Origin of the sequence: Xanthobacter variabilis, assembly GCF_043831965.2 — a bacterium.
Taxonomy (GTDB): Bacteria; Pseudomonadota; Alphaproteobacteria; order Rhizobiales; family Xanthobacteraceae; genus Xanthobacter.
Map to the genome: position 1 here is coordinate 3,117,347 of NZ_CM195533.1, position 56,843 is coordinate 3,174,189.

General features: G+C 66.6%; 49 protein-coding genes and 1 tRNA gene (2 of these 50 running past the window's edge). 23 read left to right on the top strand and 27 right to left on the bottom strand.

Translation table 11 applies throughout. The features are described 5' to 3' along the window. Positions 1-334: the 5' end (the start) of a metallophosphoesterase family protein gene (locus V5F26_RS13575; protein ID WP_394946171.1), read on the bottom strand. It extends 428 nt beyond the left edge of the window; only the first 334 of its 762 coding nucleotides appear in the window; the start codon lies at positions 332-334; the stop codon falls past the left edge of the window. A 169-nt stretch (positions 335-503) separates the two neighbouring features. On the opposite strand from V5F26_RS13575, the gene cbiB reads away from it, so the two are divergent. Then, positions 504-1,469 (top strand): adenosylcobinamide-phosphate synthase CbiB, encoded by a 966-nt coding sequence (gene cbiB / locus V5F26_RS13580; protein WP_394946172.1) that lies wholly within the window; start codon positions 504-506, stop codon positions 1,467-1,469. 69 nt (positions 1,470-1,538) lie between these two features. On the opposite strand, the gene cobU is transcribed toward cbiB, so the two are convergent. Beyond that, entirely contained in the window at positions 1,539-2,051 is a 513-nt protein-coding gene (gene cobU, locus V5F26_RS13585; RefSeq protein WP_394946173.1) for a bifunctional adenosylcobinamide kinase/adenosylcobinamide-phosphate guanylyltransferase, read from the bottom strand. 316 nt (positions 2,052-2,367) lie between these two features. Here cobU and argE point away from each other — a divergent pair, with 316 nt between their 5' ends. Next, the gene (gene argE / locus V5F26_RS13590; RefSeq protein WP_394946174.1) at positions 2,368-3,525 is read left to right on the top strand and encodes an acetylornithine deacetylase; all 1,158 of its coding nucleotides are present in this window, start codon (positions 2,368-2,370) and stop codon (positions 3,523-3,525) included. A 9-nt stretch (positions 3,526-3,534) separates the two neighbouring features. Here argE and V5F26_RS13595 read toward each other — a convergent pair whose 3' ends face one another. The 5 genes from V5F26_RS13595 to waaF are packed head-to-tail and all read right to left on the bottom strand — an operon-like array spanning position 3,535 to position 8,407. Continuing rightward, a complete protein-coding gene (locus tag V5F26_RS13595) occupies positions 3,535-3,756 on the bottom strand; it encodes a tautomerase family protein (RefSeq protein WP_394057000.1) in 222 nt (73 codons plus the stop codon). Positions 3,757-3,808: 52 nt separating this feature from the next. Then, on the bottom strand, positions 3,809-5,245 hold the full coding sequence (rfaE1, locus tag V5F26_RS13600; protein WP_234050271.1) for a D-glycero-beta-D-manno-heptose-7-phosphate kinase: 1,437 nt from the start codon (positions 5,243-5,245) through the stop codon (positions 3,809-3,811). Positions 5,246-5,266: 21 nt separating this feature from the next. Beyond that, entirely contained in the window at positions 5,267-6,253 is a 987-nt protein-coding gene (gene rfaD / locus V5F26_RS13605) for an ADP-glyceromanno-heptose 6-epimerase (RefSeq protein WP_394946477.1), read from the bottom strand. Positions 6,254-6,287: 34 nt separating this feature from the next. Beyond that, the gene (gene waaC, locus V5F26_RS13610; RefSeq protein ID WP_394946175.1) at positions 6,288-7,388 is read right to left on the bottom strand and encodes a lipopolysaccharide heptosyltransferase I; all 1,101 of its coding nucleotides are present in this window, start codon (positions 7,386-7,388) and stop codon (positions 6,288-6,290) included. After that, complete coding sequence (waaF, locus tag V5F26_RS13615) at positions 7,385-8,407, bottom strand: lipopolysaccharide heptosyltransferase II (RefSeq protein WP_394056996.1); 1,023 nt, start codon at positions 8,405-8,407, stop codon at positions 7,385-7,387. Before waaF ends, waaC begins: the two co-directional genes overlap by 4 nt. A gap of 196 nt (positions 8,408-8,603) precedes the next feature. Here waaF and V5F26_RS13620 point away from each other — a divergent pair, with 196 nt between their 5' ends. Beyond that, a complete protein-coding gene (locus V5F26_RS13620) occupies positions 8,604-12,215 on the top strand; it encodes a hydantoinase B/oxoprolinase family protein (RefSeq protein WP_394946178.1) in 3,612 nt (1,203 codons plus the stop codon). Between the two features lie 47 nt (positions 12,216-12,262). Here V5F26_RS13620 and V5F26_RS13625 read toward each other — a convergent pair whose 3' ends face one another. Further along, positions 12,263-13,102 (bottom strand): transporter, encoded by an 840-nt coding sequence (locus V5F26_RS13625; protein ID WP_234050275.1) that lies wholly within the window; start codon positions 13,100-13,102, stop codon positions 12,263-12,265. Positions 13,103-13,613: 511 nt separating this feature from the next. Between V5F26_RS13625 and V5F26_RS13630 the strand changes: the two genes are divergently transcribed. Beyond that, on the top strand, positions 13,614-13,898 hold the full coding sequence (locus V5F26_RS13630; RefSeq protein ID WP_234050276.1) for a hypothetical protein: 285 nt from the start codon (positions 13,614-13,616) through the stop codon (positions 13,896-13,898). A gap of 111 nt (positions 13,899-14,009) precedes the next feature. On the opposite strand, the gene V5F26_RS13635 is transcribed toward V5F26_RS13630, so the two are convergent. The 3 genes from V5F26_RS13635 to V5F26_RS13645 all read right to left on the bottom strand — a co-directional run bounded on the left by V5F26_RS13635 (position 14,010) and on the right by V5F26_RS13645 (position 16,033). Further along, on the bottom strand, positions 14,010-14,597 hold the full coding sequence (locus V5F26_RS13635; RefSeq protein ID WP_394946179.1) for a DUF192 domain-containing protein: 588 nt from the start codon (positions 14,595-14,597) through the stop codon (positions 14,010-14,012). A gap of 2 nt (positions 14,598-14,599) precedes the next feature. Continuing rightward, complete coding sequence (locus V5F26_RS13640) at positions 14,600-15,136, bottom strand: cold-shock protein (protein ID WP_234050277.1); 537 nt, start codon at positions 15,134-15,136, stop codon at positions 14,600-14,602. A gap of 126 nt (positions 15,137-15,262) precedes the next feature. Further along, positions 15,263-16,033, bottom strand: coding sequence for an SIR2 family NAD-dependent protein deacylase (locus V5F26_RS13645; protein WP_394946180.1), 771 nt, complete (start codon positions 16,031-16,033; stop codon positions 15,263-15,265). A 54-nt stretch (positions 16,034-16,087) separates the two neighbouring features. Here V5F26_RS13645 and V5F26_RS13650 point away from each other — a divergent pair, with 54 nt between their 5' ends. The 3 genes from V5F26_RS13650 to V5F26_RS13660 all read left to right on the top strand — a co-directional run bounded on the left by V5F26_RS13650 (position 16,088) and on the right by V5F26_RS13660 (position 17,915). After that, the gene (locus V5F26_RS13650) at positions 16,088-16,510 is read left to right on the top strand and encodes a VOC family protein (RefSeq protein WP_394946181.1); all 423 of its coding nucleotides are present in this window, start codon (positions 16,088-16,090) and stop codon (positions 16,508-16,510) included. A gap of 138 nt (positions 16,511-16,648) precedes the next feature. Next, positions 16,649-17,671 (top strand): polysaccharide deacetylase family protein, encoded by a 1,023-nt coding sequence (locus V5F26_RS13655; RefSeq protein ID WP_394946182.1) that lies wholly within the window; start codon positions 16,649-16,651, stop codon positions 17,669-17,671. 168 nt (positions 17,672-17,839) lie between these two features. After that, positions 17,840-17,915: transfer RNA gene (locus tag V5F26_RS13660), tRNA-Ile, on the top strand. Between the two features lie 382 nt (positions 17,916-18,297). Here the strand turns inward: V5F26_RS13660 and V5F26_RS13665 are convergent. Beyond that, entirely contained in the window at positions 18,298-21,441 is a 3,144-nt protein-coding gene (locus tag V5F26_RS13665) for a cadherin domain-containing protein (RefSeq protein ID WP_509210511.1), read from the bottom strand. Positions 21,442-21,796: 355 nt separating this feature from the next. On the opposite strand from V5F26_RS13665, the gene V5F26_RS13670 reads away from it, so the two are divergent. Continuing rightward, complete coding sequence (locus V5F26_RS13670; protein WP_394056982.1) at positions 21,797-22,879, top strand: helix-turn-helix transcriptional regulator; 1,083 nt, start codon at positions 21,797-21,799, stop codon at positions 22,877-22,879. Positions 22,880-23,006: 127 nt separating this feature from the next. Here V5F26_RS13670 and V5F26_RS13675 read toward each other — a convergent pair whose 3' ends face one another. The 4 genes from V5F26_RS13675 to V5F26_RS13690 form a co-directional block, all read right to left on the bottom strand. After that, positions 23,007-24,041: an Lnb N-terminal periplasmic domain-containing protein gene (locus tag V5F26_RS13675; RefSeq protein ID WP_394946185.1), complete on the bottom strand. Its 1,035-nt coding sequence runs from the start codon at positions 24,039-24,041 to the stop codon at positions 23,007-23,009. Positions 24,042-24,218: 177 nt separating this feature from the next. Beyond that, positions 24,219-25,316: a putative urea ABC transporter substrate-binding protein gene (locus V5F26_RS13680; protein WP_394946186.1), complete on the bottom strand. Its 1,098-nt coding sequence runs from the start codon at positions 25,314-25,316 to the stop codon at positions 24,219-24,221. Positions 25,317-25,393: 77 nt separating this feature from the next. Continuing rightward, positions 25,394-26,431: an isopenicillin N synthase family dioxygenase gene (locus V5F26_RS13685; protein WP_394946187.1), complete on the bottom strand. Its 1,038-nt coding sequence runs from the start codon at positions 26,429-26,431 to the stop codon at positions 25,394-25,396. Positions 26,432-26,532: 101 nt separating this feature from the next. Further along, the gene (locus tag V5F26_RS13690; protein WP_394946188.1) at positions 26,533-27,486 is read right to left on the bottom strand and encodes a LysR family transcriptional regulator; all 954 of its coding nucleotides are present in this window, start codon (positions 27,484-27,486) and stop codon (positions 26,533-26,535) included. A 130-nt stretch (positions 27,487-27,616) separates the two neighbouring features. Here V5F26_RS13690 and V5F26_RS13695 point away from each other — a divergent pair, with 130 nt between their 5' ends. Further along, positions 27,617-28,429 (top strand): hypothetical protein, encoded by an 813-nt coding sequence (locus V5F26_RS13695; protein ID WP_394946189.1) that lies wholly within the window; start codon positions 27,617-27,619, stop codon positions 28,427-28,429. 245 nt (positions 28,430-28,674) lie between these two features. Here V5F26_RS13695 and groL read toward each other — a convergent pair whose 3' ends face one another. After that, positions 28,675-30,306 carry a chaperonin GroEL gene (gene groL, locus V5F26_RS13700; RefSeq protein WP_234050287.1) on the bottom strand — a complete coding sequence of 544 codons (1,632 nt, stop codon included), beginning with the start codon at positions 30,304-30,306 and terminating at the stop codon, positions 28,675-28,677. Between the two features lie 90 nt (positions 30,307-30,396). Then, positions 30,397-30,711, bottom strand: a complete 315-nt coding sequence (groES, locus tag V5F26_RS13705) for a co-chaperone GroES (protein ID WP_234050288.1) — start codon at positions 30,709-30,711, stop codon at positions 30,397-30,399. A 420-nt stretch (positions 30,712-31,131) separates the two neighbouring features. Between groES and V5F26_RS13710 the strand changes: the two genes are divergently transcribed. From V5F26_RS13710 to tgt, 4 genes are all read left to right on the top strand, one after another. After that, entirely contained in the window at positions 31,132-31,437 is a 306-nt protein-coding gene (locus V5F26_RS13710; RefSeq protein WP_234050289.1) for an usg protein, read from the top strand. 291 nt (positions 31,438-31,728) lie between these two features. Then, complete coding sequence (locus V5F26_RS13715; protein ID WP_234050290.1) at positions 31,729-32,349, top strand: exopolysaccharide biosynthesis protein; 621 nt, start codon at positions 31,729-31,731, stop codon at positions 32,347-32,349. A gap of 93 nt (positions 32,350-32,442) precedes the next feature. After that, on the top strand, positions 32,443-33,519 hold the full coding sequence (gene queA / locus V5F26_RS13720) for a tRNA preQ1(34) S-adenosylmethionine ribosyltransferase-isomerase QueA (protein ID WP_394946190.1): 1,077 nt from the start codon (positions 32,443-32,445) through the stop codon (positions 33,517-33,519). After that, complete coding sequence (tgt, locus tag V5F26_RS13725) at positions 33,516-34,667, top strand: tRNA guanosine(34) transglycosylase Tgt (RefSeq protein ID WP_394946192.1); 1,152 nt, start codon at positions 33,516-33,518, stop codon at positions 34,665-34,667. Before queA ends, tgt begins: the two co-directional genes overlap by 4 nt. Positions 34,668-35,052: 385 nt before the next feature. Here tgt and V5F26_RS13730 read toward each other — a convergent pair whose 3' ends face one another. Continuing rightward, positions 35,053-37,230 (bottom strand): primosomal protein N', encoded by a 2,178-nt coding sequence (locus V5F26_RS13730; RefSeq protein ID WP_394946193.1) that lies wholly within the window; start codon positions 37,228-37,230, stop codon positions 35,053-35,055. 135 nt (positions 37,231-37,365) lie between these two features. On the opposite strand from V5F26_RS13730, the gene V5F26_RS13735 reads away from it, so the two are divergent. From V5F26_RS13735 to V5F26_RS13755, 5 genes are all read left to right on the top strand, one after another. Beyond that, complete coding sequence (locus V5F26_RS13735) at positions 37,366-38,007, top strand: ferritin-like domain-containing protein (protein ID WP_394056968.1); 642 nt, start codon at positions 37,366-37,368, stop codon at positions 38,005-38,007. Positions 38,008-38,026: 19 nt separating this feature from the next. After that, positions 38,027-38,569, top strand: coding sequence for a DUF1697 domain-containing protein (locus V5F26_RS13740; RefSeq protein ID WP_394946479.1), 543 nt, complete (start codon positions 38,027-38,029; stop codon positions 38,567-38,569). A gap of 66 nt (positions 38,570-38,635) precedes the next feature. Further along, positions 38,636-39,670, top strand: coding sequence for a GTPase ObgE (gene obgE / locus V5F26_RS13745; protein ID WP_394056966.1), 1,035 nt, complete (start codon positions 38,636-38,638; stop codon positions 39,668-39,670). Positions 39,671-39,859: 189 nt separating this feature from the next. Beyond that, entirely contained in the window at positions 39,860-41,032 is a 1,173-nt protein-coding gene (locus V5F26_RS13750; RefSeq protein ID WP_234050296.1) for an isovaleryl-CoA dehydrogenase, read from the top strand. Between the two features lie 165 nt (positions 41,033-41,197). Then, positions 41,198-42,001, top strand: a complete 804-nt coding sequence (locus V5F26_RS13755; protein WP_234050297.1) for a YdcF family protein — start codon at positions 41,198-41,200, stop codon at positions 41,999-42,001. A gap of 22 nt (positions 42,002-42,023) precedes the next feature. Here the strand turns inward: V5F26_RS13755 and V5F26_RS13760 are convergent, their stop codons facing one another. Next, entirely contained in the window at positions 42,024-42,332 is a 309-nt protein-coding gene (locus V5F26_RS13760) for a DUF3253 domain-containing protein (protein WP_394056965.1), read from the bottom strand. A gap of 587 nt (positions 42,333-42,919) precedes the next feature. Here V5F26_RS13760 and V5F26_RS13765 point away from each other — a divergent pair. Then, the gene (locus V5F26_RS13765; protein WP_394946194.1) at positions 42,920-43,867 is read left to right on the top strand and encodes a hypothetical protein; all 948 of its coding nucleotides are present in this window, start codon (positions 42,920-42,922) and stop codon (positions 43,865-43,867) included. Between the two features lie 59 nt (positions 43,868-43,926). After that, a complete protein-coding gene (locus tag V5F26_RS13770; RefSeq protein ID WP_394056963.1) occupies positions 43,927-44,367 on the top strand; it encodes a DUF1489 family protein in 441 nt (146 codons plus the stop codon). 75 nt (positions 44,368-44,442) lie between these two features. On the opposite strand, the gene V5F26_RS13775 is transcribed toward V5F26_RS13770, so the two are convergent. Both V5F26_RS13775 and thiD read right to left on the bottom strand, forming a co-directional pair. Further along, complete coding sequence (locus V5F26_RS13775) at positions 44,443-45,057, bottom strand: helix-turn-helix domain-containing protein (protein ID WP_234050300.1); 615 nt, start codon at positions 45,055-45,057, stop codon at positions 44,443-44,445. A gap of 80 nt (positions 45,058-45,137) precedes the next feature. Further along, on the bottom strand, positions 45,138-45,953 hold the full coding sequence (thiD, locus tag V5F26_RS13780; protein ID WP_394946195.1) for a bifunctional hydroxymethylpyrimidine kinase/phosphomethylpyrimidine kinase: 816 nt from the start codon (positions 45,951-45,953) through the stop codon (positions 45,138-45,140). Between the two features lie 331 nt (positions 45,954-46,284). Here thiD and V5F26_RS13785 point away from each other — a divergent pair, with 331 nt between their 5' ends. Continuing rightward, positions 46,285-46,521, top strand: coding sequence for an Lrp/AsnC ligand binding domain-containing protein (locus V5F26_RS13785; protein WP_234050302.1), 237 nt, complete (start codon positions 46,285-46,287; stop codon positions 46,519-46,521). A 120-nt stretch (positions 46,522-46,641) separates the two neighbouring features. Continuing rightward, the gene (locus V5F26_RS13790) at positions 46,642-48,723 is read left to right on the top strand and encodes an acyltransferase family protein (protein WP_394056961.1); all 2,082 of its coding nucleotides are present in this window, start codon (positions 46,642-46,644) and stop codon (positions 48,721-48,723) included. Between the two features lie 96 nt (positions 48,724-48,819). On the opposite strand, the gene V5F26_RS13795 is transcribed toward V5F26_RS13790, so the two are convergent. From V5F26_RS13795 to V5F26_RS13815, 5 genes are all read right to left on the bottom strand, one after another. Further along, a complete protein-coding gene (locus V5F26_RS13795; protein WP_234050304.1) occupies positions 48,820-49,131 on the bottom strand; it encodes an SCP2 sterol-binding domain-containing protein in 312 nt (103 codons plus the stop codon). A gap of 91 nt (positions 49,132-49,222) precedes the next feature. Continuing rightward, positions 49,223-51,013, bottom strand: coding sequence for an acyl-CoA dehydrogenase C-terminal domain-containing protein (locus tag V5F26_RS13800; RefSeq protein ID WP_394946196.1), 1,791 nt, complete (start codon positions 51,011-51,013; stop codon positions 49,223-49,225). 200 nt (positions 51,014-51,213) lie between these two features. Beyond that, entirely contained in the window at positions 51,214-53,559 is a 2,346-nt protein-coding gene (locus V5F26_RS13805) for a 3-hydroxyacyl-CoA dehydrogenase/enoyl-CoA hydratase family protein (protein WP_394946197.1), read from the bottom strand. Between the two features lie 11 nt (positions 53,560-53,570). Beyond that, positions 53,571-54,716 (bottom strand): thiolase family protein, encoded by a 1,146-nt coding sequence (locus V5F26_RS13810; RefSeq protein ID WP_394946198.1) that lies wholly within the window; start codon positions 54,714-54,716, stop codon positions 53,571-53,573. A 169-nt stretch (positions 54,717-54,885) separates the two neighbouring features. After that, positions 54,886-55,323 carry a MerR family transcriptional regulator gene (locus tag V5F26_RS13815; RefSeq protein ID WP_394056957.1) on the bottom strand — a complete coding sequence of 146 codons (438 nt, stop codon included), beginning with the start codon at positions 55,321-55,323 and terminating at the stop codon, positions 54,886-54,888. Between the two features lie 485 nt (positions 55,324-55,808). On the opposite strand from V5F26_RS13815, the gene V5F26_RS13820 reads away from it, so the two are divergent. Beyond that, a protein-coding gene (locus tag V5F26_RS13820) for an OmpP1/FadL family transporter (RefSeq protein ID WP_234050309.1) crosses the window boundary here: on the top strand, positions 55,809-56,843 show its 5' portion. 291 nt of this gene lie beyond the right edge of the window; the window shows 1,035 of its 1,326 coding nt (coding positions 1-1,035); it begins with the start codon at positions 55,809-55,811; its stop codon lies off the right edge, out of view.

The window sequence follows — 56,843 nt, forward strand, 5'->3', positions numbered from 1 at the left end:
AAAAGGCGTCGAACGAGCGGTACGCCTCCAGCATCATGTCCTCGTGGTTGCCGGAAAGGCAGATGGCGCCGCGCTCCTGCTGGCGCTGCATCAGGTTCTCGATCACCCCCGCCGTGGCAGGGCCGCGGTCCACATAGTCGCCGAGATAGACCTCGGTGTGGGCCATGTGCGGGTGGCACGCCTGATCGGCCTCCATCTTCCGCTGCAGCTCCTGCAACAGATCGATCTTGCCGTGAATGTCCCCCACCGCGTAGACCCGCACGCCGTCCGCCACATGAGGAGGCCGCTCCGCATCCAAAGTGGTTCTGTGCGCCGGTGCCTGCACAATGGCCATGGGTGATTCGTCTCCGGTCGATGCGTGTGCGCTGCAGCACCAGTGTACGAGGTGAGTCGCTCGGGCTGTAGTGCGAAAATGAAGGTGGGCGCTGTCGGCTCATAATTTGCCGTGAGTGGTGTTTTGGTAAGGCATCGTCCTGGCGCGAAGGGATAGGGGACCATTGGGGATGGCGTTCGACCTTACGGCGGTGGCCATGATTTTCGAGGCGCTGCTGGGCTATCCCGATGCGCTGGTGCGCCGGATCGGCCATCCCGTGATGTGGATCGGCCGGTTGATCGCCACCCTCGACCGGCATTGGAACCGGCCGGAGCTGTCCGATGGGCGTCGCAGGTTGCTGGGCGTGCTGACGGTTTGCCTGCTGGTCCTCGCCGCCGCCCTTCCCGCTGCGGGGCTGGAAGCCGGTCTGCGCGTTCTCCCCTTCGGCTGGGTTCTCGCTGGGCTGCTGGGCAGCACGCTGGTGGCGCAGCGCTCGCTCCATTGGCATGTGGCGCGTGTGGCCGATGCGCTGGAAAGCGGCGGGCTGGAGGCGGGGCGCGAGGCGGTGAGCCATATCGTGGGCCGCGATCCCCAGCGGCTCGACGAAGCGGGCGTGGCCCGCGCCGCCATCGAGAGCCTTGCCGAGAACTTCTCGGACGGCATCGTGGCGCCCGTGCTGTGGATGGCCGTTGGCGGCCTGGCCGGCGGCGCCGCCTACAAGGCGCTGAACACGGCCGACAGCATGATCGGCCACCTGACACCCCGCCACGCCGCCTTCGGCTGGGCGGCGGCGCGGTCGGACGATTATGTGAACCTGCCCGCATCGCGGCTGGCTGGCGGCCTCATCATCGCGGCAGCGGCGCTGCTGCCGGGGGCGGCGCCGGGCGAAGCCTATCGCGCCATGCGGCGGGATGCGCCCCGCCACCGCTCTCCCAACGCCGGCTGGTCCGAGGCGGCCATGGCGGGCGCGCTGGGCGTAAAGCTGAACGGCCCCAAGGTGTATGGCGGCGTGTTCACGGAGGACGCCTATATGGGCGACGGCCGCCGCGAGGTGACGGCTGCGGACATCCGCCGCGCCCTCCGGCTCTATCGCGTGGCGGACGGGCTGCTGATCGCGCTGGTGAGCGGCCTTGCCGTGCTGACGGCCCTGGCTTGATGGGCCTTTGGTCACGCCGGCGCGGCGGTTGATCGAACGCTGACGGCGGGTGACGGCGGAGGGATGGTCTCAGCCGCCTTTCACCACCATGGGCAGGCCCGCCACCATGAACAGCACCTGATCCGCCTTGCGTGCGAGGCGCTGGTTGAGCCGCCCGGCGGCATCGCGGAAGCGCCGCGCCAGTGCATTGTCGGGCACGATCCCAAGCCCCACCTCATTGGCCACGCACACCGTCAGCCCCCGGCGGCGCGCGAGGGCGTCCTCGAGCGCCGCCGCTTCAGCGTCCAGATCGTGGTCGGCCAGCAGATGGTTGGTGAGCCACAGGGTCAGGCAGTCCACCAGGGCCGGCTGCCCGGGCGGCAGGGCGTCCAGCGTTCGGGCGAGGGCGAGCGGCGTGTCGTGGGTCTGCCAGCCGTCGCCACGCTGGGCGCGGTGCAGGGCGATGCGCTCGGCCATTTCCTTGTCCAGCGCCTCGGCGGTTGCCAGATAGGCCCAGGGACCGGCCTCGGAGGTCACGAGCCGCTCGGCCTCCCCACTCTTGCCGGACCGCGCGCCGCCGAGCACGAGGACGAGCCGGCTCACGCCGCGTCTCCCCAAAGGAGCGATTGTCGCTGGAGCGCCCGGCCTTCCGCCGCCCCACCCTGGGCATTGCTGCTCACCATCGCTTTTGATTCCCACCCTGCCATGCGGATGCCGGCGGCCCGCGCGGCCGGCGAAGTTGGGCGTTCTAGAGCATTTCCCGTTTCCACGGAAACGCGGGAACGCGCCTCGCGCATTCTGCGGACGCCCTTTTCCGCGCAGGCCCCAGGGGGCGCGGGCATTGGCGAATTTAGTGCACCGCGGAAGTCATGATCCGGCGCTATAGTCGCGGCTCGATCACCACGGAGTGACCAGCACAATGGCGGCCGAGCTCACGTTGGAGTGGCTTTCGCGTCTCGTCGGCTTCGACACCACCAGCCGGAATTCCAACCTTGCCTTGGTGGAGGCGGTCGAGGCCTTCTTCGGGGCCCAGGGTGTCGCCTTCGAGCGGGTGGAGGATGAGGCCGAGGGCAAGGCCGCTCTCATCGCCACCATCGGCCCGCGCGATGTGCCGGGCATTGTGCTTTCCGGCCACACGGACGTGGTGCCTGTGGACGGGCAGAACTGGACCAGCGATCCCTTCACCCTCTCCGCGCGCGGCGGCCGCCTATATGGGCGCGGGACCTGCGACATGAAGGGCTTCCTGGCGGTCTGCCTGGGTCTGGTGCCGGAAATGCGCGGGCGGGAGCTGAAGAAGCCCATCCATCTCGCACTGTCTTATGACGAGGAAGTGGGCTGCCTGGGCGTGCGGCCCATGCTGGCGCACATGGTTGCGCAGGGCTACCGGCCGGAAGGCTGCATCGTGGGTGAGCCGACGATGATGCAGGTGGTGATTGGCCATAAGGCCAAGCGGTCGCTGCGCACCATTGTCACCGGCTGCGGCGGCCACTCCTCCCGCGCGCCGGAGCTGGTGAACGCGGTGGAAGCCGCCGCCCTCATCGCCGCGCGGGTGGTGGCGCTGGGCGAGCGCCTCTCCAGCGAGGGCCGGCGCGATCCGCTCTACGACATCCCCACCTCCACCGCCCATGTGGGCACGCTGCACGGCGGCACCGCGCTCAATATCGTTCCCGACCACGCGGCCATGACCTGGGAGGTTCGCGCTCTGCCGGAAGAGGATATCGACGCCCTCGTGGCCGAAGTGGTCGATTATGCGCGCAATGAACTGGAACCGGCCATGAAGGCGCGGATGCCGGAGGCGGGCATCGAGTTCATCACCACCGCTGCTTTTCCCGGCCTGTCGGCCGATCCCGGCGCCCCCATCGCGACGCTGGCGAAGCGCTGGGCGGGGCGCAACGACCACGCGAAGGTGGCCTATGGCACCGAGGCCGGCCTGTTCGTGGAGATGGCCGACATCCCCACCGTGGTGTGCGGGCCCGGCTCCATCGTCCAGGCGCACCAGCCGGACGAATATGTGGACCTTTCGCAGATCGAGGCGTGCGAAAGCTTCGTGCGCAAGGTCATCGATTATTGCGCGTGAGCGCGCAGCTCACACCTCGAATGGGCCATCGCCGTCGCGCCGGGCCCTGTCGGCGTGGAGCTCGCCGCCGGTGGCGACGTTCTCCAGCTCATATTCCTCGATGAGGATGCGCACGCGCTCGGCGGGCAGGGCCAGAGTGCTGGCAACGGCATCTGTGACCGCCGCGGCCAAGGCGCGCTTGTCCTCCAGCGTCGGGCCGCGGGTGATGCGGATGGTGACCACGGGCATCATAAACCCCCTTCTTGTGGGCACTGGCGGCGGCTGCGCGCCTCAGGTGCGTGGCTCAGGTGCGAGCCTTGGCCACCAGGGCGGAGGTGGAGCGCCCCGCCACCAGCGGCACCAGCGCCACGCGCCCGCCCCAGCTTTTGACGAGATCGCCGCCCACCACCTGATCCTCGCGGTAATCCGCCCCCTTCACCACCACGTCCGGCTTCAGCAGGGCGATGGTTTCGTAGGGCGTATCCTCGTCGAACAGCACCACCAGGTCCACGCAGCGCAGCGCACCCATCACGCGCGCGCGGGCGGCCTCGTCCTGCACCGGGCGGCTCTCGCCCTTCAGCCGGCGCACTGAGGCATCGGTATTGAGGGCGACCACCAGCCGGTCCCCCTCCCGCGCGGCGGCTTCCAGCAGCGCGATGTGGCCGGGATGAAGCAGGTCGAAGCAGCCATTGGTGAACACCACGCGGGCGCCCGTCGCACGCCAGCCGGCGATGATGCCGGCCGCCTGCTCGCGGCTCACGAGGGCGCCATCCTCGGTGCCCTCGTGCATGGCCTCCTGCAGCGCGGCGGCGAGCTCCGCGCGCGTCACGACGGCGGTCCCCACCTTGCCGACGGCGACGGCGGCGGCTGCATTGGCGAAATGCACGGAGGTTTCGAGGCTGTGGCCGGAGGCCAGCGACACCGCCAGCGCCGCCAGCGCCGTGTCACCCGCGCCGGAGACGTCGAACACCTCTCGGGCCTTGGTGGGCACGTGCAGCACTCGCCCCTCGCGCCGCCACAGGGTCATGCCCTTCTCGGCGCGCGTCACCAGCACGTCGCCGCCGAACTGGGCGGCGGCGGCCGCCGCCGCGGCGGCGGCCTCCTCGTCGGTGGTGTCGGGAATGCCGGTCGCGGCCGCCAGCTCCAGCCGGTTGGGCGTGACGAGGCTGGCCCCCTGATAGGCCTCGAAGGTGCGCCGCTTGGGATCGACGATCACCGGAATGCCCTCGGCCCGCGCCGCGGCGATGGTGGCCGAGATCACCCGGTCGCTCAGCACGCCCTTGGCGTAATCCGAGAGGACGACCACCCGGCTGCCCTTCACCGCCTCACGGGCGGCAGCCACCAGCGCGTCCTGGGCCTCCTCGGGCGGCGTGCCCTGGGGCTCTGCGTCGATGCGCACGATCTGCTGGCGCCCGCTCATCACGCGCGTCTTGGTGATGGTTGGCCGCTCGGGCATCGCCACGAGGCGGGAGAGGTCGATGCCGGAATAGGGCGCGAGTGCGTCCGCCAGGGCCGCGGCCTGGGCATCCGCTCCCACCAGGCCCACCAGCGTGACCGCCGCGCCGAGCGCGGCCGCGTTGGCCGCGACATTGGCCGCGCCTCCGGGCACGATGCGCTCGGCCCCATGCAGCAGCACCGGCACCGGGGCTTCCGGCGAGATGCGGGAGACGGAGCCGACAATATAGCGATCCACCATCACATCCCCGACGACGGTGATGCGCGGCGCGCCTTGATCAACCATGATGGACACTCACCAGGTTCTTCACGCGACGCCCTCGTCGCGACCCCTCAAATACTCGTTCACGTAGGAATCCACGCCGCTTTCGAGCGAGAGGAAGGGGCGCTTGTAGCCGGCGGCGCGCAGCTTGGTCACGTCCGCCTCGGTGAAATACTGGTAGGCGCGCTGCAGGCTCTCCGGCATGTCCACATAGGTGACGCGCGGCTCCTGCCCAAGGGCGGTGAACACCGCGCGCGCAAGATCCGCGAACGAGCGCGCCTTGCCCGTGCCGACATTGAAGATGCCGGAGACATCAGGGTTTTCCAGCAGCCAGCGCACCACCTCCACGCAATCGGAAACGTGGATGAAATCGCGCAGCTGCCCGCCATCCGCGAATTCGGGGTTGTGGGACTTGAAGAGCGTCACGCTCTCCCCGCGCAGGGCGGCGGGATAGATCTTGTGCACGACGGAGCGCATGTCGCCCTTGTGCGCCTCGCCCGGCCCATACACGTTGAAGAAGCGCAGGCCGGCGAATTGCGGCGGGCGCGGCCCGTCCGCCTCCACATCCGCCATCACCCGACGGTCCACGAACAGCTTGGACCAGCCATAGGGATTCAGGGGCGAGAGCAGGGACAGGCCCTGGGTGGATTCGTCGTCCGTGAAGCCCATGGCTCCGTCGCCATAGGTGGCGGCCGACGATGCATAGATGAAGCCCAGCCCCTTGCGGGTGCACAGGTCCCACAGATCGAGGCTCGCGCGGATGTTGCGGGCCACGATCTTGTCCGCGTCGCGCTCGGTGGTGGCGGAAACCGCGCCCATGTGCACCACGGCGGCCAGGCGTCCGCCCTCCCGCTCCACGAAGGCGTTCACCGTCTCGGGGCGGATCACGTCATGGAGCGCGATGTCGGAGATGTTGCGCCACTTGGGCCCGTCCTCCAGCCAATCGGCCACCACCACGCGGTAGCCGTCATCTGCGGCCGCGCGGGCGATGTTGGAGCCGATGAAGCCGGCCCCCCCGGTGACGAGGAGAATGTCGCGGCTCAGGGCTGCTCGGCGCGTCATGGGGCTAGGGGCCTTTCGCTTCGCCAGGGGTGCTGTGGTGTGCCACGGTTGCGCCCCCACTGTCCATGTGCGTGTCCGCCGGAGGCATCAGCCGGCGAAGAGCTGCCCACACCTCCGGCGCGCGGCGGTCCGCGAGGCAGGGCATGCCATCCCTGGCTTCGGGCGCGATCCGGCAGGTGGTGCTCTGGCAGGGGGCACAGGCGCGGTCACTGCGCAGCTCGGTCACGCGCGGGCCGATGAGCTGCGCCAGATCGGGGTCGGTGGGGCCGTAGAGGCCCACCGTGGGCACCCCGAATGCCGCGGCGATGTGGCCCAGCCCGGTATCGACCGTGACCGCCCCGGCCGCATGGGCCACCACCGGCAGAAGGTCCGCGAGCCCGGCCGGCGGCACCACGCGGGCATGCGGAGCGTCCGCCGCGATCGCCTCGGCCCGGCGGCGCTCCTCGGCGCCCTGGGCGAACAGGGCCACATCATAGCCGGCGGCGCCCATGAGCCCGGTGAGTTCGCGCCAATGGGCGGATGGCCACTCCTTGGTCCGCCATGCGGTGCCGTGCAGCAGAATCATATAGGGCCGCGCGCCGGCGGGCGGCGCGGGCAGCCGGGCGGCGTCGAGGCCGGTGTCGGCGGGCCCCTCAGGCTGCGGCAGGCCGAGGGCCAATGCGAACAGGCGGCGAATGCGGTGGGAAATCTGCTCCACCTCCGGCAGGAAGTGCCGGTGCTGCAGCAGCAGCGAGCCCATGGGCTCGCGGGCCGAGCGGCGGTCGAAGCCATGGCGCTGCGCGCCGCGTGCGAGCCGCGCGACAATGGCGCTCTTCATCAGGCCCTGGGCATCGACGATCACGTCGTAATGCTCGGCCTGCAGGGCTCCGATCACCCGGCCGGCCTCACCGCTCCGCCATGCGGCCAGGGGCGCCTTGCGCAGCCGCCGCAGGGGAAAGGCGATGGTTCGCCGCACCGCCGGATGCAGCCGCGCGATGGGCACGAACGCCTCTTCCACCACCCAGTCGATCTCGATGTCCGGGCGGGCCTTGGCGATGTCCGTCAACGCGGGGAATGTGTGGATGACGTCTCCCAGCGAGGAGAGCTTCACCACCAGGAGCTTCATTGGGCGGCCTGCCGGGCAGCCTCAAGCACCTCCTCGGGGGAGATGCCTTCCAGGCAGGCGAGGGTGCCGAGCGGGCATTCGCGCTTGTGGCACGGGCGGCAGGAGAGCTCCCGCGAAACCACCCGCGCGCGGCGAGAGGCCGGCGGCGTCATTTTCTCCGAGGACGAGCCGTAGATCACCACCAGCGGCCGCTCAAAAGCGCCCGCCACGTGCATCAGGCCGGAATCGTTGGAGATCACCACATCGGAGCTGGCGAGGATGGCGGCCGCGTCGATGAGGCTGGTGCGGCCCACCAGATTGTCAACCGGCACGCCAGAGGTGGCGGCGATGGTTGCGGCCGCCTCCGCGTCCTTGGGGGAGCCGAGCACGCGCACGCGGTAGCCCTCCTTGACGGCAAGGGCCGCCAGCTTGGCGAACTTTTCCGCCGGCCACCGCTTGGCGGGCCCGTATTCCGCGCCGGGGCACAGCACCATGACGGGGCCGGTGCCGGGCAGGGGGAACTTGTCCTGGCAGGTGTCCAGCGCGCCGTCCGGCAGGATGAGGCGCGGGCGCGGCGAAAGGGTCGGCGTACCTTCCGGCAAGGCGAGGGCCACGAAGCGGTCGATGGTGCGTGCGGTCTTGCGCTGCCGGTCGGAGCGCGCATCGGTGAGAAGGGCTGAGCGCAGCTCGCCCTTGTAGCCGACCCGTTCCGGAATCCCGGCCGCGAACGGAGGAATGGCCGCCTTGAAGGCGCGCGGCAGGATGATGGCCTTGCCATAGCCCTCGTCGCGCAGGCCGCGGCCCAGCCGCCAGCGGGCCATGATGCCCAGCTCGCCATGACCCAGGCTCAAGGGAATGGTGCGCCGCACGCCCGGAATCATGCGGGCGATGGGCAGCGCCGCGGGCGGGGCCAGCACATCCACAGGGCGGCTCGGCTCGCGCATGCGCAGAACTTCCACCAGGCTCGCCGCCATGACCATGTCGCCCACCCAGGAGGGGCCGACGAGCAGGACGGGCGATACGGAACCAAAGGCACGCATGGGAGACTCATGGCAAAAGTACCCCGCCTCATGACAAGCCCGGCTCCATGCGTCAAGCGCATCGGCGGGTGGAAGGTGGCGGGGTGCGGTGGGTTCATCCGTTCGGGCGCGCTCGGTCTCGCGCATCGGGGGGAATACCCCTTATAGAGGCCGGCGGGAATGGGACGGCGCGCGGCCGTCCGCGACGAGGCGAGCGATGACGGTTTCTGGCTGGGATTTCTGGATCGACCGTGGCGGCACCTTCACCGACATCGTGGCACGCCGGCCCGATGGTCGCCTGATGGCCCACAAGCTCTTGTCCGAGAACCCGGAAGCCTATCGCGATGCCGCTATCCAAGGCATTCGCGAGCTGATGGGGGTGCCCGTGGGCGCTCCCATTCCGGCCGACGCCATCCATGCGGTGAAGATGGGCACCACGGTCGCCACCAATGCCCTTCTGGAGCGCAAAGGTGCGCCCACGGTGCTCGTCATCACCGGCGGTTTCCGCGATGCCCTGCGCATCGGCTACCAGGACAGGCCGGATATCTTTGCCAAGCACATCGTGAAGCCCGATCAGCTCTATGCCCACGTGGTGGAGGTGGATGAGCGCGTGCGCGCCGACGGCACCACGGAGCGTGCGCCCGACCTCGACCGCGTGCGGGCGGAGCTGGAGGCCGCGCGGGCGGCGGGGGCTGAGGCCTGCGCCATCGTCTTCATGCACGCCTATCGGTTTTCCGAGCACGAGAAGGCGGTGGCGGAGGTGGCCCGGCAGGTGGGCTTCACCCAGGTTTCCGCCAGTCACGAGGTCTCGCCGCTGATGAAGCTGGTGGGCCGTGGCGACACCACGGTGGTGGATGCCTATCTCTCGCCCATCCTGCGCCGCTATGTGGACCAGGTGGCGGGTGAGCTTCAGGGCGATGGCGGACAGTGCCGCCTCATGTTCATGATGTCGTCCGGCGGCCTCACCGATGCTGGCCTGTTCCAGGGGCGCGACGCCATTCTGTCGGGCCCCGCCGGCGGCGTGGTGGGATGCGTGGAGACGGCCCGCATCGCCGGCTTCGGCAAGGTGATCGGCTTCGACATGGGTGGCACGTCCACGGACGTGTCCCATTTCGATGGGGAATATGAGCGAACGTTCGAGACTGAGGTGGCCGGCGTGCGCATGCGCGCGCCCATGATGTCCATCCACACGGTGGCGGCGGGCGGCGGCTCCATTCTGCATTATGACGGGGCGCGGCTGGTGGTGGGGCCGGATTCGGCGGGGGCCAATCCGGGGCCCGCCTGCTATCGGCGCGGCGGGCCGCTGGCGGTTACCGACGCCAATGTGATGGTGGGCAAGCTCAATCCGGACTTCTTCCCGAAGATCTTCGGCCCCGGCCGCGACGCGCCCCTGGATGCGGAGGCCGTGCGCGCGCGCTTTGCCGAACTGGCCGGGCGCATCGGCGATGGACGGGCGCCGGAAGCGGTGGCGGATGGCTTCATTCGCATCGCCGTGGAGAACATGGCCAACGCCATCAAGAAGATTTCCGTGCAGCGCGGCTATGACGTCACCGAATATGCCCTGCAATGCTTCGGTGGCGCGGGTGGGCAGCATGCCTGCCTGGTGGCGGACGTTTTGGGCATGCGCAGCGTGCTCATCCACCCCTTTTCCGGCCTGCTGTCCGCCTACGGCATGGGCCTCGCCGACATCCGCGCCACCCGCCAGCGCACGGTGGAAGCGCCCCTGGACGGGGAGGGCGTCGCCGCCGCCGAAGCCGCGCTGGACATCGCGGCCGAGCTGGTGCGCTCCGAGCTGATGGGGCAGGGGGTGCGCGAGGCGGATATCACCGTATTCCGCCGCGCCCATGTGCGCTATGCGGGCACGGATTCCCCGCTGGTGGTACCGCTCGGCACCGCGGCGCAGATGAAGGGCGCCTTCGAGAGCGCCCACCGCGCCCGCTTCGGCTTCATCGACGCAACCAAGGTGCTGGTGATCGAGGCCATTTCCGCCGAGGCGGTGGGCGGCGGCTCCAAGGTGGAGGAGGCGGAAGGCCCCCTCGTGACCGGCACGCCGGAGCCGGCGACGCGCACGCGCTTCTACTCCCAGGGGGAATGGCACGAGGCTGCCATCTATCGCCGCGCCGATGTGGCGCGCGGGCAGTCCATCACCGGCCCCGCCCTCGTCATCGAGCCGCACCAGACCATCGTCATCGAGCCCGGCTGGGCCGCTGAGGTGACGGCCCGTGACCATCTGGTGCTCACCCGCCGCGAGGCCGCGCGCCACGCGCCGGCTCTGGGCACGAAGGCCGATCCGGTGCTGCTGGAGGTTTTCAACAACCTCTTCATGTCGGTGGCGGAGCAGATGGGGGTGGCGCTCCAGAACACCGCCTATTCGGTGAACATCAAGGAGCGGCTGGATTTCTCCTGCGCTCTGTTCGACGCCCAGGGGCATCTGGTGGCCAATGCGCCCCACATTCCCGTCCATCTCGGCTCCATGGACAAGTCGGTGGAGAGCGTCATTCGCGCCACCCGCGGGCGGTTCGAGCCGGGCGACGTCTATGCCCTCAACGCGCCCTATAATGGCGGCACCCACCTGCCTGACATCACGGTGGTGATGCCGGTATTCGACGCCGCCGGAACGCGCATTCTCTTCTATGTGGCGGCGCGCGGGCACCATGCGGATGTGGGCGGCGTAGCGCCGGGCTCCATGTCGCCGCGCGCCTCCACCATTGAGGAGGAGGGCGTCTATATCGACAATTTCAAGCTGGTGGAGCGTGGCCGCTTCCGCGAGGCGGAGCTGGTGGAGCTGCTCACCACGGCGCCCTATCCGGTGCGCAACGTCACCCAGAACGTGAACGACCTGAAGGCCCAGATCGCCGCTGCCGAGCGCGGGGCAGCCGAGCTGGCCAAGATGATCGCTCATTTCGGGGAAGACGTGGTGGCCGCTTACATGGGCCATGTGCAGGACAATGCGGCCGAAAGTGTGCGCCGCGTCATCGACAGCCTGTCCGACTGCTCGTTCGAGATGGAAATGGACCAGGGCAGCCGAATCAAGGTCACGATTCGGGTGAACAAGGCGAAGCGCGAGGCGGTGGTGGATTTCACCGGAACCTCGCCCCAGCGGCCGGACAATTTCAACGCGCCGGGCCCGGTGACGCAGGCGGCGGTGCTCTATGTGTTCCGGGTGATGGTGGAGGGCAAGATCCCCCTCAATGCCGGCTGCCTGCGCCCCATCCACATCGTGGTTCCAGAAGGCTCCATGCTGGCGCCGGTCTATCCGGCGGCGGTGGTGGCCGGGAATGTGGAGGTGAGCCAGCACGTCACCGATTGCCTGTTCGGCGCGCTGAAGGCGCTGGGCTCGGCCCAGGGCACCATGAACAACCTCACCTTCGGCAATGCGCGCTACCAGTATTATGAAACCATCTGCTCCGGCGCGCCGGCGGGGCCCGGCTTCGACGGGGTGGGCGGCGTGCACACCCACATGACCAATTCGCGCCTGACCGACCCGGAAATCCTGGAATTCCGTTATCCCGTGGTGCTGGAAGAGTTCCGCCTGCGTGAAGGTTCGGGCGGGCGGGGGCGCTGGAATGCGGGCGACGGCACCTTGCGCACCATCCGTTTTCTGGAGGCCATGGATTGCGCCATCCTCTCCTCGCACCGGCGCGTCGCGCCCTTCGGCGTGGAGGGGGGTGAGGCAGGGGCGCTCGGGCGCAATATGGCCCGCCGCCTCGACGGGCGCCAGGAAGAACTGGGGGGCTGCGCGCAGGTGCGGCTGGAGGCGGGCGAGGCGATCACCATCATCACGCCCACCGGTGGTGGATTCGGCGACCCAACCCGGCGCCAGGCGTGACGCATCGCGCGCGGTGGTGGACCGCGCGCGACCTGTTTATTGCCGGATCACTTGTGGATCATCGCCGTCTGTGCCGGCGGCGGGTTCCAGAGTGGGATGATGATGCGACCCCACCCACGGGTGTCGTATCCGCCGTAATTCTCCTCATACACGTCGGTGGTGAGGTAGGCCTGGAGGATGACCGGCCCGAAATCGTAGCCGATCAGGCCACCTACGGCGAACTGGCTCTGCTTTCCGTAAAAGGGCGCGGGACTATTGAGGTCCGTGGAGTAATAGGCCACCGGGCCGATTTCCCATTTGCCGAATTTCTTGGTGGCGGTGAGGTCGACGTTCAGAAAGTCGGGATTGACGGTGCTGGTGTCGCCATCGAACTGGATGCCCCAGATGGCGTTGGCGGTCAGGTTCCAGCCATCGGCCGTATAGCTCAGGGCAAAGCGCTGGTTGAGGGAGGTGGAGTCGAAGCCCACGCCCGTATTCACGCCGACATAAAAGCCGAGAAGGTAGCTGAACCCGAAGCCATTGCCCAGGTCCCATGCCAGCTGCCCGGCAAAGAAGGGGTTGTAGAAGCCGTAGGTATAGTCATTGTTGCCCACACCGACTGTGACGGTTGGAACCGCGGTCAGCAATTGCACGCGGGCGCCGAGGAAATTCACCGGTGTGGCCCAGGCCAATACGGGAATATTCACGCCAACACAGGTGCTGTCGGGCGAAGTATTCCGGCAGCCCCAGTCCGCGGTGTCAACAAAATAGACGCCCTCGGGCAGCGGTGCGCCGGTGGCAAGACCGATGGTCTCGCCGGGCTGGGTCACCGAGCCCGCATGGGCCGCCGGGCAAAAGGCCGCGACGGACAAAAGTCCGCCGACCGCCATTCTCGCGAATGTCGTCATGGCTTCCTCCGATCATGCGCTGCGCCCCGGCCTTCAGGCTCTGTGGGCGTTGGCGCTGGCGTTTCCTGGTTGCGCTCTTGATGGCGCATGTTTCCCACCCGCGGCCCGGCATGCGGCTCCGCGAGGAATGAGATGCGGGCGCAGCCCGCCTGCAGTTTCACCTGCCTTCCGAGCGCGGGGCCCGAAAGGCTTCTTGTGGCAATGGGGAAAGCTTGCGGCAGCGTGTCACGACCCGGTGGCGGCGGCCCTTGAGGGGCGTGTGCCTTGAAATGCCACCTGGGACCTTCGAGGAGATCCGGAAAAGCCCGTCCGCATTCCTTGAAGCCGAAGCTGCACATCTTATAGGCCTGCCCGCGGGCCGGCACCACGCACTTTTCGCCAGCGACAACTGGCGCAGGTCAAGAAACCGCAAAGATGTTGCGTGATGGCAACAAATAAGGAAGCTCTCCTGTCAGAGATTCCATTTTGTCTGGCAGTGCCGCATCATGTTGCTGCATTGCAGGGGGCGCGCATGGCTGGTGACGAACAGGGGCTGGAGTGGCTCAACGGCTTGATCAAGGCGGTGGCGGTGGAGCAGGCACGCTCCATGGTGCAGCACTTCATCATGCGGGATCTGGTGATCCAGATGGCCCAGGCGCAGCCGGATCCCAATAGCTATGTCGCGGCCATGTTCGAGCGCGTGAGCGCGCTGGTGGACCAGTGCGAGCTGGCGGGCAAGCCGGATGTCGAGGCGGAGATGCGCTGGTACGCGGAGCAGTTTTTCACCCAGGCCGGCAATTCCGCCACCCGCTCGTGATGCCTCCTCCAACGTCGGGTCCGCTCCCCGCTTCCGCGGACCCCGGCCGCAAGCTGTGAGATGAGCCGTCGTCCTTGACCCCAGTGGGGGCCCGAGACGCTCGAAGGCGCCCTACTTCTGCTTGAAGATGTGGTGGGCGACCCGGTCGCCCGGCGCAATGCCCAGCTTTTGGGCTGAGCCGCCGGCGATTTCCACAACTGCACGCACCGGTTCGCCGGACGGGATGGTTTCGGTGGACAGGGGCGTCGTCATGGACGCGATCCGCGCAATGGTGCCGTCGGAGCGGATGAAGAGCATGTCCAGCGGAATGTAGGTGTTCTTCATCCACATATAGACCGGCTGATCGACCTTGAAGTCGAACAGCATGCCGTGATGGTCCGCCAGCGACTTGCGGTACATGAGGCCGGTGGTGCGCTCCGCGTCGGTCTGCGCCACTTCCACCTCAAGCACCACCACGCCCGTCTTGGTGGCAATCTCCATGGTCTCGACGGACATGGCGAAGGCCGGGCCCTGGAGGGCTGGCACCACAATCTGCCCCAGCGGCTGCGCCACTAGTGCCAGCGCGAGCGCGGCCACAAGGTGGCGGACGACGTGGCGGCCGGAAGGAGGGGCGGGGCTGATGGACGGCTGGCGCGCGCCGGCCGCCGCACGGGCGCGCCGAACCGAGCGGCGCAGCCGCGACGCTGCGAACAAGGACATGATCAGTGATTCCCGCTGGTGCCGTTGTCGGCCTTCACTTCTGCCGCCATCAGGCCCTTCGGCCCGTCGCCATACCGCACCATGACGGTCTGGCCCGGCCGCAGCTCGGTCAGGCCATGGCGGCGCAAGGTTTCCATGTGAACGAAGATGTCGGGCGTGCCGTCACCCTGGGTCAGGAAGCCGAAGCCGCGCAGGCGGTTGAACCATTTCACGATAGCGCGCTCGAAGCCTTCCTTGGCCTCGATCTCCACGCGCACCCGCGGCGGCGCGCTGGGCAGCGGATGCACCGCTGTGCTCAGATCCAGCGAGAGCACGCGGAAGGCCTGGCGGCCCTTGCTGCGGCGGACCGCCTCGCAGACCACACGCGCGCCCTCAATGGCGGTGTGAAAGCCATCGCGCCGAAGGCATGTGACGTGCACGAGCACATCCGGGCCGCCATCGTCCGGAACGATGAAGCCGTAGCCCTTCGACGCATCGAACCATTTGATCGCGCCGCAGACTTCTTCAAGCCCAATGGGCTCCTCGGTCGCCTCGTTCATGATCCCGGCTGCCTGTGGGCCCCAGCCCTGTGCGTCAGACCCCATGAAATCCCAGACCCTTACATATGCGCACACGGTTTGCTGCGGGGCAGGATAGCAACTCCGTTAACGTTCGCCCACCCTTCTTCACGCGTTCTGGGCGAATGGGGCCAGCACATCGCCAATGTCCGCGTGCACAACCATGTCCGCGAGGCCGTCGAACTCGGTCGGCTCCCGGTTCACGATCACGAGACGCGCGCCGTTGTCCTTGGCCTGCAAGGGAAATTGGGCGGCGGGGAACACCACGAGGGAGGAGCCGAGAACGATGAACAGGTCGCTTTCCCGGGTCAGCGCATCGGCCCGGCGCATCTCTTTTTCGGGCATGGCCTGCCCAAAGGAGATGGTCGCGGCCTTGATGGGACCGCCGCAATGGGGGCAATCCGGCGCGATGCCGCCGGTGGTATCGAATCGCTCTTTCACCCAGTCGAGCTCGAAGCGCGTGCCGCATTCCAGGCAGGTGGCATAGGTGCCGTTGCCGTGCAGCTCGATGAGGTCGGCATTCGGAATGCCGGAGGCTTGGTGCAACCCATCGATGTTCTGGGTGATGACGCCGCCGAGGCGGCCCTGCTCCAGCAGGCGGGCAAGGGCCATGTGGCCGCGCCCGGGCCGCGCACCGGCAAACGCCTCCTCCATGGCGAACTTGCGCCGCCAGGCCTCGTTCCGCGCGTCCTTCATGGCCAGGAAGGCGTCGAAGGGAATGGGCTTGTTCTTGGTCCAGAGGCCGCCGGGCGAGCGGAAATCGGGGATGCCGCATTCAGTGGAAATGCCGGCGCCGGTGAAGGCCACGGCGCAGTGGGCTTCCTCCAGCCAGCGGGTGAGTTGGGCCTGGGCGGTCTTGAGATCAGCGTCAAAAGTCATAATTGAACAGCGCCGGACATCCGGCGCCCTTCTGCCAAGAGCGAGAGCTAGACGATGCGCTTCCTGCACACCATGGTCCGCGTGACCGATCTCGACCAGTCACTGGACTTCTACTGCAACAAGCTGGGGCTTGAGGAGGTGCGCCGCAAGGACTACCCGCAGGGCCGCTTCACCCTGGTGTATCTCGCGGCCCCAGGCCAGGCCGACGTCGCCGAGGTGGAGCTGACCCACAACTGGGACAAGGAAGAGTATGGCGAGGGCCGCAATTTCGGCCATCTCGCCTTTGAGGTGGAGGATATCTACGCCACCTGCGCCAAGCTCCAGGCCGCCGGCGTCACCATCAACCGGCCGCCGCGCGACGGCTACATGGCGTTTATTCGCTCGCCCGACAACATCTCCGTCGAGCTGCTGCAGAAGGGTGCCGCCAAGGCTCCCGCCGAGCCTTGGGCTTCCATGCCGAACACCGGCAAGTGGTAGGGGGCTGAAGGGCGGAGCCGAATGCGTTGGCAAGACGGCTCAAAGTCGGCTGGAAAGTCGTGCGACTTCACGATTTATCCATGAAGGCACGGCAAGGTGGATCATAATGAAGATGCACCAATCCGGGATGCCCACGCCGTGAAACCGCTCTTGTTCGCTTCTGGACTTCTGGCGCTCGGCGCCGTCGGCGGCGCCGGGTACGCCTTCGTTCCGGCGCTGCTCTCCCCCTTCGCGACCGCCACGGCAGCCGCCCCGCCCGCGCAGCCGGTCGCGCCCCCCGCGGCGGCGCCGCTCGCATCCACCGATATGTCCGCGCCTCTGGTGACGGGCTCCATCGCCACCGCATCCGCCACGCCGGCCCACCAGCCTGGCGCGGGGCCGCGGAAGGGCATGACCTATCGCTCCTTCAACGTGGATCAGCCCTATATCGCGCTGACCTTCGATGATGGCCCGAGCCCCGAGACCACTCCGCAGCTGCTCTCCATCCTGAAGGCGCGGGGCATCAAGGCCACCTTCTTCGTGCTCGGCAACATGGCCGCCAAGCACCCTGAGGTGCTGAAGATGATTGCCGATGATGGCCACGAGATCGGCAACCACTCCTGGAGCCACCCTCAGCTCACCCGCATTCCCCTCGCCGCCGCGGACAAGCAGGTGGGCGAGACCTCAGCCTTGGTGGAGGAGGTGACGGGCCACAAGCCCCGCTACCTGCGCCCGCCCTATGGTTCCATGAAGCCGGCCTTGCGCGACCACTTGGAGGATGCCTTCGGCGTCACCATCGTGAACTGGTCCGTGGATCCGTTGGACTGGAAGCACCGGGACGCCAAGGTGGTTCATGACGAGATCATGAAGCAGGTGAAGCCTGGCGCCATCGTGCTCTCGCACGACATCTATCCCTCTACGGTGGCCGCCATGGAGCAGGTGCTCGATGAGCTGATCGCCAAGGGCTATAAGTTCGGCACCATTTCCGACCTGATCGCCATGGACAAGGCGCCGCTGACCCCCAAGGTGGCCACGCTGGGCCCCAAGCCCGCGAAAGAGCAGAAGAAGCAGGCGCAGAAGCCCCAGCAGAAGCCGGCCAAGCCGCAGGCGGCTGCCTCCAACGGGACCCGCCCTGCATCGGGCAGCAATCGCAGCACTTCCGCCCAGGGCGGTGTCTATTGAGCGTGGCCTGCTGAAAAAGCCGAACATCAAAGGCGCGCCTCTGGACGCGCCTTTTTCTTGCGCGGGTCGCGGCGGCCGGAATGGGGAGCTGCCGGTTGTTCGTGATCGTGAAGGTTGCTAGATCAGTGAGGTCGACTCGCCTCCTGCGCCACCATCGGGGCGGCGACGGGGCCTGTAGCTCAATGGTTAGAGCTGACCGCTCATAACGGTCTGGTTGGGGGTTCGAGTCCCTCCGGGCCCACCAAATTTCGGTTCATCTTCGCCCATCCCGGCGCGCTGACCTCGCCGTGGCGACGCGCACACTCTCCGCCTCGCGGGTTTTGGGGCGCAGATGGTGGGGCTGAAGTCCATCAGGTCCGGATCATCACAGGCCGCGATGGGCGTTACAAGCTGAGCGGTCGCGGACGGTCCTTGATCTTGCGCAGCCGAGCTTCAGCGCGGGGCGCTTAGCCTCTCCGTTTTTTCCGGAAAAGTCCGTGTCTGTCTGGCGCTGGCGGCGGAACCTGTGTTTGGCTGTCATCGCCCGTGAGGTTGTGGAACGCGATTTGATCTTCGCGGCCCCGATGGACTGAGCAGCCGGTTGGCCCCGGTTTTGAGCCGGGGCCTTTGGTGGATCCTCCGCGCGCTCAAAGCACGAAGTTGCGTGCCCCCAGCGTAATCGCCCCATCGACTTTGACCGTGAGGTCCGCGACTTTGTCGCCATTCGTATCCGCTTGAAGGATACCTTTTGAAAAGCGCAGCTCACCGGCCGTTCCGGAAAACGACTTCGTTCCGATATAGACGAAGGCGTCGTCCGCACCGGTTGCGCTTTTCGCGTCGAGGGCGGACAGGTCGATCTTGTCGCCCAATGCCGCGGAAAAGTCCGTGATCGTGTCGAGGCTCTTCACGGTCGAATCCGTCAGCGCCGTGTAGACGAACACGTCGGCGCCGGCCCCGCCCGTGAGCACGTCCTTGCCTCCGCCACCGAGAAGCCTGTCGTTGCCGGCCCCGCCACGAAGAATATCGTTCTCGGCGGTGCCCACCAGCTTATCGGCGCTCTTGGTGCCGGTGAGGGTCTTGCCGCTTACGTCGGTGACCGCGACGCGGATCGCCTGGGTATCGACAAGCTTGCCGTCGCTACTCCTCACCACCACGTCGTAGGTATTGTCCTTGCCCTGGTCGGCTGGGTTCTCGTAGTCCGGGGCCGCCTTGAAGGACAAGACGCCGGTCTTCGCATTGATCGCGAACAGATCCTTGTCTGCCCCCCCGGAAAGCGAATAGGTGATGGCACCCTTTTCCGGATCACTCGCCTTCACCGTGGTGACGGCGGACGTGTTCTCCGCCACCTTGATCGACGCGGAGGCGCCGCCGCCATTGGAGGAAATGACAGGGGCCTCGTTGGTGTTCGTCACCGTCACCTTGATGGCCTGCGTGTCGGTGAGCTTGGCGCTGTCGGTGGCCAGCACGGTCACGTCGTAGACGTTATCCTTATTCTTGTCGGCCGGGCTCTCGTAATTCGGCGCCGACTTGAAGGTGAGGGCGCCCGTCTTGGCGTCGATCTTGAAAAGCGCCGCGTCGGTGCCGGAAAGCGAGTAGGTGATGGCACCCTTTTCCGGATCACTCGCCTTCACCGTGGTGACGGCGGACGTGTTCTCCGCCACCTTGATCGAAGCGGAGGCGCCGCCGCCATTGGAGGAAATGACGGGGGCCTCGTTGGTGTTCGTCACCGTCACCTTGATGGCCTGCGTGTCGGTGAGCTTGGTGCTGTCGGTGGCCAGCACGGTCACGTCGTAGACGTTATCCTTATTCTTGTCGGCCGGGCTCTCGTAATTCGGCGCCGACTTGAAGGTGAGGGCGCCCGTCTTGGCGTCGATCTTGAAAAGCGCCGCGTCGGTGCCGGAAAGCGAGTAGGTGATGGCACCCTTTTCCGGATCACTCGCCTTCACCGTGGTGACGGCGGACGTGTTCTCCGCCACCTTGATCGACGCGGAGGCGCCGCCGCCATTGGAGGAAATGACAGGGGCCTCGTTGGTGTTCGTCACCGTCACCTTGATGGCCTGCGTGTCGGTGAGCTTGGCGCTGTCGGTGGCCAGCACGGTCACGTCGTAGACGTTATCCTTATTCTTGTCGGCCGGGCTCTCGTAATTCGGCGCCGACTTGAAGGTGAGGGCGCCCGTCTTGGCGTCGATCTTGAAAAGCGCCGCGTCGGTGCCGGAAAGCGAATAGGTGATGGCACCCTTTTCCGGATCACTCGCCTTCACCGTGGTGATGGCGGACGTGTTCTCCGCCACCTTGATCGAAGCGGAGGCGCCGCCGCCATTGGAGGAAATGACGGGGGGTGCGTTGACAGGCGAGGTGATCGAGATGGAAACGACCTGTTCCGTGCTGCCTCCCTGGCCATCGGAAATAATGATGGTGAAGGCGTCGGAGCCGCTTGCATTGTTGTTCGCGGCGTAAGTGAACTGGCCAAGGGTCGCATTAAAGGTGACTGTGCCCTTCGTTGGGGCGCCGCCACTCTTCAGGGCATAGGTGAGCGTGTCCCCGTCCGCATCACTGGCGCCGATTGGGGCAATGATGCTGGTATTCGCCTGCAGCGTCAGCCTGCGGGTTGCAGGCGCTGTTGGGTCTTCGTTGAGGGTGAAGACCTTGCTGTAGATGCCAAAGCCCCCATAATCCGATGCCCAGGTCACCAGGTAGCTGCCGTCCGCGAGCCCCGCCACGGCGGGCTGTATCTGGTTCCCCTGCGTGGTCGAGTTGATCAGGGTTTCCTCGCCCACAGCGACGCCCGCAGCGTTGTATTGCTGCGCATAGAGACCCCAGCTATCCCCGTCCTGCCCGCGCGATTGCCAGGTCACGACATAGCCGCCGTCCGCGAGTGCCGCCACGGAGGGAATGCGTTGATCGGTGCTCAGGTAGGTGTGGCTGCTGACCCGCGTCTCCTCGCCCACAGCAGCGCCCGCCGCATCAAACCGTTGGGCAAAGATGCCGTCACTATACGGCTCGTCTCCGTAAGCGGTCCAAACCACCACATAGCCGCCGTCGGCGAGACCTGCGACGGCCGGAAAATAGACGCTGCTTGCCGCGCCGGACTTAATCTCGAAGGTTAGCGCGCCCACGTCCTCACCGGACGCATTGAAGCGATGCGCGTGGATACCGACGCTGGAGTAGTCCGCATAACGGGACTCCCAAACCACCAGATAGTCGCCCCCCTGAAGGGCCACCACGCTGGCATGTTGTTCATGCCCGACGGAGCTGTAGCTGACGAAGGTTTGGTTGCCGATCGCGTCACCGGCGGCGCTAAAGCGTTGCGCATAGATGTAGGTGCTGCCAGCCCCCTGGGGGTTCGCTACAACCTGCTGCCATGTCACGACATAACCGCCATCCGGGAGCGCAGCGATGGAGGGCTCCCACTGATCCCCCCCTATAGAGGTGCCGACGTGGCTTTGGGCACCGATGGCGATGCCGGCATTTGTGTACCTCTGAGCATAGATAAAGCCGTTCGTTTCCCACGTCACCACGTAGCCGCCGCTGGCGAGCGCCGTGACGGCTGGAGCTTCCGCTACATAGAATTGCGCTCCCGTGGGGGTATCGACGCGCGTCTCCGTCCCCAGCGGGTTGCCAGCAGCATCGTAGCGTTGCGCATAGATACGAGACTGTCGGTCCGTCCCCATGTATTCCCATGTCACGACGTAGCTGCCGTCGGTCAGTACAGCAATTGCGGGTTCCCGCACGTACGTCGCTGTTGTGGTGGTGTTCACGCGGACTTCTGCGCCAGCCACGATATTGGTCACGATGCAGTCCTCAGAATGTTTGAGGTGCAGCGCGCGTCGTCCGGATGGAACGGTAGATCGCGCTGCGGCAAAATTCGGCTGGATCGTAGACGCGGCCTGAGCGCTTGCCATACCTCAATTGGAGTAGGGGACCGGTGCAGCCTATGGTTCAGATGTCCTTTGGCGGCCAGAAGTATACGCCCTGCCGTTGTTTTCCGAAGGCCCGGCGCGTCATGGCCTGGCGCTTCCTTTGGTACGGCACGACCAGGGCGTGCATCGCCCGTTGCCCAAAAGGAATATTGAGGTTATCCGTTATTTAAGCTGAGCTTGAATCTTTAGCTCTCGCGGCCTGGTGGTCCGGATCCGGTGGGGCGTGATGCAAGTCGATCTCTCCCGTTTGAACCTCGTCCTGGATGAACTTCTGCATGCCGCCATCGGCCCGGCGGGTTGGGTTCCGACGCTCGATCACCTGATGGCGGCGACGGGAGCGGACGGCGTCAACTTCATGCCCATCGATGGACGGACACCGGACGTCCCGCACACGGAAAGCTTGTCTCGGGGTATCGAGGAGTATTTCAGGGACGGGTGGGCTGAGAGGGATTACAGATCAAAGGCAATTCCAATCCTCAGGCCGAATAGTATTGTGATCGACAGCGATTTTATGTCGAATGATGAATACGAGAACGAATATTTTAGATTCTCAAATAGTTATAAGCTTCAGTACGCTGCGCTTTCCTGCTTTCAGGTGGGCGCGGAGCGCGTGTGCTGCGCCCTGCATCGTGGAAGGGCGCGCGGACCCTACATGCCTGAGGAGGCGCGAGCGCTGGCGGGCCTATCGGAAAGATTTACGCTAGCATCATCGGTGGCGAGGTCGTTATCTGAAGCAAGGCTTGATGGCTTGGGCGAGGCTTTCGAGCGGATGAAGCTTGGCGCCATCTTTTTCGACCGAAGCGGGCGGGTGATCAAAATGAACGCGGCCGCCGAGGCCGTGATTGGGTCCGAGCTTCAAGTCTCAAAGGGCGAATTGAAAGCCAGGCTGCCAATGGAAACACGCGCATTGCAGCGTCTTGTTCAAGCGGTGACGAGGCTCCCAAATGCCTTGACCGCGGCGCAGGCCGTGCGCGTAACCCGGGAGGGAAAACGGCCCCTTATTCTTCGATTTCAACAAATCTATGGATTTATGAGGGATTATTTCTCTCTGGCGCGGGGAATGGCCGTCATCGATGATCTTGATGCGCGCTCGCAGCCGGACACGGGTGTCATTCAACAGGCCTTCGGCTTAACCCCGACCGAAGCGGCCATCGCCCTCCTTCTGGCACGGGGTGAAGGCGCGAGGGAAATCGCGCGTATGCGCGCGATCTCGTATGAAACGGTGCGGACGCACATTCGGTCGATCTTCCACAAACTGGGCGTCAACCGACAAGCGGAGGTTGGGGCGCTCCTCGGTGCTGTGCGTTAGCTCGGCTGTTTCGGCTTCATGCTGTCGATCAGGGCTCGCGCTGGACGCCTTTCGCGCGGTGAGAGCCGTCCGCAAACTCTGGCACAGGTCCGCGAGGGGGGGATCCCTGGCGGGCTGGGCGCTGCTTTCACTTCTGTAGCTCCCGGGCCAGTCCGCCGAGGCGGATTTCAGAGCGCAGGTGGGCGCTCCATGCCGCATCGGAGGGGAATTTCTCGGGCGAGGGGACGCCATCGCGTAGGCCGTGGCGCCGCGCCAGCTCCTCCGGCGCCAAGCCGTCATCGACAAGGCCAAGCTGCTGGAACAAGCTCAGCGAGTAGCCCGGAATCCATCGGCGGATGTCGTGCCAGGGAACCGAGGCGAAGCTCTCGGGCGCGAGGTTCATGAGCGTGGTCATGCAGCTCTCGCGCAAGGTCGAATAGAAGATCGGCCGTGCATCCACTCGATTGATGAAGTCGAGCAGGCGCTCGAAATAAAGCCGGACGGCGGCGGTGTTGGCGTGGATGGGATAGATCTGCACCTCGTCGGGCGGCGTGCGCGCGAAGCGGTTCCAGATGAGGTCACGCTCGGTGCCGATCTCGGGATAAATGGGATCGCGCCGGAAGAAGCCGGCCAGCGCATCGAAGCTACCGCCCTTGGCCTGCCTCGCCTCGATGGACACCACCACGTGCCGCCCATCCGCGAACTGGAAGGAGAGCATCACGTGCGCCAGCGCCTTCATGTCGCCGAAGGGCTGGATGATGAGGTCGGCTCCGGTGAGGGTGGACAGGTCAAAGGTGGCCGTCGTCCAGCGCGGCACGGAGGGCTCCCCACGGCGGTGGAGCGCGTCGCGGAAATTGTGGATGGTGACCGTGTCGCCCTCAATCTGCGCCGTGGGATTGTGGGCCTGGAGGGCGACCCAATCCTGTTCCGCCGGCTCCTTCAGCACAAATGCCGTGAACAGGGCTCCGACAGCGCACACCGCCAGCCCCCGGCGCAGCCTGCGCCCTCGGCCGGGAATGAACCACAGGGACCAGACCAGGAGCGGGAAGAGGATGCTGCCCGCCTGTCGCACCGCCGGGGCCCAAGGGATCCAATAATGGATGGCGAGGCCGAGATAGAGGCCGAATGCGGCGATCACGACCGCCGCCACGACGGCAAGGGCGCGCCGGAGCGCACCCGTCAACCTCATCATCATCGCCAAGCCTTCCGCAACACTGCTTCAGGCTCGCTATACAACAAAAGGGCTTGCCGGCGGGGCCGGATCAATCGCCATCCCGCATTTTCGATTGCGCTGCCAGCTTACGCCGGATGGAGCGAGAAGCACGCCCCGCGCCGCCTGCGGGCGGGGCGTGCTAGGGTTTCACAGGGCCTTGTCGCGCGCCATCTTCAGATAGGTGTCGTCAAAGCGCAGCTTCACGTTGCCGGCGTCGCCGATAACCGTGCCGTCGGGCAGGGCGATGCCCACCGCGTCCTTGCTCTTGGCATTGGCGCCCAGCAGCCCGTTCTCAAAGCTGAACTGCTGGAGCTTGCCGGCCATCTGCGCCATCTGCGCGCCGCGGAGCACGGCGGCGGCCTCGGCGGCATCATAAAAATAGGTGGTCTTCACCTGGCCGTCGAAGTCCTCCGGAGTGGTGCCGGAGGCTGACGCCATGAAGGCGCGCGCTTCCTTGGCCTTCGCATCGTTGCCGGAGAGCACGCCAACGGCCTCGAACCAGGCGCCCACGAGGGCCTTGCCGAAGTTCGGATTCTCCTTCAGCACCACGGTTTTCGCGGTCACCACATCCAGCACCTCGCCGGGGATCTCAGCCGAGTTGAACACCATCGAGACGTGAGGCATGGTCTTGATCTGGCTGGTGGCCGGGTTCCACGCCACGATGTTCTGCACCTCCGGCTGCTGGAAGGCGGCGACGAAATCGGCGTCGGAGATATTGGATGTCTTCACGTCATCCATCTTCAGCCCGGCTTTCTGCAGCGCCAGCCAGAGCATGTAGTGGGAGACCGAATACTGGACCAGATGGACGCTTTGTCCCTTCAGGTCCTTCATGGCCTTGCCATCGCCCTTCATGAAAATGGCGTCGTTGCCGTTGGTATAGTCGCCCAGGATCAGGATCGTGCTGTCGACACCACCCACGGCGGGGATGGTCAAAGTGTCGATGGCGGTGTTGGCGACGGCGTCGAAATCGCCCGAAGTATACTGGTTGACCGACTCCACATAGTCATTGAATTGCACGGCCTTGATTATGATGCCGTATTTGTCGCCCCATTTCTTCAGGATACCAGAATGCTCCGCATAGGCCCAGGGCATGTAGCCGGTATAGATGGACCAGGCGACCTTGAAATCCTTTTTCGGGGCGGCCTCGGCCGGCGCGTGCACGAGCGCGAGAGCCAAAGCGGGGGCGAGAAGGGCCTTGCCGGCGCGCGCCAACAGGCGCTTGCCGCGATGAAGCGTGACATTCATGTTTGAACCCTCTGGATTTTTTGACGTCTTTTGCTCCGGCCGGATGGACCCGCCCGGAGGCCGCGTTTCGCGCCGGTTCAGCCGGCATCGACCTTTTGGCGGGCCTCCTGCCCGAACGAGGACAGGCCCTGAGAGCCTTCCGGGAGCGCGATCTTGCCTTCCGCCAGCCGCTTCTTGAGATAAGTGAAGGTCTGTGCGGTCTGCGCGAACAGGTGCTCACCCGCCACCAGGCCCGGCCGTGCCGGGTTTTCCGCGCTCACGAAACGGGGCAGGGGATCGATGCGGGTGTCGTAGTCGAGGGTGAAGAAGAGGGGAAAGGAATAGCGCTCCTCGCTCACCTTGCGCACCCGGTGCGATGTGGCGATGAAGGCGCCGTTGGTGAGGATCTCCAGCATGTCGCCAATATTCACCACATACGCGCCGGGCACCGGCGGCGCGTCGATCCACACGCCCGCGCCATTCAGCACCTCCAGCCCCGGCGTGGTGGCGTGGAGCAGGGTGAACAGCTCATAGTCCGTGTGGGCGCCGATGCCGACCACGTCCTTGGCCTCTGGATTAAAGGGGTAGTGGATCATGCGCAGCTGGCTCGGCGGGCGCTTCAGAACCGCCTCGAACCGATCCGGCGCCTCTTCCATGGCCGTGCAAAAGCCGCGCAGGAGCAGGCGGCCAACCTCGAAGGTGGAGTTGTAATAGTCCTGCACCACCTCCCGAAACCCGGGCACGTCCGGCCACTGGTTGGGGCCCACCAGTGGATTGCCGGCCCGGTATTCCGCGTCGTCGGCCGGCAGGTCGATGGAGAGGTCGTAGGCCTCCTTCAGGTCTTTCGTGGCGCCGTAGAAGACTTCCTCGCCCTCGGGCACATAGCCGCGATGGTTGGTGGAGTTACCGATATAGACCTTCATCTTCTCAGCCAGTGGCAGGCTGAAGAAAGTCTTGGCCATGGCCAGCACGGCGTCGAACTTCTGCTGGGGAATGCCGTGGCCGGTGAGGTAGACGAAGCCCACCGTGCGCGCCGCTTCACCCAGCTCGCGGGCGACCCGCGTGCGCTCTGCTGCATCGTCGGAGCGCAGCCCGCTCATATCGACAAGGGGGATCGATGTGAAATCGGTAGGCATGCTCATGCTCCTGCTCGGATGCCGCTTTCGACCCGAACAGGATGGCGCCATGCCGCAAGTGCGAGAAGGCGCTGTCGGTTGATGCGTCCCATAGATCTCGTCTATGCGGAAGCGGTGTCTTCGGCGGCTCCTCGCAGGTGGTTGAAGAGGATGCGGGCGGGCGTGCTCAGTTCCTGGGAGGGGCGGGCGACAACATAGACGTCGTAGCTCGGCAGCATCTCGTCCGGCAGCAACGGCCAGAGGCCCGCCATGGGTGCGGCCGCTGCCACGTCTGTCGGCAGAAAGCCAATGCCGACACCAAGCTGGATCAGCCGCCGCACCTCTGCAAGGTTTTCGGCAAAGCCGGATTCCCGCGCCCCCAGGCCATAGCGGCGGCGGAAATAGCCGAGCTCATCGGGCTCGTCATCGCCGGTGAGAATGAAGGGCTCATCCCGGAAGGCGGAGGGGTGGAGCGGGGCATCTCCGGCGCGGGGGTGGCCGGGCCCGCAATAAAGCTGCTGGGTCTCCCGCATCAGCGGCACATATTGCAGGTCCAGCGTCGGTGCGCTGTCGCAGGTGATGCCGATTTCCGCGTCTCCCGCCAGCAGCGCGCGCAGCACAGAGCGCCAGGGCGCCACGTCCAGCCGCAGTTCCACCCCCGGGAACTCGCGGTGAAACCGGCCCAGGGCCAGGTCGAGAACCGGTGAGACCACGTCGGAAATCATGCGGATGGGCACCACCCCATCCACGATGCCGTGGGCCTTGGCCACTTCCAGCGGCATCTGGCTCACCTGGCGGCGCAGGTTCAGGCAGATGTCGAGCAAGGCATTGCCGGCGGTGGTCAGCTCCACCCCCTTGGCGGTGCGCAGGCAAAGCTCCGCGCCCACATGATTCTCAAGCCGCCGCAGCGCGGCGCTGATGCTGGGCTGCTGCCGGTTCAAGGCCCGCGCCGCCGCGCTGATGCCACCGCATTCCACAATTTCCACGAAGGTGCGGAACAGGTTCCAGTCCACGTTTCGGGTGAACGTTTCCTCCCGGCGGGCGCTGGGTTTTGCTTTCTGTCCGTCGTTGGGCATCGCTCCACCCTTTTTCGCGCATTCGGCCGCACAGGATAGATCAGCTCTATGGCCCATATCGACCGGAGGCGTCTACCGGGGCCCCGGGGCGCTTCCCATACTGGCCGCCCAGAAACAAGGGAGCGGGATCTTGCTCGACATCGACGATCTCAGGGGTTTGTGGCGGCGGTCCCTGCTCGCCTATCCGGACGGGCTCCGGGACACCACGACCCAAGTTCGCTGGCTGCAGGGGCTCACCCTCTATGCGGACCTGCGCCAGAGCGATATTCGCCCCTCCTTCGCCGGTGTTCGTTGCCTGCGGGACCTGACGGCGACGCATATGGCCTGGCTCTCCCGCCAGGAGGGTTTCGCCGGGGTGCTGGCCCGCGCGGGGGATTGCTTTGAGTGGCGTCGCTTCCTCGATTACCAGCCCGCCGCGCCGGGGGCCGATGCCGGTCGGCTTTGGCTGGAAGACGGCATGATGAAGGAAGAGGGCCGCGACATCCCCTATATCGAGCACTGGCACCGGGAGCCGGTGGAGGCCGCGCCGGTGGTTGGCCTGCATCTGCGCGATGAGCTTAGCGGCGCGCCGGGGGTGCTGGTGGTGGTCGGAACCGCCTTCATGTATGCGCGCGGCCGCGCCGCCCCCCTGCCCACCGGCACACCGCTCTGGGAACTGGTGTCCGCGGCCGGCGATGAGACGGTGGCTCAAGACCTGCTGGATTGTGAGATCTCCTTCGGCGCAGTGCGCGGCGGAGGCTGGATCGTGGAACGCTCCAGCCTACCCTTCAAGGAGGGCCAGCACCTCGTCCTGGCCGGTGGCGGCCGCGCGGGGCGCCATCTGCGTGTCGAGGATCAGGATGCGGACGGCGGCCCGTTGGCGCGCGACTGGCTCATCACGAGCCGCGAAGGCGACGTCGATCAGCTTTGGCCAATGCCGGAGCTGCGCTCCGCCACGAGCTGAGCGCTGCGCGCCGCTGCCGACCCTGACGCCAGAAACGAAAACGGCCGGGCAAAAGCCCGGCCGTTCTATTTTTGATCCGCCGCCCGAGCAAACCGGCAAGCCGGTTTGCGTTTCGCGAGAGTTCGCCGGGCGGCGCCAGAGGCGTGTTCTAACCTCAGAAGTCCATCCCGCCGCCCGAGCAAACCGGCTTGCCGGTTTGCGTTCTCGCGAAGAGGGCCGGGCGGCGCCAGAGGCGTGTTCTAACCTCAGAAGTCCATCCCGCCGCCCGGCATGGCCGGGGCCGCGGGGGCGTTCTTCTTCGGCAGCTCGGCGATGAGCGCCTCGGTGGTGATGAGGAGGCCGGCGACCGAGCCCGCATCCTGGAGGGCGGTGCGCACCACCTTGGTGGGGTCGATGATGCCTTCCTTCACCATGTCTACATAGGCGCCGGTCTGCGCATTGTAGCCGAAGGAGTAGGTGTCGTTCTCGAGGATCTTGCCGACCACCACCGAGCCGTCATCGCCGGCATTGGTGGCGATCTGACGGGCCGGAGCCTGGACCGCCTTGCGGACGATCTCGATGCCGGTCTTCTGGTCGGCATTGTCGACCTTCAGGCCTTCGAGCACCTTCACGGAACGCAGCAGGGCCACGCCGCCGCCGGGCAGCACGCCTTCTTCCACCGCGGCGCGGGTGGCGTGCAGGGCGTCGTCCACGCGGTCCTTCTTCTCCTTCACCTCGACCTCGGTGGCGCCACCGACGCGCACCACGGCCACGCCGCCGGCGAGCTTGGCCAGACGCTCCTGGGCCTTCTCGCGGTCATAGTCGGAGGTGGTGGTCTCGATCTGGGCGCGGATCTGGGCGATGCGGGCCTCGATGTCAGCCTTTTCGCCGGCGCCGTCGACGATGGTGGTGTTCTCCTTCTCGATCACCACCTTCTTGGCGGTGCCGAGCATGGAGAGGTTCACGCTGTCGAGCTTGATGCCGAGATCGTCGGAGATCACGGTGCCGCCGGTCAGGATGGCGATATCCTGCAGCATGGCCTTGCGGCGATCACCGAAGCCGGGGGCCTTCACGGCCGCGACCTTCAGGCCGCCGCGCAGCTTGTTCACCACCAGGGTGGCCAGGGCCTCGCCCTCCACGTCCTCGGCGATGATGAGCAGCGGCTTGCCGGACTGCACCACCGCCTCAAGCACGGGCAGCAGCTCCTGCAGGCCGGTCAGCTTCTTCTCGTTGATGAGGATGTAGGGATCCTCGAACTCAACGCGCATCTTCTCGGCGTTGGTGATGAAGTAGGGGGAGAGGTAGCCGCGGTCGAACTGCATGCCCTCCACCACGTCGAGCTCGGTCTCGAAGGACTTGGCTTCCTCGACGGTGATGACGCCCTCGTTGCCGACCTTCTTCATGGCTTCCGCCAGGAACTGGCCCACCTCGGTGTCGCCATTGGCGGAGATGGTGCCGACCTGCGCGATTTCCTCGTTGGAGGTCACGGCCTTGGAGTTGGCGGCGAGATCCTTGATGATGGCCTCGACGGCGACATCGATGCCGCGCTTCAGGTCCATCGGGTTCATGCCGGCGGCCACCGCCTTGGCGCCTTCCTTCACGATCGCCTGGGCGAGCACGGTCGCGGTGGTGGTGCCGTCACCGGCGAGATCGTTGGTCTTGGAGGCGACTTCGCGAACCAGCTGGGCGCCGAGATTCTCGAACTTGTCCTCGAGCTCGATCTCCTTGGCGACGGAGACGCCGTCCTTGGTGATACGCGGGGCGCCGAAGGCCTTCTCGATCACCACGTTGCGGCCCTTGGGGCCCAGGGTCACCTTCACGGCATTGGCGAGGATATCAACGCCGCGCAGAACCTTGTCGCGCGCGTCGACGGAGAATTTCACGTCCTTGGCAGCCATGTGCCTTGCTCCTTCAGCTTGGGACGAATGTTCCGGAATAGGTCAAAGGGGCAGGGCCCGCGCCTCGCGGGCCGCCGCGGGGCGGATGGATCAGGCCGCCTGCTTGGCGCCGGCCGCGCCTTCGATCACGCCGAGGATGTCGCTCTCCTTCATGATGAGGAGATCCTGGCCGTCAATCTTCACTTCGGTGCCGGACCACTTGCCGAACAGCACCACGTCACCGGCCTTGACGTCGAGGGCGACGAGCTCGCCCTTCTCATTGCGGGCGCCCGGGCCCACCGCGATCACTTCACCCTGCTGGGGCTTTTCCTTGGCGGTGTCGGGAATGATAATCCCGCCAGCAGACTTCTGCTCGGCGTCGATGCGCTTCACAACAACGCGGTCGTGCAGAGGACGGAAACCCATGAGGGGAACCTCCGAATTGGTTGCTTATTTTGCAGACACCGGACGGTGCTCGTCCGGCTCACGGCCCATCTAGGGGCCGCCAAAAGCTCCCGCAAGGGGGAGGCCCAACTTTTTTGGCACTCACTGATCTAGAGTGCCAGCATCCACGAAAATGCTGCGGTGCGAAGGGGTTGCGCGGGGCCACCGGGATGCGCGGCCAGCGGCGCGGCCTGAACCGGTGCGCGGCGCCCTTTGTCAGCAGTCGCCGACCCTCGCTGCTAGCGCATTGTTTCTACAACAGGAATGGAATTTTTGGACTTGGCGTCGCGGCAGTCTTGAGCCGACAATCGAAACATGGTCGGCGGGGAGATGGCACACGGAGGCTCCACGATCCACCCCCCGGCCAGCGTTCATTCGATGTTGCGTGAGGAGGTCTTCCACATGGCGTCCAAGGGTGCATCCGATTTATCGCTGAATGGCGTTTCCAACGACTTCAAGTTGCAGATGGAAGGCTATGGCCTGGCCACGGCCGAAATTCTCTATCGCATGCCGGACCATCCCTCGGTCCTGCAGAGCTTCCTGTGGCAGGAGTATGATCTGTGCCCGAAATTTCCCGAGCTCCAGCGGTTCCTGGAGTTCTGGGAACGGGAAATCGAGGGCCGGCTGCATTCGGTCCGGGTAGCCCATTGCGGCCTCATCAAGCCGGCGGAGCTGCGTTCTGTGGACGGCCTGTTCGTGGTGCATTGAGAAGGGGTGGGTGCCGTGGAGGGCGGCACCCCTCTGCGGAAATGCGGGAACGCGCGAACGGACATTTTCCTTCCGCGGCGAAGATGGTCTAAATGGGGGGCGGTGGCGAGGGGCGTACGTATCCGGCGGGGGTTGGATGCGTACGCCACTTCCGCCAGCTTTCGCGTGCCCGGCCCGGCCCGGCCTTGGGCGCAGACGCGGGGACAGATGGTAAAGGTGCCCTGACAACGCCCTTTTCTCGGTGCTAATAGGTGCGTCCCCAAAGGAAGTCGTGACTGTCGGGGAGACGCCGTGGAAGAGGCCGCATTGGACCACCGCACCCCGAGAACGTCCGAACTGCTCGCCGCCGTCCTGTCCGCCCAGGAGGGCGAACGGGTGGCCGTGGGCGATCTCGTGAATGCGCTGCGCAATCGCGCCTTCGGCATCCTTTTCCTGATTTTCGGGATTCCCAACTGCATTCCCATGCCGCCCGGCGTGCCGGTGATCTGCGGCATCATCCTGGCCTTGATCGGCCTGCAGATGGCCATGGGGCGGCAGGAGCTGTGGCTGCCGGAGGTGATCGCCCGCCGCACCTTCTCGCGCGCCATGCTGGACACGATCATCACCCGCTCGCGCCCGCTGATCCAGCGCTTCGAGGCAATCTCGCGGCCGCGCTACGAGCGTTTCGCCGGCCCCACGGCGCGCCGGCTTGTGGGCGCGACGGTGGTGGTGCTGGGGCTCATCCTGGCCTTCCTGCCCATTCCCTTCCTCGGCAATCTGCCGCCCGGCTATGCGGTGTGCGTGTTCGGGCTGGGGCTGGTGGAGCGGGATGGTCTCGTCATCCTCGCCGGCTTCGGCGTCAGCGTGCTGGCGGTGCTCGTCCTGGCGCTGATGAGCTGGGCCGTGTGGCAAGGCGCCATCGCCATCTTCTAGGCGCGGGCCACGGCTTCGGCCTTGCGTTCCGGCGGCGGCGCTGTAGGAACGCCGCTTTCCCATTTTCCTCCTCTCCCTCACCTGCCGATCCCCATGCGTGTCGACGCCTTCGATTTTGAACTTCCCCCCGAGCGCATCGCATTGCGCCCCGCCGAGCCGCGTGAATCCGCGCGCCTGCTGGTGGTGCGCCCCGGCGCCGCGCCCGAGCTGAGCGACGCCCATGTGGGCGACCTGCCGAGCTTTCTGAAGCCCGGTGACGCCCTGGTGGTGAACGACACCCGCGTCATTCCCGCCGCCCTGGAAGGCACGCGCACCCGCGAGGGGGCGAGCACCGTGCATATCGAAGCGACGCTGGTGAAGCGGCTGGACGCGAGCCGCTGGACCGCCTTCGCCAAGCCCGCCAAGCGCCTGCGCGAGGGGGATGTCATCCGCTTCACCCATGCCGGCGGCGCCGGTGTGCTGGAAGCGCGGGTGGAGGTCCGGCGGGAAGGGGAGGTGGACCTTGCCTTCGACCATTCCGGCCCGGAGCTGGATGCGGCGCTGACGCAGGTGGGGCATATGCCCATTCCGCCCTATATCGCGGCCCGGCGGGCGGAGGATGAGCACGACCGCACCGATTACCAGACCGTGTTCGCCCGCGTGGACGGCTCTGTCGCCGCGCCCACGGCCAGCCTGCATTTCACCCCGGCGCTTATCGCGGCGGTGAAGGCGCGGGGCGTGGAGGTGGTCACCGTCACGCTGCATGTGGGCGCCGGCACCTTTCTGCCGGTGAAGGCGGACGACACGGCCAACCACCGCATGCATGCGGAATGGGGGGAGGTCTCCGCGGAGACTGCGGCGGTGCTCAATGCGGTGAAGGCCCGGGGCGGGCGCATCGTCACCGTCGGCTCGACCCCGACGCGGCTCATCGAGAGCGCGGCGGGTGAGGATGGCACCATCCGGCCGTTCCTGGGCGAGACCGATATCTTCATCACACCCGGCTACCGGTTCCGGGCTGTGGGCGCGATGATGACGAATTTCCACCTGCCGCGCTCCACGCTGGTGATGCTGGTGGCGGCCTTCGTGGGGCACGAGCTGCAGAAACGCGCTTATGCCCACGCCATCGCGGATGGCTATCGCTTCTATTCCTATGGCGATGCCTGCCTGCTTCTGCCACAAGCGGCCCCATGACCTTCGCGCCCACCGACTCCTTTTCCTTCGTGCTTTCCGCCACCGACAAGGCGGCGCGCACCGGCTTCATCCTCACGCCGCGCGGCACCATCCGCACGCCGGCCTTCATGCCGGTGGGCACGGTGGCGACCGTGAAGGGGCTCTATTTCGATCAGGTGCGCGCGGCGGGCGCCGACATCGTGCTGGCCAATACCTACCACCTCATGCTGCGGCCGGGGGCGGAGCGGGTGGCCAAGCTCGGGGGGCTGCACAGCTTCATGGGCTGGGGCGGGCCGATCCTCACCGATTCTGGCGGCTTTCAGGTGATGTCCCTGTCCTCGCTGCGCAAGATGAGCGAGAACGGTGTCACCTTCCGTTCCCACGTGGACGGCACCCATTACGAGCTGACCCCCGAGCGGGCGGTGGAGATCCAAGGCCTGCTGGGCTCGGACATCCAGATGCAGCTCGACGAATGCGTGCGACTGCCTTGCACCGATGACGAGGCGGCCCGCGCCATGCGCCTGTCGCTGCGCTGGGCGGAGCGCTCCAAGCGCGCGTTCGAGGCGCAGCCCAAGGGGCGGGCGCTGTTCGGCATCGTCCAGGGCGGAGCGGTGCCGGCGCTGCGGGTGGAATCGGCCACCGCGCTCGCGGACATGGACTTCCCCGGCTATTCCATCGGCGGCCTCGCCGTGGGTGAGCCACAGGATGTGATGCTGGCCATGATCGAGACGGTGGAGCCGCACCTGCCCATCACCAAGCCGCGCTATCTCATGGGCGTGGGCACGCCCGACGACCTGCTGGAGGCGGTGGCGCGCGGCATCGACATGTTCGATTGCGTCATGCCCACCCGCTCGGGTCGTCATGCTCTGGCCTTCACCCGCTTCGGCCGCATCAATCTGAAGAATGCGCGCCATGCGGAAGATCCGCGGCCCCTGGACGAGGAGAGCGACTGCCCGGCGCTGCGCGATTATTCGCGCGCCTACCTCCACCATCTGGTGCGGTGCGAGGAGATGCTGGGCGGCATGCTGTTGTCCTGGGCCAACATTCATTATTACCAGCAGCTCATGGCGGGCGCCCGCGAGGCCATCGCCGCCGGTCGCTATGCCGATTACGTGGCCGAGGTGAAGGGCGGCTGGGCGCGCGGCGACATTCCCGCGTGGGAAGGCTAGGGCCCATCCGCATTCGGGAAGCCGCAGGGCGATGCCACGATCTGGCGGCTCGCTACGCTTCCACTCCTCTCCCGCGTGCTGGGGAGGGGGCAGGAAGGGGGCGGCCGCAAGCCGAAAGCGGTTCGCTTCAAAAGGCCGGTGCGCGTTCCCGGCCTGTCTTCTGAAGAGCCGGGAGTTTTCCAGGGCCGATCAACATTTGAGAGGCACGGCTTGCCCGGACTCGTTCCCTTTCCCGCTTGCGGGGGAGGCTGACGGCTGGGCAGGACCGCCTGGCGCAGAGGTTCAAGCCGCGCCACACGCAGTGAATGTCGATAGCTCCTAGGGGAAGCATGCCTTCCCTCATCCGCCAGCGGCAGAGGGAACGGGCGCCTTGCCGGCCCGGCCCTTACAGGAAGCTTTGCGGGTCGACGTCGATCACCACCTTGACGTTGCCGGTGGGCTTCGGGGCCAGATCCCGCCATTGGCGCAGATAGGCGGAAAGATCCACGTGGCGGGGCGCGCGCGCCAGCAGCCGCCAGCGGTGGCGCCCGCGCAGCACCGCCAGCGGGGCTTCCGCCGGACCCAGAATGCGGACATCCGCAACAATGGGCGCGCAGGCGGCCAGCCGCCGGGCATGGCCCTCCGCCGCATGGGCCTCGCTGGCTGAAACGATGATGCCCGCCATGCGCCCAAAGGGGGGAAGCTGGGTTTCCTCGCGGGCGGCGATCTCCGTGTCGTAGAAAGCGTCGCGGTCGCCGGTCACGAGGGCGCGCATCACCGGATGCTCGGGCATGTGGGTCTGGATGAAACCGCGCCCCTCGGTCTTGCCCCGCCCGGCGCGGCCGGCCACCTGATGCACGAGCTGGAAGGTGCGCTCCGCCGCGCGCGGGTCGCCCTGGCCAAGGCCCACATCCGCATCCACCACCCCCACCAAGGCAAGGCCGGGGAAGTTGTGGCCCTTGGCGACGAGCTGGGTGCCCACCACAACGTCCACCTCGCCCTTCGCCACCGCGTCCAGCTCTGCGCGCATGCGCTCCACCCCGCCCAGCAGGTCGGAGGAGAGCACCAGCGTGCGGGCGGCGGGAAACAGGGCCTGCACCTCTTCCTGAAGCCGCTCGACGCCGGGGCCCACGGCCACCAGGCTGTCCTTCGCGCCACAGCGCGGGCAGCATTCGGGCACGGGCGCCTGGTAGCCGCAATGGTGGCAGGTGAGGCGGCGCCGGAAGCGGTGCTCCACCAGCCAGGCGGTGCAGGAGGGGCACTGCATGCGGTGGCCGCAGGCGTTGCAGAGGGTGAGCGGCGCATAGCCCCGCCGGTTCAGGAACAGCAGCGCCTGCCCACCGACCGAGAGGGTGTCGTTGATCTCGCCCTCAAGCCGGGGCGCGATCCAGCGCCCGCGCGGGGGGCCTTCGCGCCGAAGGTCGATGGGGGTGAGCCCGGGCACCTTGGCGCCGCCGAAGCGCACCGGCAGGGCCAGACGCTGGTAGCGTCCGCGCCGGGCATTCACCTCGGTCTCGATGGACGGCGTGGCGGAGGCCAGGACGATGGGCGCGGAGCAGTTGCGCGCGCGCACCACCGCCATGTCCCGCGCGTGGTAACACACGCCATCTTCCTGCTTGTAGGCGGGGTCGTGCTCCTCATCCACCACGATCAGGCCAAGGTCGTGGAAGGGGAGGAACAGAGCAGAGCGTGCCCCGGCCACCACCTTCACCTCGCCGGAGGCCACGCCGTTCAGAATGCGCGCGCGGCGGCGGGCGGAGACCGCCGAATGCCATTCCGCCGGCTTCACGCCAAAACGGGCGGTGAAGCGATCCAGGAACGCCTGGGTGAGGGCGATTTCGGGCAGCAGGATGAGCGCCTGGCGCCCGTCGCGCACCGCCTGCGCTACCGCTTCGAAATAAACCTCGGTCTTGCCCGAGCCGGTGACGCCGTCCAGCAGGAAGACGCTGAAGGCATGGGTGGCTACCGCGTCCTTCAGCACCCGCGCGGCCTCGCCCTGCACGTCTGAAAGCGGCCGGGCGGCGTGGCTGGGGTCGGGCGGGTATGCGGCGGGTTCCGGCGGTAGCACCAGGGCTTCCAGGGCGCCGTCATCCACCAGCCCATCCACCACGGAGGGGGACACGCCGGCTTCCCGCGCCGCTTCCGATTTGCCGCGTACGAAGCCGTCGGCCAGAAATTCCAGCAGGCGGGCGCGGGCGGCGGTCATGCGCTCGGGCTTGTGGCCGGTGGCGCGCACACCCACGCGCTCGCGCGCCGGGCCTGGGGTTTCCCCGTGGCGCAGCGCCATGCGCAGCACCATGCCGCGCGGCGCCAGCGTGTAATCGGCCATCCAGTCGATGAGCTTCAGGAGTTCATCCGGCAGGGGCGGGTAGGGCAGCTTGTCCTTCACCGCCTTCAGCTTCTTCGGGTCCAGCGGCTTGGCCGGCTCGCCCCGGCGGGGCCACACGCAGCCCATCATGCCGCGCGTGCCCAGGGGCACGTGGACGAGGTCGCCCGGCGACAGGCTCATGCCGTCCGGACGAAGATAGGAATAGGGGGTGTCGAGGCCGAGGGGCAGCAGGACATCGACGGTGGACATGCTCATGGCCGTCTTATTGGTCGCGCCCCGGGCAAACGTCAAAGGGGTAAGTCCGCGGTTGGGACGTGCAGTCGCAGCGGCACTGTTTCCGCGTGCATCGGAGCTCCCGCCGGCGGTAAACCTAAGGGAAGGAGTACAGCCATGAGCAATGCCGACGCGCGCCTTCTCGCCTCCCGCCGCATCGATCCGTCCGATCAGCGCCCGCCCCTGGCGCAGGCGCTGCGCATCGGCCTTTACGACGAATGGCACGCTTTGGCGGTGTATGACGCGGTGATCCGCCGCTTCGGGCCCGTGCGGCCCTTCTCCAATATCGTGCATTCGGAGGCAGCCCACGCGCGGGCGCTGTCGCGCCTGTGTGCGCGTTATGGCGTGCCGGAGCCGGTGAACGATTGGCCCGGCAAGGTGCGCCTGCCCGCCACCCTCGCCGAATGTGCCGCCGCCGGCGTCGCGGACGAGATCGAGAACGTGGCCATGTATGACAACTTCCTCTCCTATCCCATGCCGCCCGACGCGGTGGCCGTGTTCCGCGAGCTGAAGGCGGCCTCGGGCACGCGCCATCTCCCCGCCTTTCAGCGCGCTGCGGCCCGCCTGGGCGGCACCGCCGCCGGCGCGGCGCCTCGCGGGGGACGCGGAGATGGGGCCGGCGGGCGGCGTTGCAGTTCTTCCGCGGGTGGTCCGCCGGGGGTGAACAACTTTCCGGTGATGCTGGCGGTGGCGGGCGCGGTGGCCCTCGGGCTTGGCGCTCTGCGCATCTTCTCCGGTCACAACGGACGGCGCGCGTGAGCGGCGCGCCTTCGTGGCCATGAGCCGCCACGTCGCTCTTCTGCGTGCGGTCAATGTCGGCGGAGCGGGGCTGCTCCCCATGGCGCACCTGCGGGAAATCGCCGCCGCGATTGGTTTTGGCGCGCCGCAAACCGTATTGCAATCCGGCAACCTCGTCTTCGAGAACGGTGATGGCTCTTGGGCCGAGCTGGAGGCGCGGCTGCAGCTGGCCTTGGCCTCGCAAGCGGGGCTGACCACCGATGTCTTTGTAAGAAGCCCTGCGGCCTGGACCCGGCTGATGGCGGAAAACCCCATGGCCGAGGCGGCGGAGGCCGCACCGAGTGCGTTTCTCGTGATGCTGCTGAAAGAGCCGCCTGGCATGCAGACCCTGGAGAAGCTGACGGCTCTGGCCGCCGGCGGGGAGCGGCTCGAACTGCGGGGCGATGTGCTTTATGGCCAGTTCCCCAAAGGGCTTGGGCGCTCACGTCTCGCCGCTGGCTTGTCGTTCGGGCGGGGCGGGCTGGTGGGCACAGGGCGCAATTGGGGCACCATCCGCAAAATCGCCGCCGTCCTCGCCGCTTGATGTCGTGATGCGAGGAACGCGCGCCGCCCCTTGCGTTCCGCTGGCGGCGCGTCTACCTCGACGGCCATGAAATTTCTCGATCAAGCCAAGGTCTATGTGCGCTCGGGCGACGGCGGTGCCGGCTGCGTCTCGTTTCGGCGCGAAAAGTTCATCGAGTTCGGCGGCCCCGACGGCGGGGACGGCGGACGCGGGGGCGATGTGTGGATTGAATGCGTGGACGGCCTCAACACGCTGATCGACTATCGCTACCAGCAGCATTTCAAGGCCAAGAAGGGCGACCACGGCAAGGGCGCCAACCGCACCGGCGCCAAGGGCGCCGACGTGGTGCTGAAGGTGCCGGCCGGCACCCAGATCCTGGACGAGGATGAGGAAACCGTGCTCGCGGACCTCACGGAGGCGGGCCAGCGCATCAAGCTTTTGGAAGGGGGCAATGGCGGCTTCGGCAATGCCCAGTTCAAGACCTCCACCAATCAGGCGCCCCGCCGCGCCAATCCGGGCCTGGAAGGCCAGGAGCGGTGGATCTGGCTGCGCCTGAAGCTCATTGCCGATGCCGGTCTCGTGGGTCTGCCCAATGCGGGCAAATCAACGTTTCTCGCCGCGACGACCGCAGCCAAGCCGAAGATCGCCGATTATCCCTTCACCACCCTGCATCCCGGTCTCGGCGTGGTGCGGGTGGACGGTCGCGAATTCGTGCTGGCGGACATTCCCGGCCTGATCGAGGGCGCGCATGAGGGCGTGGGCATCGGCGACCGGTTCCTGGGCCATGTGGAGCGCTGCCGCGCGCTGCTGCACCTGGTGGACGGCACCAGCGAACACGCGGGCAAGGCCTATAAGACCGTGCGCGAAGAGCTCGCGGCCTATGGCAACGGGCTCGATGAGAAGCCGGAAATCGTCGCCCTCTCCAAGATCGACGCTTTGTCTCCGGAGCTGCTCAAGCAGCAGAAGGAGCGCCTGAAGCGCGCCGCGAAGAAAACGCCCCTGCTGCTTTCCGCCCAATCGGGCCAGGGGGTGCAGGAAGCGTTGCGCGCTTTGCTCTCCATCGTCGAGGAGGCCCGCGGCGAGGAGAAGGAAGCCGAGCCCCGCGACGCCTGGCGGCCCTGAGCATGGTGGGGGCCACCGCGCAGGCCGTGGCTCCCGCCCGCCCCCGTCTCGTTCCGCCTCCAACGTGTCCTTCATCTCCCTTGCACTTGCCCCATTGAATAAACGGACAACCGTTTTATTCTAGCGGCGACTCCCCCGGCCTTGCCGTATCGGCACGCCGCCAAGAACGGGGAGCGAGGGAGGAAACACATGCTGCCGAACAGTCCCGCCGGATTCGATTTCGACCTCGGCGAAACCGCCGACATGCTGCGCGACACCGTGCGCAATTTCTCGGATGCCGAGATTGCCCCCCGCGCCGCCGAGATCGACCGCACCAACCAGTTCCCGCGGGACCTGTGGCCCAAGCTTGGCGAGCTCGGCCTGCACGGCATCACGGTGGAAGAGGAGTATGGCGGCTCGGGCCTTGGCTATCTGGAGCATGTCATCGCGGTGGAGGAGATCTCCCGCGCCTCCGCCTCGGTGGGCCTGTCCTATGGCGCCCATTCCAACCTCTGCATCAACCAGATCCGCCGCAACGGCAGCGCCGAGCAGAAGGCGAAATATCTGCCCAAGCTCATCACCGGTGAGCATGTGGGCGCGCTCGCCATGTCGGAGCCCGGCGCCGGCTCGGACGTGGTGTCCATGCGCACCCGGGCCGAGAAGAAGGGCGACCGCTACATTCTCAACGGCTCGAAGATGTGGATCACCAACGGCCCCATCGCTGAGACCCTGGTGGTCTACGCCAAGACCGACCCGGCCGCCGGCCCGCGTGGCATGACCGCCTTCATCGTCGAGAAGGGCTTCAAGGGCTTCTCCACCGCCCAGAAGCTGGACAAGCTGGGCATGCGCGGTTCCGACACCGGCGAACTGGTGTTCGAGGATTGCGAGGTGCCGGAGGAGAACGTGCTCGGCGCCGTGGGCAAGGGCGTCAATGTGCTCATGAGCGGCCTGGACTATGAGCGCGCGGTGCTGGCCGCCGGCCCCATCGGCATCATGCAGGCATGCATGGACGTGGTGATGCCCTACGTCCACGAGCGCAAGCAGTTCGGCGCGCCCATCGGCACCTTCCAGCTGATGCAGGGCAAGATTGCAGACATGTATGTGACCATGAACGCCACCCGTGCCTACGTCTATGCGGTGGCCAAGGCCTGCGATCGTGGCGCCACCACCCGCGAGGACGCGGCCGGGGCCATTCTCTACGCCGCCGAGAAGGCGACCTGGATGGCGCTGGAGGCGATTCAGACGCTGGGCGGAAACGGGTATATCAACGATTATCCCACCGGCCGCCTGCTGCGTGACGCCAAGCTGTATGAGATCGGCGCTGGAACCAGCGAAATCCGCCGCATGCTCATTGGCCGGCAGCTCTTTGAAAAGACAGCCTGATCTGACCTCGCGCCAACACTGGTCGCCGTCACGCGGAAGCTGATGGCGAGCCCATCGCCGTGCCTTGTCGCCGCCTTCGCCCTTCGCAGGGGCGAAGGGGTCGGCTATGCCTGAGGGTATTGGGCTGGAGTGTTTCCGGGCGGAAACGCTGAAAGGGGCGGGCGCATGGATTCGTTCTTCACTGTGTCGAAGATGGCGTGGTTTGTGGCCGCGCCCTCCAATGCGCTGGTGATCCTTCTGGTTGTGGCGGTCCTGGCGCTGCTTCTCGGCCTGCGCCGCGCGGGCTGGGGGCTGCTGCTGGCGAGCGTTGCCGGGCTTTTGGTGTTCGGCTTCTCGCCGGTGGCGAACCACATTCTCTCCCCGCTGGAGGAGCGTTTTCCGCAGTTCCACGACGATGGAAAGCCCATCACTGGAATTCTGCTTTTGGGTGGCGCGGAATTGCCGGAGATCGGTCTCGCGCGCGGCCAGCCGGCATTTTCCGAGGCCGGTGAGCGGGTGCTGGCCTTTGCGGATCTGGCGCGGCGCTTTCCGCAGGCGCGGCTCGCCTTCATCGGTGGCAGCGGCGCCTTGATGCCGGAGGGGGAGGGGCGGGAAGCGGAGATGATGCGCCGCAGCCTTGGCGTTCTGGGCATCGACCCCGCCCGCGTGGAGTTTGAGGAGAAGTCCCGCAACACGGCTGAGAATGCCGCCTTCGCCAAGTCGCTGTTGAAGCCGCAGCCCGGCGAGCGGTGGCTGCTGGTAACCAGCGCATTCCACATGCCGCGCGCCATGGGGTGCTTTCGCGCGGTGGACTTTCCCGTGGAGGCCTATCCGGTGGATTTCCGCACCGTGGGGCCGAACGCGCTGAACGCGCCATTCTCCCGCGCCGCCAGCGGCCTTGATTTCACCGACGTGGGCGCGAAGGAGTGGGTGGGTCTTGTCGCCTACTATCTCGGCGGCAAGACGCACACCCTGTTTCCCGGGCCTTAAGCCGTCGCTTCCCGGCTCAAGCTCAATCGTTGCGGGGCAGGCCCAGGCGGTAGACGCCGCGCAGCTCCGCCGGATCGATCACCTTGCCCTTGCGATAGATGAGCAGGCGGCCCGCCTGCGCCAGGGCCACGGCGCTGCGCCGCACCTGGGGCAGGGCCCTTTGCCAGTGCTCGCCGGGGGCGATGGCAAGGGCCACATCGGCCGGCGCAAGGGTGCGATCCGGGCCGCAGCCGGCCGCCAGATCGAGGATGGTGCGCTCAACAGCCTCTGGGTCGAAACCCCGCGGAGCGCGGGATTCGTCGGATGTCGGGGGGGACGAGTCGCGAGTCATGGCCTCTTGGTAGGGGAAAAACAAAAAAAAAGAAGGCCCCCGCTCTACGGGGCCCCGCAGCTGCGCAGCGGCGAAAATGTGCGTTGAAACATAATGTTACTCGCTGCGTCGCGGCATTGTGGCGATTTCGGGGTGATTGCGGTGGCATTGCGGCATGGCGAGAGGCGACGCGTCACCTCTTGTTTCAAGGTTGAGAAAATCCTAAAGCCCATGACATCGCGGTGACTTCTCCGGCTGGAGAGGGCACCGAAAACAGGGATCTCATCAGACCAATCATGCACCTGTCTGGAACTCGCTCCTGCTGGGGTACGGCGCGCGTGGCGCTGACCGCGTTTCTCTTGGGTGTTACCGTCGTCTATCTCTTCGGTGGGTTTGAGCCTGCCGTTGCGCTCGCGAACTGACGCGCGCTTTCCCGGCGACGGATCCCCGCGCCAGGGTACCGTAGCGGTGCCCGGCGCATCTCATTCGCTTTGTTTTCTTGTCGCATCGGTGGTTCTCCCCGCGTTGCCCTGAAGCGACATGCGGGCCATGATGGAGACGCCTCCTGCCCTTGAGGCCAGAAGGAGGCGGAGCCGGAGGCCGACGCGATGAACGCCCTCACCCTTGCCGCTGGTGGCGCCGGCTCCGTGCCGGGCTGGCTGGTGCTGGGGGCCGCCCTGGCGGTGGCGGTCGCGGTGTTCGTTTTGCTGCTGCGTTCCGACAGCCTGCGCGTGCCCGTACTGGTGTTGGGCCTGATCGGCCTGCTCGTCGTGGCCTATGCGCTCATTCTCCTTTACGAACGAAAGCTGGACGAACAGGCCCTGCAGGCCGAAGAGCAGGGCATTTCCGCGCGCGCGACCGCGCTTGACGGCGCTCTGGCGGCCAGCGGCCTGGCCTGCATCGATGCCCTGGCCGAGATGGCCGCGAGCTGCGAGGAGGTGGTGTTCGCCCGCCCGCAGAGTGTGGCGGCGGCCCGCGCCCTGGTGCGCGCGCGCCTGATGCTGCTGAAGGATGGCGAGGACCTGTTGCGGCGGGCGCCCTCGGCGGATCTGGCAGCCCTGCTGGAGACCTGGCGCCAGCCTTTGGCCCGCGACCCGTTCGGCCTTGTGGCCGTGGTGCTGCGAGAGGATTTCTCTTGCCCCGACGATCAGTGCGCGCCAGCACGGATGCTCGGCGGGGGCTCGCAGGCTGCGGCCAACGTGAGCGGCCGCCGGTTCGAAACGCTTTACGCCGCTCATCAGGCGAAGTGGACCGCGCCCACGTCCGCCGCACCGGTGGAAAGCATGCCCCCGACGACCCCGGCCGCCGAGCCGTCCCCGCCAGCGCGCGAAGCTCCATCGACACCGGAACCAGCCGCGCCACCGGTCGCGACCGAGAGTGTTGACGCGCCACATGCCGCCCCTGCGGAGCCCCCAGCGCCGACCGCAGCGGCGCCGCTTCCGCCCGCCCGGCCCGCGATTCCCTCCGTCACGCGAGTTCAGCCCGCCGTGCCACGGCCCACACCTCGGCCCGCGAATACCGCGCCTGAGCCCATCGCGCCCGATCCGCCCCAATGAAGGGGCAGCCCTGCGCGTCGAGGCCCCCGGAGCGGGCGGCGATGGGCTATAAGCGTGGCATGCCTCTTCATCTCATCAAGCTGTGTGTTGGCGCCACGTCCATCGAGGACCTGCGAAACTGGATCGCCGACCGGCGGGCGGATGCCGCGCGCGCGGGCGTGCCCTTCGAGCAGGTGCACGTGACGCGCATGGTGCCCACGCGGGTCGACGAACTGCGGGATGGCGGCTCGCTCTATTGGGTCATTCGGGGCGACGTGGCCGCCCGCCAGCGCCTGCTCGACGTGCGGCCGTTCGTGGATGTGGACGGCGTGCGCCGCTGTGCGCTGGTGCTCGATGAGGAGGTCGTTCCGGTGCGCCCGCGGCCAGCCCGGCCGTTCCAGGGCTGGCGCTACCTGAAGGACAACGAGGCGCCGCGGGACCTCGCCTCCGTGGATGGCGACGGCGCCATGGCCATGCCGGAGGACATGCGGCGCGAGCTGCAGCAGCTCGGCCTGCTGTAGGGCGTGACCGAGCCAAGCGTCATCCGCCTTGTCGAAAGGCGTATGGCGCACTCAGGACCGCGCCCGTTCGCCGCTTCAGTCCAGAACGGCGGCCTTCAGCAGGCAGACCATGAAGGCGTGCGCCGGCACTGTCCCGCGATTGCGGATGATGTGGCGGCGGTCGCAGCGATACCGCACGGTCTCGCCCTCCTTCACGCTCTCCACCACCCCGCCCACATCCACTTCCAACGCCCCGGACATAACGGTGAGACATTCGATGGAACCGCGCTGGTGCCCATCGGAATCCAGCTCGCCTCCGGGTTCGGCGTGGAAATCGTAATATTGCAGCCACTCCACGGTCTTGATCCAGCCGATGATGGAGAGCCGGCACAGCCCGTCCTCGGACAAGAGAATGGGGGTGTCCGCCCGCGTCAGCTTCTCGACGATGGGGGTCTCGTCCGAGGAGGCGAGCACCCGCTCCACCGACATGTCGAGCGCCTGTGAAAGGCGCCAGACCGTGGCCAGGGTGGGATTCGTTTCGTTGCGCTCAATCTGGCTGATGATGGACTTGGCCACGCCGGACTGTTCCGCCAAATCGGAGAGCGAGAGATTGTAGGCCTTGCGCAGCCTCTGGATGGTCTTGCCCAGCTGGCCGGTAATCGCCTGCGCGCCCGATTCGAGGGGGGAGGCCCCCCGCTCCTTCACTGCCATGGCGTGAAATCCTTTCATCCGAACGCACGTTCGCTGTTCCGGACGATACCGTGGATTCCGCGCCTGACAAAGAGGCCTGCTCAATCGGGCCAGAGGGCGAAGAAGTGGTGCACCGGACCATGGCCGGAGCCAATCTGCAGGCGGTCGGCCGCGGCGATGGCGCCAGTGATGTAGGTCTTCGCCGCCCCCACGGCTGCGGCAAGATCATCCCCCAGGGCCAGCCGCGCGGCGATGGCCGACGACAGGGTGCAGCCGGTGCCGTGGGTGTTTCGCGTGTGATGGCGCGGAGAGGTGAAGCGCGCCGTGTGCGCCGCCGTCACCAGCAGATCCACGCTTTCCGCGCCGCTGGCATGGCCACCTTTCATGAGCACCGCCTTGGCGCCCAGGGCCATCAGGCGCTCGGCCTGTTCGTGCATCTGCGCTTCGCTCTCGGCGGCAGCAGTGCCGAGCAGCGCCGCGGCTTCGGGCAGGTTGGGGGTGATGAGGTCGGCGCGGGGCAGAAGCTCCTGGATCAGGCTCTCAACCGCATCGTCCCCAAGCAGCTTCGCGCCCGACGCGGCGACCATCACGGGATCCAGCACCACCGGGTGGGCATGATGACGATCGAGCCCGGCGGCCACGGCCCTGATGGTACCGGGACGCGAGAGCATTCCGATCTTCACCGCCTTCACCGCAAGGTCGCTGAACACGGCATCCATCTGCGCGCCGATGAAATCGTCAGGCACATCATGAATGCCGGTGACGCCACGGGTGTTCTGCGCGGTGAGGGCGGTGATGACGCTGGCCCCGTAAACGCCGAGGGCCGAGAACGTCTTGAGATCCGCCTGGATGCCGGCCCCGCCGCTGGAATCGGACCCGGCAATGGTGAGGGCGATGGGCGGCGCGCGATGGGACAAGGCAACCTCACAAGGCGGGATGAGCGGGACCAGCAGGCGCTGAAGCCGGCCTGGAGCGTTCCGGGGCGAAGGCGACAGGTTCGCATGCGGAAAACCCATCTGCGCAACAAGCTAGAGCATCGCGGCGATTCCGTGAAACGGGCAGATGGCTGGCGCATCCCGGGGGCGCAGCGAAACCGGGCATGATGCGGCCGCGGCCTCGGCGCCACCCTTGCGCCAGGCCCCGGTTTTGTCCACCTTGGCGCCTTCGGCGGGGCGGCGGCGCTGCCCGGCTAGAAGGAATGAGGGGCTCGCCTTCGGGCGGGCTCCGTGTTCTTGAGCGGAGTGCACCGTGATCCCGTTTTTTGTGCAGATCAAATGTCAGCTCGGCAAGTCCTATGAGGTGGCCGATGCCATTGCGGATGCCGAGATCGCATCCGAGATCTATTCCACGGCCGGAGATTTCGATCTCCTCGTGAAGTTCTACGTGGAGCCGGGCACCGATATCGGGCAGTTCGTGAACCAGAAGGTGCAGGTCATTCCCGGGATCAAGGACACATACACCATCATCACCTACAAGGCTTTTTGAGGGGCCAGGGCGCCGGCTGCAACCACGGCCTGCAGCCGGCATTTGCGGCATCTGTTTGGCTGGTCTAATCATCTCTGCGGCGGTACGCGTCCCGAAGGGGGCGCGCACGATCAGGGGGCGATGATGAGTCTGGCCTACAGGCCCGACATCGATGGGTTGCGGGCCATCGCTGTCGGGAGCGTCGTGTTGTTCCATGGAGGCTTTTCGCCGTTCCGCGGCGGCTTCGTGGGCGTCGATGTCTTCTTCGTCATCTCCGGTTTTCTGATCACGTCGATCATGGTGGGCGACATTGAGCGTGGTCGCTTTTCCCTCATCGACTTTTATGACCGCCGCATCCGCAGAATCCTGCCGGCGCTCTTTGTCGTGCTGCTCGCCACGGTGGTGCTTTCGGTCTTCATCCTGCTGCCGAAGCAGATGAGCGACCTGGGCGAGTCGCTCATTCCGGCGGTTCTCTTCTTCGCCAATGTTTATTTCATGCACCAGCAGTCCTACTTTGCGCCTGCTGCTGAAGCCTTGCCGCTGCTGCATCTTTGGTCGCTGGCGGTGGAAGAGCAATTCTACATCATCTTTCCGCTCGTGCTGTTCGCCCTGATGCGCATCGGCGGTCGACGCCTCGCGGTCGGTGGGCTGCTCCTTGTCGCCCTCGGCTCGCTGGTACTCGCCCAGATGGAGCTGCAGGAGGCGCCGCGCCGCGCCTTTTTCCTGCTGTCATCGCGGGCCTGGGAGCTGCTTGCGGGCTCGCTCCTGGCGCTGGCGCCGCTGCCAGCCCTGCGGACCCGGATCGCAATGGGCCTGGGGCTCGTCGGGCTGGCCGCGCTGCTGCTGCCGATCTTCGCCTACACCCGCGACACGCCCTTTCCCGGCGTGGCCGCGCTGCCGCCGGTTCTCGGCGCGGTGCTGCTCATCTATTCCGGCCGTCATGCTCCTGCCGGGCCGGTCGCGCGGCTGTTGAGCCATTCGGGCATGGTTTATGTCGGGCGGATTTCCTATTCGCTGTATCTTTGGCATTGGCCGCTGCTGGCGCTGGCCTATGCCTATCGGGACCGTCGGCCGACAGCGATCCTGGCGCTTGCCCTCATCTCAGCGGCTGTGGTCCTGGCCGCCCTGTCATTGCGTTACGTGGAAATGCCCGCCCGCCGGGCCAACTGGTTCAAGGGGCTGCGTGTCGCCCACTTCGGGGCGGCCGCCGTCGGTATCCTGCTCTTCATTGGCTGCGCGCAGTTCCTGACCAACAGGGAAGGGTTCCTCTGGCCCATTTCCCCCTTGGGCAAAATTGCCGACGCCGCCATGCGCGTGTCCATGTTCAAGGACGTCTGCGTTCCAAGCGCTGACTTCGGAACGGGGTCGGATGGGTGCACGATCTCGCCCCCGGGGGCGGAGGGCACTTATGACGTGCTCGTGTGGGGAGATTCCCACGCTTCCGCCAGCTTCTCCGGCTTCTCCGCTCTCCTGGCGCGTGAAGGCGTTGGCACGCGGCTGCTGGCGCTGCGCGGGTGCCCGCCCCTGATCGGCATCTCGACCCCGCGCGAGACCAAATGGGGCACCGACTGCGCGATCTTCAACACGGCGGTGATCGAGGAGATCGAGAAACACCCGCCGAAGCTCGTGGTGCTGGTGGGCCGCTGGGCGCTGTGGACGACCTATGCCGCGCCGACCCTGGCCTTGACCATGCCGGACCTGCCGGACGCCCGCTTGCCGACGGGCGACGGCAGCCGCGCCGCGTTCCCCGTGGCGTTGCGGCGCACGGTGGAGGCGATCCGCAGGGCGGGTTCCAATGTGCTCCTGGTGGCGCAGGCTCCGGAATTCCCCATCGGTCCGGCGGCCTGCACCGTGCGTGCCGAGCATTTTGGGGGCGACTCCTCCCATTGCCTGGTGGAAGGGCTTGATGTGGTGACGAGGATCAGCGGCGCCAACACCGCGGAGCTGCAGAAGGTGGCGCGGGAGGTGCCGGGCACCGAGGTGGTGGAGCTGGCCGGCCTGTTCTGCGATGAAAAGAGCTGTCACGCCGCCGATGACGCGCATTTCTTCTTCAGCGACAGCAACCACCTGTCCCGCAGCGGGGCCGGCCGCATCATGCAGAGCCCCATCATTCGCGAGACCATCCTGGCCTTGCTGGGCCGGGACGCCCGCGTGGCGCCGGCGACGGACCCTGCGCCGGAACAGGAAAAGGCGGCGTCGGCCGTGAGAGGTGCCGAGAATTGAGTCCTTTCCGCCGGCGCGTTGCGCCAGCGGAAAGGATGGGTGGGGGTTGCTCCGCTTTTTGCGGCCGGAGCGTGCCGGCTTCGCGCCGGCGGACGATCACTCGTCGCCGAGCAGGCTCGCCAGCTTCAGCGCAACGCCGCGCGAGCCTTCCACCTTCAGCCGTCCCGTCGAGAAGGCCAGCATGGCGCCGAGGCGCCCGGCCACCAGCTTGTCCAGGGTATCGGACGACAGCTTCAGAACCGCGTCGGCCTCGCCGGTGCCCTCCTCAAGGGAGACGGCGCCGCCGGTGGCGTCGAGCAGCAGGGATTCGTTCTTGTCGGTCAGGTCGAAGCGCACCTTGTAGCCCAGCTCTGCGAGGGCGTCGGCGCGCTCGCGCATGGATTCGATGAGGGCGGAAACGTCGGCCATGGCGGTCACCTCACAAAAAAGCCGCCCCGGCGGGATCGGGGCGGAGGAGTGTTGAAAGTCGGCGATGGCCGGCCGCAGCCGGCCACCGGTTTCAGAAACTGGCTTCCTCAAGCCCCATCGTCGCGGCCTTGCCGGCCTTGATGGAGCCCCACAGGGCCGCCACTTCGGGAAGCAGCTTCTCCATGTAGAAGCGCGCCGTGGCGATCTTGGCATCATAGAAGGCGGCATCGCCATTGGCGGTCGGCCGCTTCTCAAAAGCCACTTCCGCCATCCGCGCCCACATGTATCCCAGGGCCACCAGGCCGAAGAGGCGCAGATATTCGGTGGCCGCGGCGCCGGCCTCCTCCGGATCCTTCAGGCCCTTTTCGGCGATGTGGGCCGTGGCGAGCTGGAGCGCGCCGAAGGCCTTGCCCAGCGGGCCGACGAGGGGCGCCAGATTGTCGTCGTCCATCTTGGCGTCGATGAAGGCGAGCACCGGGTGGAAGAAGGAGCGCAGATAGCGCCCCATATGCGCCGGCAGCTTGCGGCCGACGAGGTCGAGGGCCTGAACGCCGTTGGTGCCCTCATAGATCATGGCGATGCGCGCATCGCGCACATACTGCTCCATGCCATGGTCGCGGATATAGCCGTGCCCGCCATAGACCTGCATGCCCATTGAGGCTGTGGCGAAGCCCATATCCGTGAACAGCGCCTTCACGATGGGCGTCATCAGCGCCGTGAAATCCTCGGCGCGACGGCGCTCCTCGGGGTCGGTGGCATGCTCCATGATGTCGAGCGTGCGCGCCACCCAGCCGCCCAGCGCCCGGCAGCCTTCATTATAGGCGCGCATGGTCATGAGGGTGCGGCGCACGTCCGGATGCACGATGATGGGATCGGCCGGCTTGTCCGGATGCTTGGCGCCGGTGAGGGAGCGGCCCTGCAGGCGCTCCTTGGCATAGACCACGGCGGCCTGATAGGCGGCCTCGCCCAGGCCGAGGCCCTGGGTGCCCACCGACAGGCGCTCCGAATTCATCATGGAGAACATGGCGCGCATGCCCTTGTGGGGCTCGCCCACCAGCCATCCGGTGGCCTCCTCGAACGCCATCTGGCAGGTGGAGGAGCCGTGAATGCCCATCTTGTGCTCGATGCCGGTGCACAGCACGCCATTGCGCGGGCCCAAGGTGCCATCTTCCTTCGGCAGGAATTTCGGCACCAGGAACAAGGAAATGCCCTTGATGCCCTTGGGCGCGTCCGGCAGGCGCGCGAGCACAAGGTGGATGATGTTCTGGGTCAGGTCCTGCTCGCCGGCGGAGATGAAGATCTTGTTGCCGGTGATCTTGTAGCTGCCATCCTCCTGCGGCACCGCCTTGGTGCGCACGAGGCCGAGATCGGTGCCGCATTGCGGCTCGGTGAGGCACATGGAGCCGGACCAGGTGCCCGCCACCATGTTCGGCAAAAAGCGGTCCTTCAGCTCATCGGAGGCGTGATGGATCAGCGCCTCATAGGCGCCATGGGTGAGGCCGGGGCAGATGCCGAAGGCAAGGTTGCCCGAGCACAGCATCTCCTCCACCAGCTTGTTCACCGAGGCGGGCAGCCCCTGGCCGCCATATTTCGGATCACAGGCGATGCCGTTCCAGCCACCTTCAATGAAGGTGGCGTAGGCTTCCTTGAAGCCCTTGGGGGTGCGGACCACACCATTCTCATAGGTGCAGCCTTCGAGGTCCGCGCTCTGGTTCAGGGGCGCGAGCACCTCGGTGACGAGCTTGGCGGCTTCGTCCAGCACGGCGTCGATGAGGTCTGGGGTGACCTCTTCCAGACCTTCCAGATGGCGCAGCTCCTCGCTGCCGTGCAGCTCGTGCAGCACGAAGCGCATGTCGCGGAGCGGCGGGGTATAGACCTGCATGGCGTTTGGCTCCCGATTGTTCTGAAGGGGCCGCGCGAGGCCGAGGATGCGGCCGGCCGCGCGGCGAAGCCTCTCCCGCTCGCGGGGGAGGGCAGGGTGGGGGCAGTGCGCCCGCGCCACCCCGGAGTTGCTTTCGCGGAAAGGGGCTTTCCCTCCCCAGCCCTCCCCCGCGAGCGGGAGAGGGCGTTCGGCGGCGGCCTTTAATTCCGCAGCGGCCGGCCGGTTTCGAGGATGTGCTCGATGCGGTCCAAGGTGGCGTTGGTGCGGATGAGCTTCATGAAGCCCTCCCGTTCCAGCTCCAGCAGCCGGGCCGTGGGCACGGGCTCGATATGGTCGGCATCACCGCCGGTGAGCACCTCGGCCAGAGCGGACGACACCACCTTGTCGTGCCGGGTGGCGAGGCCGCGCTTGGCGAAGCCTTCCACCGCCATTTCCATGGCCACCTTCCCGGACGGGCCGGGCAGAGTGAGTTCGATGGGCTTGGGCGGCACATAGCCTTCCGCCAGCGCCAGGGCGCGGGCCTTGGCATCGGCCAGGAGGCGATCGCGGTTCATGGTGATGCCGTCGCTCTCGCGCAGGAATTTCAGCTCCTTGGCCTCGGCCGCGGACTTCGCCACGGTGGCGGTGGAGACCGTCTCGAATACCTTGGAGGGGGCGGGCATGGGCCCCTTGGGGAAGGCCTTGTCGGTCTGCCAGCGCTCCAGCATGGCGGTGCAGCCGCCCCAGGCCGGAAGCACGCCGACGCCGCATTCCACAAGCCCGATATAGCTTTCCGCGTGGGCCTGCACCGCATCGGCATGCAGCAGGATCTCGCACCCGCCGCCGAGCGCCAGCCCCGAGGGGGCCGCCACCACGGGGAAGGGGGCGTATTTCATGTCCTGATAGGCCTTCTGGCCGGTGGCGACCAGCTTTTCCACCTCGCCGAAAGCGCCGATATTGCAGGCGAACAGGGCCAGGCCCAGATTGGCACCCACGGAGAAGTTCGAGCCCTCATTATAGATGACGAGGGCCTTGTACTTCTCCTTCACCAGCTTCAAGGCCTTTGAGAGCAAGGTGATGATCCCCTCGTCGAGGGAATTGCTCTTGGAGGTGAACTCCAGGCACACCACGCCGTCGCCGATATCCCACAGAGAGGCGGAGCCATTCTTGAGAAGGGGCTGCGACTTCAGCTTGATGTCGGAGAGCAGCAGCACGCCTTCGGGCCGCACGATGTCGCGATAGGCGCCATTGGTGCCAAGATATTGGCGCGCACCGTTCTCCACACGATAAAAGGGCCGCTCCGACGCCAGCTTCAGGAGAGCCGGAACCTCCACGCCATCGGCCGCCAGCATCTCAACGAGACGAGCAGCACCGATCTTGTCGATCAGCTCGAAGGGGCCAAGTTTCCAATTGTAGCCGAGGCGCATGGCGTCATCGACCGCCACGATATCGTCGGCGGCTTCCGGCACCAGGCGCGCGGCATAGGCCAAAGTGCGGGCCATCACGGCGCGGGCATAGCGCCCCGCCGGGCCGGGGGCGGACATGAGAGCGGCGAGATCCTTGCCGCCGCCATCCTCCAGCTCCGGCACCTGCGCCTTCACCTGCGCGCGGTATTCTCCCGAGGCCAGGTCGATGGCTTCCTTCAGCTTCTGCCCGTTCTCGCGATTGAGACGATAGAAGCCGCCCTTGCCCTTGCGGCCCGTATAGCCGGTCTCGATCATCTTCGAGATCAGAGGCTCGTCGCGCAGCGTGGCGTGGAAGGGGTCGGAGGCCGGCAGCGCCCGCTTCAGCGAGCCCTGGACGTGGGGCATGAGATCGAGCCCCACCAGGTCGATCAGGCCGAACACGCCGGTCTTGGGGAAGCCGAAGGGCCGCCCCATCACCGCATCCGCCTCCTCCACCTTGAGGCCGAGGGCGAAAGCCTCGCCCACCGCCAGCTGCAGCCAATAGGTGCCGAGGCGGTTGGCGATGAAGCCGGGCGTGTCCTTGCAGGTCACCACCGTCTTGCCGAGCTTCACATCCGCGAAGCGAGCGACCGCCGCCACTGTCTTGGGGTTCGTCTGCGGTCCGGCCACGATCTCCAACAGGCGCATGTAGCGCGGCGGATTGAAGAAGTGGGTGATGAGGAAGTCGCGCTGGAAGCTCTCCGGCAGCCCGGCCGTGAGATCACCCAGCGGGATGGTGGAGGTGTTGGACGACACTGCCGAGCCGGGCCGGCGGGCGGCCTCGATCTTCGCGTAGAGCGCCTGCTTGATGTCCAGCCGCTCGATGACGGCCTCGACGATCCAGTCGCAGGTGGAAAGATCGGCGAGATTGTCCTCGATATTGCCGGGGGTGACGAGCTTGGCCGCCCGCTTGGACATGAAGGCGGCGGGGTCCGCCTTCAGCAGCTTGTCGATGGCCTTTTGCGCGACCATGTTGCGGTCGGCCGCGCCCTCGGGAACGATGTCGAGCAGCAGCACCTCGATGCCCGCATTGGCCACATGGGCCGCGATGCCTGCGCCCATGACGCCGGCGCCGATGACGGCGACCTTCTTGATTTCAAACGACGGTGTGGTCGTATTCATGCGCGCCTCCCTCAGACGCGCTCGAGGATGGTGGCGATGCCCTGGCCGCCGCCGATGCACTGGGTGGCGAGGGCATATTTGCCGCCCTCGCGCTTCAAGAGCGCGGCCGCCTTGCCCACGATGCGCGCGCCGGTGGCGCCCAGCGGGTGGCCGAGCGCGATGGCGCCGCCATCCAGGTTCAGCGTCTCATCCGCAATGCCCAGCTCCCGCTGGCAGGCGATAGCCTGGGAGGCGAACGCCTCGTTGAGCTCGACCACATTGATGTCGGAGATGGTGATGCCGGCACGCGCCAGCGCCTTGCGGGTGGCGGCCACCGGGCCGATGCCCATGATCTCCGGCGCGCAGCCGGCGACCGCCACGCTCTTCAGGCGAGCGAGCGGCTCAAGGCCGTTCTTCTCCGCATAGCTTTCCGAGCACACCAGCACTGCGGACGCGCCATCGGTGAGGGGAGAGGAGGTGCCGGCGGTGACGGTGCCGTTCTCGTCAAAGGCGGGCTTCAGGCCGGCGAGGGCTTCGAGCGTCGCATCGCGGCGGATGCAGCCGTCAGTGTCCACGGTCTTGTTGACCTTGCCGTTCACGTGAACGGGCACGATCTCCGCCTTGAAGTGGCCGGCGGCCTCGGCGCGGGTGGCTTTTTCCTGGCTCTTCAGGGCGAAGGCATCCTGATCGGCGCGGGTGATCTGCCACTTGTTGGCGACGTTCTCGGCGGTCTCGCCCATGCCCATGTAAGCGGAGGGCATCCTGGCGTAGAGCGCCGGATTCGGCATGGGGTTGAAGCCGGTCATGGGCACGCGGCTCATGCTTTCGATGCCGGCGCAGATGAAGGCGTCGCCAGCGCCGAGCTGGATCTGCCCGGCGGCCATGTGCACCGACTGCATGGACGAACCGCAGAAGCGGTTCACCGTCGTGCCGGCCACGGACTGTGGCAGGCCGGCGATCATGCCGATGAGGCGGGCGATGTTGAAGCCCTGCTCGGCCTCGGGGAAGGCGCAGCCAACGATCAGGTCTTCAGTGTCTTCCACCTTCACCTTGGTGCGGGCGATAAGCTCAGCCACCACCTGGGCGGCGAGGTCATCCGGCCGCAGGCGCGCAAGGTCGCCTTTCTTGGCCAGCGTGAAGGGCGAGCGGGCATAGCCCGCAATCACGACGTTCTGCATGAGCGCTCCTGCCTGATAGATATTGCCCGCATGAGGCGACGCCGCGGGTCTGTTTTTGGTTCCGCCAATTCCGGCTTTCACACGGCCCGGCATGGTGCAGGCCGCTTGAACCCATTGGGCCCGCGGGCATTTTCCGCGCGGGCCGGAGACTGTCTCGCCGCAACCGGGCTCAGCCGGCGGCCTTGCTCTCGCCGTTGGACGTGGCGAGGCCCGCGAGGGTCTGTTCCTGAATTTCCTTGAGCTCGACGATGGTTTCCTCCAGCGCCAGGCGCTGGTCCTCCAGCATCTCCAGCCGGGTCTCCACCTTCTTCAGCAGCATGCGCATCTGCTCGGACTGGGTGGGGTCCATGTCGTAAAGGTCGAGATAGTCCTTGATGTCGCGCAGCGAAAAGCCCAGCCGCTTGCCGCGCAGGATCAGCACCATTCGGGCCCGGTCGCGCTTGGTGTAAACGCGCATGGTGCCCGCCCGACGGGGCGTGATGAGGCCCTTGTCCTCATAGAAGCGAATGGTGCGCGGCGTCACGGCAAGGTCGCGCGCCAGCTCGGTCACCGTAAAGAAGGTGTCCGTCAAACCGGCACCGGTGTTGCGTTTGCCTGTCGCTGCCACAAGTTCACCTATACGTCACCTAGTCGCCCTGACGATACATGCTTTGACCTTCGGCGCAAGTCCCCTGCTTGGGGTTTTCAGTGCTGCAAAGCAGCAATGGCCGCGCGTGCCGTGTGGCGAAGGGTTTTCAGCACCAGTGGGAAAACGCAAGCGGCGGCAGCTCTTCAAACAAGCGGCGGGAGCTCTTCAAATGCGCCGCGCACAGTGGCAAAAATCTATCATGGTATTGATTTATTCTGACAGGAAACCGGGCTTCTGGAGCATTCCATCGTGCTGTTCCTGCAACGCATGGGTATATTTTTAGTGGTGAGGGCCGGAAGGCGACAATCCCAGTTGACGCAGCTGTGCGTTTAGGCATGCTGGATGACGTATAGGGCACCATAAAAACCTATAGTGCGCCGCAGCGCGCCGTGCCCCAGGAAACGCCACATCGAAAGCGCCACCGGGAAACGCCGACCCGGGGGAGCGCCGAGCAAGGGGGACCCATGTCCAGATCCACCGCCATGGTCAGTCGTGCCGGGAGCGTCGCGCTGCCTCTTTTCGCCACCCTGCTGGCCACCGGGGCCGCACAGGCGGGCGGCTTCGGGCTTCGCGAGCAGAGCGCCTATTTCCAGGGCTCGGCTTTCGCCGGCACTGCCGCGGGCGGCGAAGGCCTCGCCTCCATGTTCTGGAATCCGGCCGCGACCAGCTTTTCGCCGGGCCTGAACTTTGAGGGCAACTTCACCTACATCATGCCGCACGCCTCCGTCGACGTGACGCAGGCCCGCGCCCCGATCACCGGCGGCAATCTCGGCAATGTTGGGGTCGGCGACATCATCGATGACGCCCTTCTGCCCACCACCTTCATCACCTACGGCTCGGAAAACTTCGCCATCGGCCTTGGCGTGACGGTGCCCTTCGGCTTGATCTCGGACGCCCCCTGCGACTGGTCCGGCCGCTATTACGGCTGCTACAGCCGCATCTTCGACATGAACGTTCAGGGCACCGTGGCCTACAAGGTCAATGAGTGGCTGACGGTGGGCGCGGGCGTCAGCGTCAATTACATCGATGCGCGGCTGAGCAATGCCGTCTTCGCGGGCCTCACCCCGCCGACCAATAATCTCTATGGCCAGGTGGATGGCGACGATCTCGGCGTTGGCTTCAGCGTCGGCGTGCTGCTCACCCCGTGGGCGGGAACCACCATCGGCGTCGGCTACAAGTCGTCCATGGACCACGACCTGGCGGGCACGCTGGGCGTCTATCTGGTGCAGGCGCAGCTTGCCAGTTATATCGCCAATGCGGGGCTGACGCTGCCCGGGCAGATCACCGCCTCCCTGCGCTCGCAGGTGGCGCCGCAATGGACGGTGCTCGGCACCGTGGAGTGGACGGACTGGTCCACCATGACCGATCTGGTGGTGCGCACGCCCACCAGCGTCGCCAGCGTCCTCGACCTGCAGTGGAAGGATGGCTGGTTCTTCTCCGGCGGCGTCGAATATCAGTGGGATCCCAAGCTCGCCCTGCGCGCGGGCATCGGCTACGAG

Bases quoted from the DNA above. Each gene is read 5' to 3' on its own strand.
- V5F26_RS13775 (WP_234050300.1), bottom strand. From the start codon at position 45,057: ATGGCAGTGAAGGAGCGGGGGGCCTCCCCCCTCGAATCGGGCGCGCAG.
- V5F26_RS13765 (WP_394946194.1), top strand. From the start codon at position 42,920: ATGAACGCCCTCACCCTTGCCGCTGGTGGCGCCGGCTCCGTGCCGGGC.
- V5F26_RS13755 (WP_234050297.1), top strand. From the start codon at position 41,198: ATGGATTCGTTCTTCACTGTGTCGAAGATGGCGTGGTTTGTGGCCGCG.
- obgE (WP_394056966.1), top strand. From the start codon at position 38,636: ATGAAATTTCTCGATCAAGCCAAGGTCTATGTGCGCTCGGGCGACGGC.
- V5F26_RS13620 (WP_394946178.1), top strand. From the start codon at position 8,604: ATGACGGTTTCTGGCTGGGATTTCTGGATCGACCGTGGCGGCACCTTC.
- groL (WP_234050287.1), bottom strand. From the start codon at position 30,306: ATGGCTGCCAAGGACGTGAAATTCTCCGTCGACGCGCGCGACAAGGTT.
- V5F26_RS13710 (WP_234050289.1), top strand. From the start codon at position 31,132: ATGGCGTCCAAGGGTGCATCCGATTTATCGCTGAATGGCGTTTCCAAC.
- V5F26_RS13680 (WP_394946186.1), bottom strand. From the start codon at position 25,316: ATGAATGTCACGCTTCATCGCGGCAAGCGCCTGTTGGCGCGCGCCGGC.
- V5F26_RS13595 (WP_394057000.1), bottom strand. From the start codon at position 3,756: ATGATGCCCGTGGTCACCATCCGCATCACCCGCGGCCCGACGCTGGAG.
- V5F26_RS13800 (WP_394946196.1), bottom strand. From the start codon at position 51,013: ATGCAGGTCTATACCCCGCCGCTCCGCGACATGCGCTTCGTGCTGCAC.
- cbiB (WP_394946172.1), top strand. From the start codon at position 504: ATGGCGTTCGACCTTACGGCGGTGGCCATGATTTTCGAGGCGCTGCTG.
- V5F26_RS13690 (WP_394946188.1), bottom strand. From the start codon at position 27,486: ATGCCCAACGACGGACAGAAAGCAAAACCCAGCGCCCGCCGGGAGGAA.
- rfaE1 (WP_234050271.1), bottom strand. From the start codon at position 5,245: ATGGTTGATCAAGGCGCGCCGCGCATCACCGTCGTCGGGGATGTGATG.
- argE (WP_394946174.1), top strand. From the start codon at position 2,368: ATGGCGGCCGAGCTCACGTTGGAGTGGCTTTCGCGTCTCGTCGGCTTC.
- groES (WP_234050288.1), bottom strand. From the start codon at position 30,711: ATGGGTTTCCGTCCTCTGCACGACCGCGTTGTTGTGAAGCGCATCGAC.
- waaF (WP_394056996.1), bottom strand. From the start codon at position 8,407: ATGCGTGCCTTTGGTTCCGTATCGCCCGTCCTGCTCGTCGGCCCCTCC.
- tgt (WP_394946192.1), top strand. From the start codon at position 33,516: ATGACCTTCGCGCCCACCGACTCCTTTTCCTTCGTGCTTTCCGCCACC.
- V5F26_RS13640 (WP_234050277.1), bottom strand. From the start codon at position 15,136: ATGAACGAGGCGACCGAGGAGCCCATTGGGCTTGAAGAAGTCTGCGGC.
- V5F26_RS13770 (WP_394056963.1), top strand. From the start codon at position 43,927: ATGCCTCTTCATCTCATCAAGCTGTGTGTTGGCGCCACGTCCATCGAG.
- V5F26_RS13645 (WP_394946180.1), bottom strand. From the start codon at position 16,033: ATGACTTTTGACGCTGATCTCAAGACCGCCCAGGCCCAACTCACCCGC.
- V5F26_RS13805 (WP_394946197.1), bottom strand. From the start codon at position 53,559: ATGAATACGACCACACCGTCGTTTGAAATCAAGAAGGTCGCCGTCATC.
- V5F26_RS13790 (WP_394056961.1), top strand. From the start codon at position 46,642: ATGATGAGTCTGGCCTACAGGCCCGACATCGATGGGTTGCGGGCCATC.
- V5F26_RS13730 (WP_394946193.1), bottom strand. From the start codon at position 37,230: ATGAGCATGTCCACCGTCGATGTCCTGCTGCCCCTCGGCCTCGACACC.
- V5F26_RS13795 (WP_234050304.1), bottom strand. From the start codon at position 49,131: ATGGCCGACGTTTCCGCCCTCATCGAATCCATGCGCGAGCGCGCCGAC.
- V5F26_RS13625 (WP_234050275.1), bottom strand. From the start codon at position 13,102: ATGACGACATTCGCGAGAATGGCGGTCGGCGGACTTTTGTCCGTCGCG.
- V5F26_RS13635 (WP_394946179.1), bottom strand. From the start codon at position 14,597: ATGTCCTTGTTCGCAGCGTCGCGGCTGCGCCGCTCGGTTCGGCGCGCC.
- V5F26_RS13670 (WP_394056982.1), top strand. From the start codon at position 21,797: ATGCAAGTCGATCTCTCCCGTTTGAACCTCGTCCTGGATGAACTTCTG.
- V5F26_RS13740 (WP_394946479.1), top strand. From the start codon at position 38,027: ATGAGCCGCCACGTCGCTCTTCTGCGTGCGGTCAATGTCGGCGGAGCG.
- V5F26_RS13630 (WP_234050276.1), top strand. From the start codon at position 13,614: ATGGCTGGTGACGAACAGGGGCTGGAGTGGCTCAACGGCTTGATCAAG.
- waaC (WP_394946175.1), bottom strand. From the start codon at position 7,388: ATGAAGCTCCTGGTGGTGAAGCTCTCCTCGCTGGGAGACGTCATCCAC.
- queA (WP_394946190.1), top strand. From the start codon at position 32,443: ATGCGTGTCGACGCCTTCGATTTTGAACTTCCCCCCGAGCGCATCGCA.
- V5F26_RS13760 (WP_394056965.1), bottom strand. From the start codon at position 42,332: ATGACTCGCGACTCGTCCCCCCCGACATCCGACGAATCCCGCGCTCCG.
- V5F26_RS13650 (WP_394946181.1), top strand. From the start codon at position 16,088: ATGCGCTTCCTGCACACCATGGTCCGCGTGACCGATCTCGACCAGTCA.
- V5F26_RS13685 (WP_394946187.1), bottom strand. From the start codon at position 26,431: ATGCCTACCGATTTCACATCGATCCCCCTTGTCGATATGAGCGGGCTG.
- V5F26_RS13750 (WP_234050296.1), top strand. From the start codon at position 39,860: ATGCTGCCGAACAGTCCCGCCGGATTCGATTTCGACCTCGGCGAAACC.
- V5F26_RS13810 (WP_394946198.1), bottom strand. From the start codon at position 54,716: ATGCAGAACGTCGTGATTGCGGGCTATGCCCGCTCGCCCTTCACGCTG.
- V5F26_RS13735 (WP_394056968.1), top strand. From the start codon at position 37,366: ATGAGCAATGCCGACGCGCGCCTTCTCGCCTCCCGCCGCATCGATCCG.